This is a genomic window from Alphaproteobacteria bacterium, from assembly GCA_016699305.1.
In the GTDB taxonomy this organism is placed as follows: Bacteria; Pseudomonadota; Alphaproteobacteria.
Window position 1 is genome coordinate 2,009,496 of sequence record CP064970.1, and the last position, 51,280, is coordinate 2,060,775.

Annotated in this window: 67 protein-coding genes (1 of these 67 running past the window's edge); 31 read left to right on the plus strand and 36 right to left on the minus strand. The window is 58.3% G+C overall.

The window, feature by feature from the left end; all coding sequences use genetic code 11:
• On the plus strand, positions 1–190 hold the 3' portion of the coding sequence (locus IPI58_09590) for a haloacid dehalogenase-like hydrolase (GenBank protein QQR69054.1). 431 nt of this gene lie to the left of the window's left edge; 190 of the gene's 621 nt are visible here — the last part of the coding sequence; its start codon lies off the left edge, out of view; the stop codon is at positions 188–190.
• Entirely contained in the window at positions 190–3,654 is a 3,465-nt protein-coding gene (gene addA / locus IPI58_09595; protein QQR69055.1) for a double-strand break repair helicase AddA, read from the plus strand. Before IPI58_09590 ends, addA begins: the two co-directional genes overlap by 1 nt.
• 1 nt (position 3,655) lies before the next feature.
• On the opposite strand, the gene IPI58_09600 is transcribed toward addA, so the two are convergent.
• Complete coding sequence (locus IPI58_09600) at positions 3,656–4,318, minus strand: hypothetical protein (GenBank protein QQR69056.1); 663 nt, start codon at positions 4,316–4,318, stop codon at positions 3,656–3,658.
• A gap of 452 nt (positions 4,319–4,770) precedes the next feature.
• Between IPI58_09600 and IPI58_09605 the strand changes: the two genes are divergently transcribed.
• Positions 4,771–5,709 (plus strand): transposase, encoded by a 939-nt coding sequence (locus tag IPI58_09605; GenBank protein QQR69057.1) that lies wholly within the window; start codon positions 4,771–4,773, stop codon positions 5,707–5,709.
• Positions 5,710–5,726: 17 nt separating this feature from the next.
• Here the strand turns inward: IPI58_09605 and IPI58_09610 are convergent, their stop codons facing one another.
• The 8 genes from IPI58_09610 to IPI58_09645 all read right to left on the minus strand — a co-directional run bounded on the left by IPI58_09610 (position 5,727) and on the right by IPI58_09645 (position 14,313).
• Positions 5,727–6,695, minus strand: coding sequence for a type II secretion system F family protein (locus IPI58_09610; GenBank protein QQR69058.1), 969 nt, complete (start codon positions 6,693–6,695; stop codon positions 5,727–5,729).
• A 12-nt stretch (positions 6,696–6,707) separates the two neighbouring features.
• Positions 6,708–7,766: a type II secretion system F family protein gene (locus tag IPI58_09615; GenBank protein QQR69059.1), complete on the minus strand. Its 1,059-nt coding sequence runs from the start codon at positions 7,764–7,766 to the stop codon at positions 6,708–6,710.
• Positions 7,763–9,391: a CpaF family protein gene (locus IPI58_09620; GenBank protein QQR70104.1), complete on the minus strand. Its 1,629-nt coding sequence runs from the start codon at positions 9,389–9,391 to the stop codon at positions 7,763–7,765. The genes IPI58_09615 and IPI58_09620 overlap by 4 nt, the downstream gene beginning before the upstream one ends.
• A gap of 101 nt (positions 9,392–9,492) precedes the next feature.
• Positions 9,493–10,722: a hypothetical protein gene (locus IPI58_09625; protein QQR69060.1), complete on the minus strand. Its 1,230-nt coding sequence runs from the start codon at positions 10,720–10,722 to the stop codon at positions 9,493–9,495.
• Positions 10,723–10,748: 26 nt separating this feature from the next.
• Positions 10,749–11,153 carry a hypothetical protein gene (locus IPI58_09630; GenBank protein QQR69061.1) on the minus strand — a complete coding sequence of 135 codons (405 nt, stop codon included), beginning with the start codon at positions 11,151–11,153 and terminating at the stop codon, positions 10,749–10,751.
• 12 nt (positions 11,154–11,165) lie between these two features.
• A complete protein-coding gene (locus IPI58_09635) occupies positions 11,166–12,581 on the minus strand; it encodes a type II and III secretion system protein family protein (GenBank protein QQR69062.1) in 1,416 nt (471 codons plus the stop codon).
• A gap of 5 nt (positions 12,582–12,586) precedes the next feature.
• Positions 12,587–13,744, minus strand: coding sequence for a Flp pilus assembly protein CpaB (gene cpaB / locus IPI58_09640; protein QQR69063.1), 1,158 nt, complete (start codon positions 13,742–13,744; stop codon positions 12,587–12,589).
• A gap of 14 nt (positions 13,745–13,758) precedes the next feature.
• Entirely contained in the window at positions 13,759–14,313 is a 555-nt protein-coding gene (locus IPI58_09645; protein ID QQR69064.1) for a prepilin peptidase, read from the minus strand.
• Between the two features lie 311 nt (positions 14,314–14,624).
• Between IPI58_09645 and IPI58_09650 the strand changes: the two genes are divergently transcribed.
• Positions 14,625–15,647, plus strand: coding sequence for a polyprenyl synthetase family protein (locus IPI58_09650; GenBank protein ID QQR69065.1), 1,023 nt, complete (start codon positions 14,625–14,627; stop codon positions 15,645–15,647).
• A gap of 7 nt (positions 15,648–15,654) precedes the next feature.
• On the opposite strand, the gene IPI58_09655 is transcribed toward IPI58_09650, so the two are convergent.
• Positions 15,655–16,533 (minus strand): phosphoribosylaminoimidazolesuccinocarboxamide synthase, encoded by an 879-nt coding sequence (locus IPI58_09655; protein ID QQR69066.1) that lies wholly within the window; start codon positions 16,531–16,533, stop codon positions 15,655–15,657.
• Between the two features lie 358 nt (positions 16,534–16,891).
• Between IPI58_09655 and fabI the strand changes: the two genes are divergently transcribed.
• Positions 16,892–17,677 carry an enoyl-ACP reductase FabI gene (gene fabI / locus IPI58_09660; protein QQR69067.1) on the plus strand — a complete coding sequence of 262 codons (786 nt, stop codon included), beginning with the start codon at positions 16,892–16,894 and terminating at the stop codon, positions 17,675–17,677.
• Positions 17,678–17,788: 111 nt separating this feature from the next.
• Entirely contained in the window at positions 17,789–18,688 is a 900-nt protein-coding gene (locus tag IPI58_09665; protein QQR69068.1) for a mechanosensitive ion channel family protein, read from the plus strand.
• Between the two features lie 7 nt (positions 18,689–18,695).
• On the opposite strand, the gene obgE is transcribed toward IPI58_09665, so the two are convergent.
• From obgE to IPI58_09715, 10 genes are all read right to left on the minus strand, one after another.
• Positions 18,696–19,697 (minus strand): GTPase ObgE, encoded by a 1,002-nt coding sequence (gene obgE, locus IPI58_09670; protein ID QQR69069.1) that lies wholly within the window; start codon positions 19,695–19,697, stop codon positions 18,696–18,698.
• A 304-nt stretch (positions 19,698–20,001) separates the two neighbouring features.
• Positions 20,002–20,763: a site-specific integrase gene (locus IPI58_09675; GenBank protein ID QQR69070.1), complete on the minus strand. Its 762-nt coding sequence runs from the start codon at positions 20,761–20,763 to the stop codon at positions 20,002–20,004.
• 128 nt (positions 20,764–20,891) lie between these two features.
• Positions 20,892–21,236: a helix-turn-helix domain-containing protein gene (locus IPI58_09680; protein ID QQR69071.1), complete on the minus strand. Its 345-nt coding sequence runs from the start codon at positions 21,234–21,236 to the stop codon at positions 20,892–20,894.
• A complete protein-coding gene (locus tag IPI58_09685) occupies positions 21,233–21,694 on the minus strand; it encodes a hypothetical protein (GenBank protein QQR69072.1) in 462 nt (153 codons plus the stop codon). The genes IPI58_09680 and IPI58_09685 overlap by 4 nt, the downstream gene beginning before the upstream one ends.
• Before the next feature lie 11 nt (positions 21,695–21,705).
• The gene (locus IPI58_09690; GenBank protein QQR69073.1) at positions 21,706–21,996 is read right to left on the minus strand and encodes a hypothetical protein; all 291 of its coding nucleotides are present in this window, start codon (positions 21,994–21,996) and stop codon (positions 21,706–21,708) included.
• On the minus strand, positions 21,993–22,334 hold the full coding sequence (locus IPI58_09695) for a hypothetical protein (GenBank protein ID QQR69074.1): 342 nt from the start codon (positions 22,332–22,334) through the stop codon (positions 21,993–21,995). Before IPI58_09695 ends, IPI58_09690 begins: the two co-directional genes overlap by 4 nt.
• A 1-nt stretch (position 22,335) precedes the next feature.
• Positions 22,336–22,533, minus strand: a complete 198-nt coding sequence (locus IPI58_09700) for a hypothetical protein (protein ID QQR69075.1) — start codon at positions 22,531–22,533, stop codon at positions 22,336–22,338.
• Positions 22,530–22,841, minus strand: coding sequence for a hypothetical protein (locus IPI58_09705; protein ID QQR69076.1), 312 nt, complete (start codon positions 22,839–22,841; stop codon positions 22,530–22,532). Before IPI58_09705 ends, IPI58_09700 begins: the two co-directional genes overlap by 4 nt.
• Complete coding sequence (locus IPI58_09710; GenBank protein QQR69077.1) at positions 22,838–23,167, minus strand: hypothetical protein; 330 nt, start codon at positions 23,165–23,167, stop codon at positions 22,838–22,840. Before IPI58_09710 ends, IPI58_09705 begins: the two co-directional genes overlap by 4 nt.
• Positions 23,164–23,751 (minus strand): hypothetical protein, encoded by a 588-nt coding sequence (locus IPI58_09715; protein ID QQR69078.1) that lies wholly within the window; start codon positions 23,749–23,751, stop codon positions 23,164–23,166. Before IPI58_09715 ends, IPI58_09710 begins: the two co-directional genes overlap by 4 nt.
• A 330-nt stretch (positions 23,752–24,081) precedes the next feature.
• Here IPI58_09715 and IPI58_09720 point away from each other — a divergent pair, with 330 nt between their 5' ends.
• A complete protein-coding gene (locus IPI58_09720; GenBank protein ID QQR69079.1) occupies positions 24,082–24,906 on the plus strand; it encodes a hypothetical protein in 825 nt (274 codons plus the stop codon).
• A 128-nt stretch (positions 24,907–25,034) separates the two neighbouring features.
• Here IPI58_09720 and IPI58_09725 read toward each other — a convergent pair whose 3' ends face one another.
• Genes IPI58_09725 through IPI58_09755 form a run of 7 tightly spaced genes read right to left on the minus strand, consistent with a single transcriptional unit; the run spans position 25,035 to position 27,557 of the window.
• A complete protein-coding gene (locus tag IPI58_09725) occupies positions 25,035–25,247 on the minus strand; it encodes a hypothetical protein (GenBank protein ID QQR69080.1) in 213 nt (70 codons plus the stop codon).
• On the minus strand, positions 25,244–25,450 hold the full coding sequence (locus IPI58_09730) for a hypothetical protein (protein QQR69081.1): 207 nt from the start codon (positions 25,448–25,450) through the stop codon (positions 25,244–25,246). The genes IPI58_09725 and IPI58_09730 overlap by 4 nt, the downstream gene beginning before the upstream one ends.
• 57 nt (positions 25,451–25,507) lie before the next feature.
• Positions 25,508–26,443: a DUF2303 family protein gene (locus IPI58_09735; GenBank protein QQR69082.1), complete on the minus strand. Its 936-nt coding sequence runs from the start codon at positions 26,441–26,443 to the stop codon at positions 25,508–25,510.
• A 29-nt stretch (positions 26,444–26,472) separates the two neighbouring features.
• Positions 26,473–26,856, minus strand: a complete 384-nt coding sequence (locus tag IPI58_09740; GenBank protein ID QQR69083.1) for a hypothetical protein — start codon at positions 26,854–26,856, stop codon at positions 26,473–26,475.
• Positions 26,856–27,077: a ClpX C4-type zinc finger protein gene (locus tag IPI58_09745; protein QQR69084.1), complete on the minus strand. Its 222-nt coding sequence runs from the start codon at positions 27,075–27,077 to the stop codon at positions 26,856–26,858. The genes IPI58_09740 and IPI58_09745 overlap by 1 nt, the downstream gene beginning before the upstream one ends.
• Entirely contained in the window at positions 27,074–27,301 is a 228-nt protein-coding gene (locus IPI58_09750; GenBank protein ID QQR69085.1) for a hypothetical protein, read from the minus strand. Before IPI58_09750 ends, IPI58_09745 begins: the two co-directional genes overlap by 4 nt.
• Before the next feature lies 1 nt (position 27,302).
• Positions 27,303–27,557 carry a hypothetical protein gene (locus IPI58_09755; GenBank protein QQR69086.1) on the minus strand — a complete coding sequence of 85 codons (255 nt, stop codon included), beginning with the start codon at positions 27,555–27,557 and terminating at the stop codon, positions 27,303–27,305.
• 364 nt (positions 27,558–27,921) lie between these two features.
• Here IPI58_09755 and IPI58_09760 point away from each other — a divergent pair, with 364 nt between their 5' ends.
• Entirely contained in the window at positions 27,922–28,290 is a 369-nt protein-coding gene (locus tag IPI58_09760) for a type II toxin-antitoxin system RelE/ParE family toxin (protein ID QQR69087.1), read from the plus strand.
• Positions 28,271–28,597, plus strand: a complete 327-nt coding sequence (locus IPI58_09765; protein QQR70105.1) for a helix-turn-helix domain-containing protein — start codon at positions 28,271–28,273, stop codon at positions 28,595–28,597. The genes IPI58_09760 and IPI58_09765 overlap by 20 nt, the downstream gene beginning before the upstream one ends.
• A 466-nt stretch (positions 28,598–29,063) precedes the next feature.
• On the opposite strand, the gene IPI58_09770 is transcribed toward IPI58_09765, so the two are convergent.
• Complete coding sequence (locus tag IPI58_09770; GenBank protein QQR69088.1) at positions 29,064–29,732, minus strand: helix-turn-helix transcriptional regulator; 669 nt, start codon at positions 29,730–29,732, stop codon at positions 29,064–29,066.
• Between the two features lie 551 nt (positions 29,733–30,283).
• A complete protein-coding gene (locus IPI58_09775; protein ID QQR69089.1) occupies positions 30,284–30,853 on the minus strand; it encodes a helix-turn-helix domain-containing protein in 570 nt (189 codons plus the stop codon).
• Between IPI58_09775 and IPI58_09780 the strand changes: the two genes are divergently transcribed.
• On the plus strand, positions 30,852–31,112 hold the full coding sequence (locus tag IPI58_09780) for a hypothetical protein (protein ID QQR69090.1): 261 nt from the start codon (positions 30,852–30,854) through the stop codon (positions 31,110–31,112). The two genes, IPI58_09775 and IPI58_09780, sit on opposite strands and share 2 nt — an antisense overlap.
• Positions 31,113–31,164: 52 nt before the next feature.
• The gene (locus IPI58_09785) at positions 31,165–31,629 is read left to right on the plus strand and encodes a hypothetical protein (GenBank protein ID QQR69091.1); all 465 of its coding nucleotides are present in this window, start codon (positions 31,165–31,167) and stop codon (positions 31,627–31,629) included.
• A 5-nt stretch (positions 31,630–31,634) separates the two neighbouring features.
• Here IPI58_09785 and IPI58_09790 read toward each other — a convergent pair whose 3' ends face one another.
• Positions 31,635–32,324, minus strand: a complete 690-nt coding sequence (locus IPI58_09790; GenBank protein ID QQR69092.1) for a DUF4145 domain-containing protein — start codon at positions 32,322–32,324, stop codon at positions 31,635–31,637.
• A 223-nt stretch (positions 32,325–32,547) separates the two neighbouring features.
• On the opposite strand from IPI58_09790, the gene IPI58_09795 reads away from it, so the two are divergent.
• From IPI58_09795 to IPI58_09810, 4 genes are all read left to right on the plus strand, one after another.
• Positions 32,548–32,937 carry a VRR-NUC domain-containing protein gene (locus IPI58_09795; GenBank protein QQR69093.1) on the plus strand — a complete coding sequence of 130 codons (390 nt, stop codon included), beginning with the start codon at positions 32,548–32,550 and terminating at the stop codon, positions 32,935–32,937.
• A gap of 12 nt (positions 32,938–32,949) precedes the next feature.
• On the plus strand, positions 32,950–34,068 hold the full coding sequence (locus tag IPI58_09800; GenBank protein ID QQR69094.1) for a helix-turn-helix domain-containing protein: 1,119 nt from the start codon (positions 32,950–32,952) through the stop codon (positions 34,066–34,068).
• A complete protein-coding gene (locus tag IPI58_09805) occupies positions 34,068–34,604 on the plus strand; it encodes a hypothetical protein (protein ID QQR69095.1) in 537 nt (178 codons plus the stop codon). Before IPI58_09800 ends, IPI58_09805 begins: the two co-directional genes overlap by 1 nt.
• A 325-nt stretch (positions 34,605–34,929) precedes the next feature.
• Positions 34,930–35,154 carry a hypothetical protein gene (locus IPI58_09810; GenBank protein QQR69096.1) on the plus strand — a complete coding sequence of 75 codons (225 nt, stop codon included), beginning with the start codon at positions 34,930–34,932 and terminating at the stop codon, positions 35,152–35,154.
• On the opposite strand, the gene IPI58_09815 is transcribed toward IPI58_09810, so the two are convergent.
• The 6 genes from IPI58_09815 to IPI58_09840 all read right to left on the minus strand — a co-directional run bounded on the left by IPI58_09815 (position 35,130) and on the right by IPI58_09840 (position 39,230).
• Positions 35,130–35,996 carry a hypothetical protein gene (locus tag IPI58_09815; protein QQR69097.1) on the minus strand — a complete coding sequence of 289 codons (867 nt, stop codon included), beginning with the start codon at positions 35,994–35,996 and terminating at the stop codon, positions 35,130–35,132. The genes IPI58_09810 and IPI58_09815 overlap by 25 nt on opposite strands.
• A 130-nt stretch (positions 35,997–36,126) precedes the next feature.
• On the minus strand, positions 36,127–36,303 hold the full coding sequence (locus IPI58_09820; GenBank protein ID QQR69098.1) for a hypothetical protein: 177 nt from the start codon (positions 36,301–36,303) through the stop codon (positions 36,127–36,129).
• Complete coding sequence (locus IPI58_09825) at positions 36,300–36,932, minus strand: ParB-like nuclease domain-containing protein (GenBank protein QQR69099.1); 633 nt, start codon at positions 36,930–36,932, stop codon at positions 36,300–36,302. The genes IPI58_09820 and IPI58_09825 overlap by 4 nt, the downstream gene beginning before the upstream one ends.
• Positions 36,920–38,116, minus strand: a complete 1,197-nt coding sequence (locus IPI58_09830; GenBank protein ID QQR69100.1) for a DUF3440 domain-containing protein — start codon at positions 38,114–38,116, stop codon at positions 36,920–36,922. Before IPI58_09830 ends, IPI58_09825 begins: the two co-directional genes overlap by 13 nt.
• Positions 38,101–38,847: a hypothetical protein gene (locus IPI58_09835; protein QQR69101.1), complete on the minus strand. Its 747-nt coding sequence runs from the start codon at positions 38,845–38,847 to the stop codon at positions 38,101–38,103. Before IPI58_09835 ends, IPI58_09830 begins: the two co-directional genes overlap by 16 nt.
• Before the next feature lie 11 nt (positions 38,848–38,858).
• Entirely contained in the window at positions 38,859–39,230 is a 372-nt protein-coding gene (locus IPI58_09840; GenBank protein QQR69102.1) for a hypothetical protein, read from the minus strand.
• Between the two features lie 286 nt (positions 39,231–39,516).
• Here IPI58_09840 and IPI58_09845 point away from each other — a divergent pair, with 286 nt between their 5' ends.
• The 16 genes from IPI58_09845 (at position 39,517) to IPI58_09920 (ending at position 50,860) form a co-directional block, all read left to right on the plus strand.
• Positions 39,517–40,008: an HNH endonuclease gene (locus IPI58_09845; protein ID QQR69103.1), complete on the plus strand. Its 492-nt coding sequence runs from the start codon at positions 39,517–39,519 to the stop codon at positions 40,006–40,008.
• Positions 39,956–40,510, plus strand: a complete 555-nt coding sequence (locus IPI58_09850) for a terminase small subunit (GenBank protein ID QQR69104.1) — start codon at positions 39,956–39,958, stop codon at positions 40,508–40,510. Before IPI58_09845 ends, IPI58_09850 begins: the two co-directional genes overlap by 53 nt.
• On the plus strand, positions 40,507–42,171 hold the full coding sequence (locus tag IPI58_09855) for a terminase large subunit (GenBank protein QQR70106.1): 1,665 nt from the start codon (positions 40,507–40,509) through the stop codon (positions 42,169–42,171). Before IPI58_09850 ends, IPI58_09855 begins: the two co-directional genes overlap by 4 nt.
• Before the next feature lie 15 nt (positions 42,172–42,186).
• Positions 42,187–43,446, plus strand: coding sequence for a phage portal protein (locus tag IPI58_09860; GenBank protein ID QQR69105.1), 1,260 nt, complete (start codon positions 42,187–42,189; stop codon positions 43,444–43,446).
• On the plus strand, positions 43,443–44,297 hold the full coding sequence (locus tag IPI58_09865) for a Clp protease ClpP (GenBank protein ID QQR69106.1): 855 nt from the start codon (positions 43,443–43,445) through the stop codon (positions 44,295–44,297). The genes IPI58_09860 and IPI58_09865 overlap by 4 nt, the downstream gene beginning before the upstream one ends.
• Positions 44,230–45,501: a phage major capsid protein gene (locus IPI58_09870; protein QQR69107.1), complete on the plus strand. Its 1,272-nt coding sequence runs from the start codon at positions 44,230–44,232 to the stop codon at positions 45,499–45,501. The genes IPI58_09865 and IPI58_09870 overlap by 68 nt, the downstream gene beginning before the upstream one ends.
• A gap of 69 nt (positions 45,502–45,570) precedes the next feature.
• On the plus strand, positions 45,571–46,008 hold the full coding sequence (locus IPI58_09875) for a hypothetical protein (protein ID QQR69108.1): 438 nt from the start codon (positions 45,571–45,573) through the stop codon (positions 46,006–46,008).
• A gap of 67 nt (positions 46,009–46,075) precedes the next feature.
• On the plus strand, positions 46,076–46,408 hold the full coding sequence (locus tag IPI58_09880) for a hypothetical protein (protein QQR69109.1): 333 nt from the start codon (positions 46,076–46,078) through the stop codon (positions 46,406–46,408).
• A 6-nt stretch (positions 46,409–46,414) separates the two neighbouring features.
• A complete protein-coding gene (locus IPI58_09885) occupies positions 46,415–46,996 on the plus strand; it encodes a phage head-tail connector protein (GenBank protein QQR69110.1) in 582 nt (193 codons plus the stop codon).
• Between the two features lie 12 nt (positions 46,997–47,008).
• Positions 47,009–47,344, plus strand: coding sequence for a phage head closure protein (locus IPI58_09890; GenBank protein ID QQR69111.1), 336 nt, complete (start codon positions 47,009–47,011; stop codon positions 47,342–47,344).
• Positions 47,344–47,826 (plus strand): hypothetical protein, encoded by a 483-nt coding sequence (locus tag IPI58_09895; protein ID QQR69112.1) that lies wholly within the window; start codon positions 47,344–47,346, stop codon positions 47,824–47,826. Before IPI58_09890 ends, IPI58_09895 begins: the two co-directional genes overlap by 1 nt.
• Positions 47,827–47,830: 4 nt before the next feature.
• Positions 47,831–48,448 (plus strand): hypothetical protein, encoded by a 618-nt coding sequence (locus IPI58_09900; protein QQR69113.1) that lies wholly within the window; start codon positions 47,831–47,833, stop codon positions 48,446–48,448.
• A gap of 20 nt (positions 48,449–48,468) precedes the next feature.
• Entirely contained in the window at positions 48,469–48,663 is a 195-nt protein-coding gene (locus IPI58_09905; protein QQR70107.1) for a DUF2635 domain-containing protein, read from the plus strand.
• Positions 48,664–48,677: 14 nt separating this feature from the next.
• Positions 48,678–50,183, plus strand: coding sequence for a phage tail sheath subtilisin-like domain-containing protein (locus tag IPI58_09910; protein QQR69114.1), 1,506 nt, complete (start codon positions 48,678–48,680; stop codon positions 50,181–50,183).
• Positions 50,184–50,195: 12 nt separating this feature from the next.
• Positions 50,196–50,561, plus strand: coding sequence for a phage tail tube protein (locus IPI58_09915; GenBank protein QQR69115.1), 366 nt, complete (start codon positions 50,196–50,198; stop codon positions 50,559–50,561).
• Positions 50,562–50,572: 11 nt separating this feature from the next.
• Positions 50,573–50,860: a phage tail assembly protein gene (locus IPI58_09920; GenBank protein QQR70108.1), complete on the plus strand. Its 288-nt coding sequence runs from the start codon at positions 50,573–50,575 to the stop codon at positions 50,858–50,860.
• Positions 50,861–51,280 lie beyond the last annotated feature (420 nt).

Sequence of the window (51,280 nt, forward strand, 5' to 3'; positions counted from 1 at the left end):
CGATCAAGGCCGTTTGACCGGGGCCATGCTGGGCGGGTTAAAGACCAATTGCGTGCGTGTGGAAAAGGCGCGTCGCGTCAGCGACTATCTGGCCGCTCAAGCGCCCTATGGCGACAGCTGGGGCTATGGAAACCTGCCGCATGATTATCCGATGCTGAGCCTGCTGCATCACCGGTTGGTGATCGCCTGATGCGGAAAGGGGACGAGGAAAGCGCGTCGCCCGACGAATCTCTTTCTCCGGATGTGGTCCAGCGCAGCGCCTCGAACCCGGCGGTGTCCGCCTGGGTGTCGGCCTCGGCCGGGTCGGGCAAGACCAAGGTGCTGGTCGATCGCGTCTTGCGTCTGCTGCTGACCGGCACCCGCCCCGGCGCGATCTTGTGCCTCACTTATACCCGCGCGGCGGCAGCAGAAATGGCCGAGCGTTTGCTGCATGGCACCTTGGCCAGATGGGTCAGCATGGACGAGGGCGAATTGTCCCTCAAACTGGCCGATCTAACCGGCTCTGCGCCCACGGCCCGGATGTGCCAGGAAGCGCGGCGGCTGTTCGCGCGCGTTCTGGACGCGCCCGATGGCGGCGTGCGTTTTCTTACATTGCACAGTTTTTGTCAGTCTTTGCTGGGGCGTTTCCCGGTCGAGGCAGGGGTGCCCCCCCATGCCGCCGTGGTCGAGTCCGCCGAGCAGAATTGGTTGATGCGTCAAGCTTGCGAGGCTTGCTTTCGCGCGGCGGGACAAGAGCCGAACGCGCCTTTGGCTGATGCGCTGGATTTATTGGCGGGAGAATTCGGCGAGAACCTGCGGGACGAGTTGTTGCCAGACATGACAGCCAGCGACGGTCAGTTACGAGATTTGCTGGATGCCCATGGCGGGCTTGACGGCGCGATTCGTGCGATGCGGGATTTTCTGGGGCTGCGCGACGGCGAAACATCGAAAAGCGCGTTACAGGCATTCTCAAGCGACGCCGCCTTTGACGCGCCAAGTCTAAGACGCGCGGCGGCCTGCTTGGTGAATGACGGCTCGGATGCCGAGAAAAAGCGCGGTCGCGCCATCTTGGACTGGCTGGAGGATCCCGCCAAGCGCGTGATGGGTTTTCCGGCTTATCGCAAGAACTTCGTGACGGATAAGAACACCATCAATGCGCGTATGACCACCAAGGCTGTGCGCGAAAAGCATCCTGATGTCGAGGCTATTCTTGTGGCCGAGGGCCAACGCCTGTTGGATGCCGATGATCGTCGCTATGCCTTGATATGCGGCGAAACCTCGGCGGCATTGCTGATTCTTGCCAGCCAGGTACAGGCGGAATACACGCGGCGCAAGCGGCAGCGCGGCCTGCTGGATTACGGCGACTTGGTGCACCATGCCGTGCGCTTGTTGGAAAGGCCGGGCATCGCGCCTTGGGTGTTGTATAAGCTGGATGGCGGACTTGATCATATCCTGCTGGACGAGGCGCAAGATACCAGTCCTTCGCAGTGGCGTTTGTTAAGGTCTTTGACTGAGGATTTCTTTGCCGGAAGCGGCGCGCGGGACGTGGCGCGCACCATCTTTGCCGTGGGCGATCCCAAACAGTCGATCTATAGCTTTCAAGGCGCGGACCCCCAAGGGTTTAGCGACATGCATGACTATTTCAAGAAGCGGATCGAAGATGCCAAGGCCGAGCTTGCCTCGATCCCCATGCGGACATCCTTTCGTTCGCATCAGGTGGTTTTGGATACGGTGGACGCCGTGTTCTCAACCCCGACGGCCTTGGACGGCGTGGCGGCGGAACCTTTGAAGCATCATGTCTGCGCCGCCCATCGCGGCATGGCGGGGCGCGTGGAAATCTGGCCCTTGGCCCGGGAAGAGGATTCGCAAGACCAAGATGATGAAGATGATGCGCCTGTAAAATCCGTTCAGATATTGACGAACCGCTTGGCCGATAGGATCCAAGCCATGCTGCAAGACGAGAGTCTTGCGGCGCGCGGACGTCGCATCCAACCGCGCGATATGATGGTTCTGCTGCGCAAAAGGGAGCCGATGGCCGGCCAGCTTGTGCGCGCGCTTAAACAACGGGGGGTGCCTGTCGCGGGAGATGACCGAGTGCGCTTGGCCGAGCAAGGGGCCGTTCAAGATGTGCTGGCCCTGTTGCGCTTTGTGCTGTTGCCGCAAGACGATATGAATCTGGCGGCTGTGTTGCGCGGCCCCTTGTTGAGTTTCGACGATGATCAGTTGTTCGAATTGGCCTATGGACGCCAGGCCAGCTTATGGGATCGGCTGCATCACAGCGAAAAGCCTTGGGCTGAATCGGCGCGTGTCTATTTGCAGTCCTGGCTGGCGCGCGCCGATGCGCTTCCGCCTTTCGAATTCGTCGCGGCGGTCCTGGAAATGCCATGTCCCACGGCGGTCAGTGGACGGCAGGCATTGATTGAGTGTCTGGGGTCGCAAGCCATCGAAGCCTTGGCCGAGTTGCTAACGGCCCTGTTGGATGAAGAGCGGTTGCGTCCGCCTTCCTTGCAGGTGATGGTGCAGCGTCTGCAGCAGGCACAAGAGGAAATGCGACGCGAGGCGCAACGGGACGCGAATGGTCCGGGCGAGGTGCGCATCATGACGGTGCATGGGGCCAAGGGCTTGCAAGCCCCCATCGTGATCTTGCCGGATATGCATGCTTCGTCGCGCAAGAATGCAAGGCTTTTGCAAGGGCAAGACTCGCATGGACGCCCCTTGATCCTCATCCGCCGCGCATCCGACCAGATGCCCAAGGCGACGCAGGTCTTTATGGACGCAGCCGCCAAGCGCGACGAACAAGAATATCGCCGTTTGCTCTATGTGGCGCTGACACGTGCCGAAGAATGTTTGGTCTTGGCAGGCTGGGAACAAAAGAGGGGAGGCGGCGCGTCCTATGAAACCAGTTGGTATGATCTGTGCAAAAAAGCGTTGGCACCTATCGCGCTTTCCCAGGAGCATCCCGAAGGCATCGTTCATATCCTGGAGACGGAGCAGACGGCCCCTTCCTTGCGCGGTGGCCCCATACGCGCCCAGGCCATGCGACAAATGGATATGGCGATTCCCGATTGGTTGCGCCGCCCCGCCCCGCCCGAGGAGACTCCGCCGCGTCCCCTGACGCCCTCGCGTCCAGACGAGGACGAACCCGCGCTGCTTTCCCCTCTGGATCATGGGCAGGCATCTCACAGCCTGTTGCAGCGGGGACAGGTGGTCCACCGTTTGCTGCAATGGTTGCCGGATATGCCCGCCCAGAAACGGGCACAGGCTTGTCATGACTATCTGGACGCCGTCGTGGCGGATTGGGACTCATCCTGGCGGCATGCGACGGCGCGCGAAGTGATGGCGGTGTTGGATAGTCCCGAATGGGCCGCTTTGTTCGGTCCTAACAGTCGGGCGGAAGTGCCGGTGACGGGGTTGTTGCCCGGCGGTCGCGTGTTGTCTGGCCAGATCGACCGTTTATGCGTCACGGATCAGGACGTGTTGATCGTGGACTATAAAAGCCAGCGTCGCCCGCCCGAATCGCCCCAGGACACACCGCCCGCTTACCTCAATCAGATGCGGGCCTATGCCCAAGCCATGGCGGCCATCTACCCCAAGCATCGCACACGATGCTTTCTGCTATGGACCGTAGGCCCTTGTCTGATGGAATTGCCGCAGGAGCTTGTGCAAGCGGGATAGCCTAGTCTTCCTCATCGGCGGAATCCATGCCGCCGATCATCATGTCATGCTCGGTGATGCGGATCAGTCCTTGCGTCGTGATTTCCATCTTGGTGCGGAAGATACAGTTTTGAAACAGCATCGCCGCCGCCACTGTGTAAATGCCGTTCGATTCAATATTCAGCACGCGGGGAGGACAGATGCCCTGCACGGTTCGGACACGTTCGGCCATTTTCTCTTGCTCTTGCGGACTGGCACCTTGGTCGGCGGCTTCCTGAGCGGCCTTTTCCGGGGTCATATCTTCAAGCTTTTCGACCACCGCCATCGGGCCATGCGTGCCGACCACGCAGGCAAAGAAAAAACCGACATAAGAGGGGATGTTCCCAGCATCTAAAATCAAGGGCGCCCATTCGTTGGCCGTATATATCGGGCGGTTGGTCCCGTCCAGGACCAAGGTCGCTTCCTCTTCCTCGCAGCCCGGCTTATGCAAGGCATAGATGCTGGCTTGCGGATTCTGGCTGGGGTCGGTCAGTTCATAGAAAACATATTGATCGTAAAAAGCCAATTTTGCCTGGCGTACGCGGATGACGGCGGGCTTCATGTCCACATCCTTCAGATGCGGCATGATCTCGGCCACCACGCGCATGCCTTCCATGCGCTCCATTTGCCTCCAATTAATATGCATGCTGACACGACTCCAATAGCGGGAAGGACCACCGTATTTTGGCACAGGATTCCACGCCGGACCACCACCGAATTGTGCTTATTAGTCACTGGTCACACAGCTTGGAATGCTTGGTGGCTGCATGCGTGAACATTCTAACCCGCAGCACTATCGGCCAAGACAGGAGATGGACTCCCGCCTTCGCGGGAGTGACGCATGGGGAGAGGGAGGCTCACAACAAGGCATGCTCTATTCATATAAAAATGACCCTCTCAACCTGTCATGCCCGCGCAGGTGTATTATACCGCCTGGTTGTATAGACAAACCATCTCTCTGCCGAGGGGTAGAGTATCTTGAACAGCGGGGTTGGCATGCAGATTAGATTGCACGCGAATGCGCGGACGACGCCCAGACAGAGGGCGTATATACAGCAGAGCAAGGCCTCGGTGGCGAGACTGGCCGAGGAGCTTGGCGTGTCGGAGACGGTCATCCGCCGGTGGCGGGCGCGAGATGACGTTCATGACCGCTCCAGCAAGCGCCATAACCTCAATCAAAGCACCAACATGGTCGAGGAAGAGTTGATCATCGGCTTGCGACAGGAGGTTGGGCTCAGTTTCGACGACATCACCGAGGTCATGCGGCGCTGCGTCAACCCGCGCTTGTCACGCAGCGCGATCGTGCGGTGTTTGCACCGTCGAGGCGCGGCGGCGCGTGCCCCAGAAGCAAGCGATGCCGCGCCTCGACCCGGCCGCTTCCCGGACGTCCCCTGCGGGTTCATTCACATAGATCTCAAGCATCTCACCCGCCTGCAAGGCAAGCCCAGCTTCATCTTCATGGCCGTCGACCGGGCGACCCGCTTCGCCCACATTGAGGTCATCCCTGCCCGCGATGCGGTCACCGTCGCGGGCTGCCTGGAGCGCTTCCTGGCCGCCTTCCCCCATAAGGTTCACACGATCCTGACCGACAACGGCAGCGAGTTCACCGACCGCTTCGGCGGTGCCCGCTGGACGCCCCAGGGCCGCACGCCCACCGGCAACCACCCCTTCGACCGCGTCTGCGCCGCCCACGGCATCGACCATCGACTGACCAAGCCCTTCCATCCCCAGACCAACGGCATGGTCGAACGCTTCAACCGACGCATCGCCGAGGCCCTCCGCACATGCCCCGCCGCAGCATCCAATCAGGGCAAAAACAAGTTCCTCTCCCACGACCAGCGCAACGCCTTCCTCCACACCTTCGTTGCCAACTACAACAAAACGCGCCTACGATGCCTCAACTACACTGATCCTATCTCTCGCCTACTCAACCTGGCGGAAGACAACACGCAGGCGGGCATCCATCACCTGTCTTTCACGCTGTCGCTGAATCGCAGATTCTTCATCTCCATCACAGCGGCTGACGCCGCTTCATAGATATTTGTGAACAGTGCCTAGCCTTTATTCATGGTGTCGATGACACGCAGTGCGGCAGGGCCGATCAGGACAGAAAACAGGGGCGGCAAGATAAAAATAATCATGGGCACGGTCAGGATCACCGGCAGCTTAGCGGCGCGTTCTTCGGCCTTCATCATGCGTTCTTCGCGCATTTCGGCGGCCAGAACGCGCAAAGCCTGGGCCAGTGGCGTGCCATAGCGTTCCGTCTGGACCAGGGTGTTCACGAGAGCCTGGATGCCTGGCAGCGGTACGCGCTCATTCAAATTGGCCAGGGCCTTGTGACGCTCGGGCAAGAACCCCAACTCGATGCCGGTCAAGCCGACTTCCTCGCTCAATTCGGGACAAGCGACGGCCATTTCGCGGCTGACGCGATCCAGTGCGGCGTCCAGGCTTAATCCCGCCTCGGCGCAGATCACCAAAAGATCAAAGCCATCGGGCAGAAATTTTCGCAGAATGCTCAGGCGCTTTTGTTGAGCGTTTTTCAGATACAATTCAGGCAAAAAGTAACTGGCGATGGTGACCAGAAAGCACAAGACGAAAGCTTGTGGCTTGCTCATCTCCCAGACTTGCAGCACAAAGACCATCAGCGCCACGCCTGCGCCGCCGAGCATGGGCGCGAAGACGCGCACAAACATATAGATAATCAGCGACTCCTGAGACCGCCAACCCGCGCGCGCCAGCTTCATGCGGATTTCGTTGGCGGTGTTGCCTTTGGCCAGTTTGAGTTTTTCCACCACGTTCTTCATCATGCCGATACGCTGCGCGACCATATTCTTGCGACGTGACGGCCTGGCGCTGATGGCGGCATGCATGGCCGAGCGGCGGTCTTGTAGGCTCTTTAGACGCTGCGGCAGAGGGTCCTTGTCCAGTAAGGCGCGCCATACCAGAAACACCACCACCAAGGCCGAGCCGCCAAACAGAAAAGTGATTGTCTGGTCGTCTAGGTTGGTGATGAAGTCGAACATGGCTTCTTCCTCCTAGATCTCGAACTTGACCATGCGGCCCATGACGAAGAATCCCGTCATCAGCCAGCATAATGCGCCGCCACCCACGATATTGCCGCGCGGATCGTCGATCAGTGTCATGACATAACTGGGATTCACCAACATCAGCAGGCAAAACATCAGAAAGGGCAATGATCCCAAGATCATCGCGCTTGCGCGTGCCTCGGACGACATGGCGCGGATCTTCATCTTCATCTGCTGACGTCGGCGCAACAGGTCGGACAGGTTGCCCAATGTCTCGGCCAGATTACCGCCCGTCTCGCGCTGAATGGCCATGGCGATAATCAGAAAGCGAAACTCGGCGATATCCAGACGTTTCTCGACCTCCCACATGGCGTCCTCCATGCTGCTGCCCAGATGGATGCGGTCGGCGATATGGCGAAACTCGACGCCGACGGGATCTCTCATCTCTCGCCCGACGCTGGCGATGGACTCGGAAACCGGCAGGCCCGAACGCAATCCACGGCAGATGGAGTCGATGGCCTCGGGAAAATCCTTCAGGAACTTCAAACACCGCTTTTCGCCCATGCGGTTGATGATCTTGTGCGGCAGGAACAGTCCGCCGGCAAGTCCCGCAAGGCTCATCGTCGTGGGATTAAAGCCCACCGATAAAGCGGCGATCATGGCCGATACCATGCCTGATATCACGATCATGATGCCGTAGGTGCCAAAGCCGATATCTTTGCCTGTACGGTCCAGCCTTGCGCGCAGACGTGCCGGGTTAGGCATGACGGCGCGTGTGAATTTGCCCCAAGGCGTCAGCTTTGCCCCGGTATAGTTCCGGCGCGTTAGGCCGCTTGCAACTTTGACGCCCGTGCGGCGCGAGGTGATGGCTTGGTGATCCGAAACCTGTTTCAGCCGTCTTTGTAAGGCGGCATCGTTGCCGCCTGTCATCATCATGATGATGATAAGCAAACAAACGGCACCGCCGCCCATGATAACCCAGATCGGATCAATGGCGGCAAGGCTATTGGCGCTGACGGCTGCGTCGGCGACTGCGGCGGCGACAGGGGCGGGTGCGGTGTCTGTCATCGTTGATGATCCTTGTCTCGCTCATGGTCGCGGGAGGAACGTCCGGGCGGCTCGCCGCGCGTATCGGCGAACATGGCTTCCAACAGGGGTTTCTCTAGCCCGAAATACGACGCCTTGGGCGCGAAATGCGGATGCAAACCGCTGGATCTATAGATGACGTTTAGCTTGCCATCGGCGGTCTCGCCATCAACTTCGCAGGTGAACAAGTCCTGCATGGTGACCACCTCGCCCTCCATGCCGGTCACTTCGCTGATATAGGTGACACGGCGGCCCCCGTCGCGCATGCGGCTGACCTGTACGACAAGATCTATCGCCGATGCGATCTGTGTCCGCACGGCGCGCGGCGATAGGTTGACGCCGCCCAATCCCACCATATTTTCCAGACGCATCAAGGCTTCGCGCGGTCGGTTGGCGTGGACGGTGGATAAGGATCCGTCGTGGCCGGTGTTCATCGCCTGAAGCATATCGATGGCCTCGGCACCGCGAGTCTCGCCCAAGATGATACGGTCGGGGCGCATACGCAAAGCGTTCTTTAGCAAGTCGCGCATGGTGATTTCGCCATGTCCTTCTAAGTTCGCGGGCCGCGTTTCCAGGCGCACCACATGCGGCTGCTGCAATTGCAGCTCGGCGGCGTCTTCGATGGTCACGATGCGCTCGCCAGCGTCGATCATCTGCGAGATGGCGTTCAGCAACGTCGTCTTGCCCGATCCCGTACCGCCCGAGATCAAGATGTTCAACTTACAGCGTCCGGCGATCCGCAACACGGTGGCCATGGCGGGCGATATGCTGTTGAACTTTTGCATCACGTCCAGCGTGATCTTCTTCTTCGAGAACTTACGGATGGTGATGGTGGCGCCGTCGATCGCCAGAGGCGGGATAATGATATTGACGCGGCTGCCGTCCAAAAGTCGGGCATCGCAAAGCGGCGTGCTTTCGTCGATGCGGCGACCGATGGCGGTGACGATGCGCGTGGCGATGCTCATCACATGGCCGTTGTCGCGGAACTGCACATCGGATAACTGCAAACGCCCGGCTTTTTCGATATAGACCTGCTTGCAGCCATTGACCATGATCTCCGAGACGCTTTCCTCGGCCAGCAAAGGTTCCAAAGGTCCAAGGCCCAGCATGTCGTCCAGCATGCGGGTCACCAGCTCCTGGCGCTCGGTCGAGTTCAGCTGAATCTTTTGTTCGGCCAGCAATTCGACGATCAGCGTGCTGATATCCTTGGTTAGGTCGGCGCGGCTTAGCTTAGCGGCGGCGGCGGTATCGATGCGCTCCATCAAGATCGGCTGTAACCTGGTCTTGGCTTGATCGACCGTGGATCGTGTGGGCGTGGCTGGCCGCTGCGTGGCCTCGGCAGACGGCTGCGGGGACGGAGCCAAGACAACAGGCGCGGCGACAGGTGCCGCAGGGACCAAGTTTTCCAAGGGCTTGGTGGTGTCGAATGTGGGAACCATCGATGATGCGACAAGGGCAGGCTGTGCTTTGGGCGCTTCGGGCAGCAGGTCGTTGACCAAAAGAGTCAGCAGATCGCGTTGATCCAGCAAGGTCAGGCTGATTTGCTGTTCGGCCATCATCGGGCCCAACATGGCCTTAACCTCGCGCGCCACCTCGGCGCGGGGCATGGCGCGTTTGGCGGGATCCAAACGCTCTTTGATAAGAGGCAAAAACTTGTCCCGCAAGGCGGCTAGGGTGCTGATCGTGCTCATAGGCTCCCTTTCCTTCCTTATGCCGGCTTCTTGCCTATGCCGAACCAAGCGTTCTTGGTCGCGGTCTTGGGCGTGACGCCAGAGAGACGCTGTGCCAGTGGCCGCAAAGCGGTTACCAGCGGTGAATTGGGCATCACCTCGCCCAGGGCCTTGCCAAGATTGGCGGCTTCGCGCAATCCCTTGCCGTCGTCGGGCAACAGGTAATCCAGCTTGCCTTGGACGCCGCGTTCGAAGGTGGCCTGGTCGATCTGCTGGCGGCCCGCGTCACGATTGCCGCCATAGGCGGCCAGTATGCAAGGCGGAGGCGCGGTGCCTTCATTGCCCAGCCCCTTAAGCACATCTTTGACGCGGTTGATGTCGCGGATGCTGATGAGCGAAAAATCGCCGACCATCATCACTGAGTCCGCTTCGGCCAGGAAACTGCGCGCCCCGGGCAGAAGCCAGCGTGGCATGTCCAGCAAGATCATGTCGAAATGCCCGCGCAATTCGCGCAGCAGGGCGGAGCCGGCCATGGAATCGAAAATGAACGAGGCTTCTAACGCCTCCTCGCTGCCCAAGACGGAAAGTTTGTCGCTTTCGCTGATAAGCGAGCTAGCGACCATCAGCCCGTCCACGCGGGTCGGGGTTTCCAGCAATTCGCGCAATCCTCTGCCCGGCTCCAGGTCCAGTGCCAATGCGCTGATGCCGTAGTGCAGGTCCAGATCCCACAACAACGTGTTGATCTTAAGCTCATGGGCGCACAGCCATGCCACGTTGACCGCGACGGTGCTGGCACCCACGCCGCCGCGCGCGCCGCAGATGATGGTAAAACGCCCGGGTCTACGCTCGGCCGCCGCGCCGGTGATCGCGGCGCGCTGAGCCTTGTCCACCGTTGCCGCCAGCAGCTTGACGGATAGCGGCTTGACCAGATAATCCACGATGCCGTTGGCGAGCAGGTCATGATAGAGCCGCACATCGTTGATCGAGCCGATGGCGATGACCCGGGCGATATTGGCGCACATGGACGCGATGGGTAAAATATGCTCGACAGGGTCTTCGTGCCCGTCGATATCAACGACCAGGACACCCGGTGGCGTGGCGTTGCTTAGTAACTGTACGACAAGATCTGGGCCGCCATATTGCACTGTGGATTCGGGCATGGATTGTGAACGGGCGTAGTCTTGCAGGACCTTCGCCGACTCGTCGTCGGTAACGAAGGCCATGAATTCAGAATGCAAACTGGTCTTATCTTCATGACTGGATGACATGGCTCTATCTGGTATGGCCTCCTGCCTTAATCGTCTTCGTTGCCGGTGCTGGCTACTGACCGGTCCTGAACCGCCGGCGCGTTGGGATCAATCAGCGCCTTGGCTTTGCCAAGGCGGTAACGTTTGATGGCCCCGGCTGCCACGATGCCGTCGGCCACAGCAGGGTTATGTCCGCGCAGAAGGTCCTGGGGGTCTTCGACCATCGAGGCCAGATTGCGCGCGTTGGCGCATCCCCAATCGCTATAGACGGCGTTGGACAGATGATCCTGGTTATCGTCCGACCATTTGGCGCAATCGGGCGGTACGGCGATCTTGTTGCCCTTGGCGTCTTCGGTCACCAGAATGCGGTAACGCGGCGTATTGGGGGCTTGGCTGTCCGTCAGGCAGGAAGACAGCGTCAGCATCAGGGCAATCAGGCAAAAGATGCGCATGTCGGTTTCCTCCTAGTCCAAAACAAAGCCGACCGGACCGTTCAGCTTGGCGGGCGGGCCGGCCAGAGCGGCACCCTCCTCCTCGCGGCGGCTGGTGGCCAGATTGCCCAGCAGAACGCGGCTGAAATCGTCCGGCGGCGTGTGCAGATTATCCGTCGGCGCGATCGGGCTGGTGGGATCGGAGACGGGCTTGACGATGTAGGGCGTGACGATGATCACCAATTCGCTTTCGCCAGACTGGAAATTATTCGAGCGGAACAAGCCTCCCAGCACGGGCAGGTCGCCCAAGAAGGGATATTTGCTGTTGTCTTGCGTCACGTCGCGCTGCAGCAGGCCGCCGATGGCAAAGCTTTGCCCGCTGCCGACTTCGATCGTCGTCTCGGCGCGGCGGGTGACCAGACCCGGCACGATGATATTGTTCAGTTTGACCGAGCCTGTATCCGATAACTGGCTAACTTCGGGCCGCACATGCAGATTGATTAGCTTGTCGTCCAAAATGGTGGGTGTGAAGGCCAGCGAGACGCCGTATTGGCGAAATTCGATGCCGAATGTGCCATTCGATTGCGGCACGACGATCGGGAACTCGCCGCCTGCCAGGAAGCTGGCGGTTTCGCCGGACATGGAGGTCAGATTCGGTTCGGCCAACATCGTGACGAGGCCTTCTTCGGCCAAGGCATCGACCAAGGTGTTGATGTCGCGTGTGCCGCGATTATTCGTATAGCGCAGTCCTAAGCCTCCCTCATTATTGGGACGGTTCAGCGCGGCAAGGCCGCTTTCGCCAACCAGCAAGGGCGCAATGCCCGTGGCAAAACGCAGATTGAAGCTGCCGAAGGTGGTCAGGGTTTCCCAGTTGATGCCAAAGCGTTTGTTGATATTGCGCGAGACCTCGGCCACGCGGACGCGCAGATTCACTTGGCGACGCACGTTATCGACGGTGACGCGATTGATCATCTTGCCGCGCTGACCGCGCTCGTTCAAAGGCACGAAACGGTCGGCATGCGCGCGCACATTCTCGGCTTCCGTGGCCGTGGGCACGCGCCCCTTAATGAGAAGGCCATCGGGCAGATATTCGCCCTCCAGGTCTTTGCCTTGAGGCAGTTTATCAAGATCGGCGCGCAAATTTTCAGGTTCGCGTGAGACGATCACGCGATAATTGGCCTGGACCTGATGGTTCTTGCCGGTCACCACCACCGTTGTCTCGCCGGGTTTAAGGCCAAAGACCATGACCCGCTGGGGCGACAACACCTGAACATCGGCCACCTTGGGATTGGCGGTGAAGACCGATGTCGCGGGTAGCGGCACACGGATCAAGGTGCCCTTGTCCACGCCGATGGACAGGATCTTCGGGGCATCCTCTGCCACAGCCGTCGCTGGGATCGCGGCCAACAAGCCCCAAGCCAGCACAAGCGAGATCGCAAGACGTTTCATGGGTCTTAAGGCTCCTCATCCCGATATTTGAAGGTCATTTCCTTGACCTGGTTGCCCCGCTGCACCAGAACCTTGTGTGTGCTGGAGTCCTTGTCGGAGGGTTTGGGCAGGACGTTGCTGATGTCGCTGTCCCAGGTATAACTGGCATCGCCGGAAACGGGGGACGCCGCGCCGCCTTCAACGCCATGCGGCAGCTTCTCGGCTAGCTTACTGATGTCCAGGTCACTGGCCTTGATGGCATAGGAAACGGGCGAGGAAGATACAGCTCCGGCCTCATTTGTGCTCGTTGTGGATGCCGTGGCATCTGAGGCAGGGCTGGGGGGTGCGGCAGAACCATCCAGATCAGCGGCTTGTTTGGCCGCTTCCTCAGGCGTCACGGTGACGGTCTCGGTCTCGACCTTGGTGGTATCGGCCTTCAAGCTGCGCAAAGACAGTGACAACTGGCCCAACTCCGTCACCAGGGCCAGTTGTTCCGCCTGTTTGGGCGTCACTTCCAGCGTGGCGACTTTGGCCGTCGTGGGTTCGTTGCTGATGCCTTTCTTTTTGCTGTCGCCATCTTTGTCCTTGTCGGCGTTATTTTTTGTGCTGCCTGCAAAATCATCTGTGCGGCTGTCCAATGCCAGAACGCGCACATTTGTGATGACGGTCTCGCTGGCGCGGCGTTGAGGAAGGCTGGCGTCTTCCGTGCGGTTCCAGGTATGCGTCAGAATCACATCCACCTTATCTCCGGGATAGATCAGGCCCGACAGTCCACTGACGGGCGTGACCGGCACCGACAAGGCGCGCATTCCTTCGGACAGCATGGCGGCCAGGAAGCCGCGCTCGCCGGGTTTGACCAGCTTGCCTTCCACCACCGGCTCGCCCGGGCGCATGCCTTGACGCACCACGGCACCCGCGAATTCGTCCAATTTGCGATCTTTGTCTTGCAGCAGGCTTTCATTCAGCGATTCCGCAGGCCAGATTTGCCAGCGCAGACTGTCTTTTTGCACGATGGCCCCCGTTGTCAGGGGTTTGGCGGCGACCATCACCTTGACCGGCGGCGGTCCCTTGGCGGCTTCGGCCACGGGCTGTTGTCGCTTTCCTGCCAATGTGCGCGCGGCCTGGACGGTGCCCAAGACGACGACGGCTGCGATTACCAGCAGGATAATTTGTTTGGGATTCATGATTGATCCTCCCTCTACTTAGCCGTCAGCACGGATAACGCCAGCCCAGCCAGCACCGTGCTGGCTCCGGCGGCGATCGCCACGCCATAGGGAATGCGAGTCTTGAATGTGAAGTCCGGCGTCAGTTCCGGCTTTCCTTCCATTTTGTCCGGTTCAGCGTCCGTCTTGGCGGAGGGGAACCACAGTGTGCGCGCAACGGTCATGCAGACCAGCGCCATGGCCACTACCCCACCGGCTAGGGCCGTGATGATCAGATACGCCACGATGTCCGAAGGCCCAGCCCATATACCGGCCGCCGCCAGCATTTTGGCATCGCCGCCGCCAAATTTGCCGGTGCGATAGGCCAATGCGCCAAACGCGAAAAGCGCGGCGGCAAAAGCCAGATTCCACCACCATTCCATCGGAACGGGACTGACCAGCACATAAAGCGGGAACAAAAGGACCAAGGCCAAACAATAGGCATTGGGAATGCGGAAGTGACGCACATCCTCGATCGCGGCGGCCAGCACCACGACGCCCGCGCCGCATAATATCCCAAGGGGCACCAGATGGTTGCTCAGCCCATCCATGCTCGGCTCTCCTGATATTTACCAATCTCATGCCCAGCACTAGAGGGTTTAGGTGAAAGTTCGGTTAACCAGACTCAACAAATGCTGTTGGATAAACGAAACGTGGTTTCATGCGGCTAGAAGAGGACATCATGCCGCAGGCCGTATTTTTCTAGGACGAACCGCTGCCAAGCGGCGGAGATTCATCAAATCTCCACATCATTCTGCCTATTCCTGGGCTTTCCTTTCCGGCGGCTCGGGCCTAGGATGCTGCATGATGATGATCCGACATGGCGTCAGACTGATCCTTGTACGATAAAGGTTTTTTGTGGATGCCTTCCTCGTTTGCCGCTTCTTCCTTTCGTAACGACCGGATGCCGGACGCGCTGGCGCGCTTGGCGTCGCATCTGTCAGTCGAGATGGCGACCGTTGACCGGCTGATCCTGGAACATGTTTCGGGCAAGGTACCGTTAATAGGTCAGGTCGCGCGGCATTTGATCGCGGCTGGCGGTAAGCGCATCCGTCCTTTGCTGACTTTGGCCAGCGCAAGTCTGTTCGATGATCGCAGCGGTCGCGCCCATGCCTTGGCGGCCTGCGTGGAGTTCATCCACACAGCCACCTTGCTGCATGATGATGTGGTGGATGACAGCCACCAAAGACGGGGCAAACCTTCGGCAAACGCGGCTTTTGGCAATCCGGCCAGCATTCTGGTGGGGGATTTCTTGTTCAGCCGCGCCTTTCAGTTGATGGTCGCGGATGGCTCGCTTGAGGTGCTGAGGCTGCTGAGCGACACATCGGCCACCATCGCGCAAGGCGAGGTGCATCAACTGGCCGTGATGCATGATCTGGCGGCGGATGAGGAAAGCTATCTGCAGGTCATATCGGCCAAAACGGCGGCGCTGTTCGCCGCCGCCTGTGAGATCGGGGCCGTGATCGCCACAAGAAGCGAAGCCGAACGCGCGGCACTGCGCGCATACGGCATGGCGCTTGGCATCGCCTTTCAAATCATGGATGACGTGCTGGACTATGATTCAGGCAATACGACGCTGGGCAAAGAGTCGGGTCGTGATTTTCGTGAAGGCAAGCTGACATTACCCACGATCTATGCCTTGCGATCGGCGGGCACGGATGAACAGGCATTCTGGCGGCGCACGATGGGCGACCTGTCCCAGCAAGAAGGCGATTTAGAGCAAGCCTGCCGGTTGATCGAATCCTGCGGCGCGACCGAGCAGGCGCGCCAAAAGGCGAACGACTATGCCGCCGCCGCGCAAAAGGCGTTAGAGGGCCTGCCCGCCTCGCCCTTGCGCGATCTGCTGGGCGAGGTGGCGGCCTACACCGTCACTCGCCAGCATTGATCCGGTTTTAGATTGTGCACAAAAGCCGTTGGGCCTGAGCGTAACGCGCCGCCGTCTTTTGAATGACATCCTGGGGTAAGCGAGGGGCGGGAGGCTCTTTGTTCCATCCACTTGCCGTCAACCAATCGCGCACATATTGCTTGTCGAAGCTGGGTGGATTCCTGCCAACCTGATATTTGTTTGCGGACCAGAAACGCGATGAATCGGACGTCAGAGCCTCATCCATCAGAACAAGTTTGCCGTTCCTGTCGGTGCCGAACTCGAATTTGGTGTCGGCGATGATGATCCCTTTTCCCAGAGCATGCTTGGCGGCTTTGATGTACAGAGCCAGGCTGGCTGTGCGTACCTGCGCGGCCATGTCGGCCCCCAGAAGCTGCACGGTGTCGTCATAAGTGATGTTTTGATCATGCTCGCCAATGGCCGCCTTGGTGGAGGGGGTGTAGATCGGCTCGTCCAGCTTCTGCGCCAATTGCAAATGTTCTGGCAGGACGATACCACCCACTTGGCCCGTCTTTTGATAGTCGGACCAGCCCGAACCGATGATATAGCCCCGCACGATCGCCTCGACAGGCAGCGGTTTCAAGCGGCGCACCACCATGGATCGGTTGGCCGCCCAGGCCAACTCATTGGGATCTTCCAAGATGTTGGCAACAGAAATATCTTTGACCAGGTGATTGGGGATAACATTTTTCGTCAGGCCAAACCAGAACAAGGACATTTGGGTTAGCACCTCGCCTTTGCCGGGAATCGTATCGTCCAGCACCACGTCAAAGGCCGAAATGCGATCCGACGCGACCATCAGCATCAGATAGGGGTTGATCTCATACAAATCACGCACCTTGCCTGAATGCAGATGCTTGAGTGTCTTGATTTCTGGTTCGGACATCGATTCCCCCGATATCATTGTTGCTGAGTTCCGCACGCATAGAACGGACCTATTCCTGAGTCAAGATAATTGGAGTGACGCGAATGGAGTGGTGCCTATGTCCCGCTTTGCTGGGTGAACACGAAGCAATCCATGCCTTATTCGTAAGGGAACACGATCTCTAGCGAGAATTCCGTCCATCTGAGGTGACGATTGATGGCCATCATTAGAACTTCAGAACATGAATCCCTGCCGGCGGTTCCATGCGATACCGATTTGTTTGCCGACAACGACTTCTTAAGGGGTTCTGTGCTGTAATGTCGTGTGTTTTTCTGCTCGGCACCTGCGCCGCGCAATGACGCTCCATGGAGGAAACATCATGCCCAGCACAAGCCTACCCAGCGTGACACTTGAAGGCAAAAAAGGCCTGGTGTTGGGCATTGCCAATGAGTCCTCCATCGCCTTTGGCTGCGCCGAGGGTTTTCGTCGGTTGGGCGCGGATTTGGCGATCACTTATCTGAACGAAAAATCGAAGAGTTATGTGGAGCCTCTGGCCAACCGCTTGGGCACGGAATTGCTGCTGCCTTGCGATGTGCGCGAGCCGGGGCAGATGGAGGCTGTGTTCGATGCCATTCAGCAGAAATGGGGCAAGTTGGATTTCGCTTTGCATTCTATTGCCTTTGCGCCCAAGGAAGACCTGCAAGGCCGCGTCACCGATTGCAGCCGCGATGGGTTCTTGCTGGCGATGGACGTGTCCTGCCATTCCTTTATTCGCATGGCCAAGCTGGCCGAGCCGTTGATGACGGGTGGTGGCAGCCTGTTCACCATGAGCTATTACGGCGCCGAGAAAGTGGTGGAACACTATAATCTGATGGGCCCGGTCAAGGCCGCCCTCGAAGCCAGCGTGCGTTATCTGGCGCATGAATTGGGGCCCAAGGGCATTCGCGTTCATGCCATTTCACCCGGTCCCATCCGCACCCGCGCGGCTTCGGGCATTGATCGCTTCGACGAGCTGATGGAGCACGCCGCCGCCCGTGCGCCCATGCATAAGCTGGTTTCGGTGGAAGATGTCGGCATGGCCACGGCCCTGCTGGCGACCGATGCCGCTTCCTTGATCACGGGCGAGACCATGTATGTGGATGGCGGTCAGCACATCATCGATTGAGGCGACAAAAAGACCGTTACATAGACGCCGAAAGCAAAAGAACATGCGGGTAACGCCCGACTTCTGGCGTAAGCTGGCGTCCATGAAACAGTGTCAGTCGTGATGATCCAGATGGAATACCCTCCTTTGTTGCTGCAGGCCCAAAAGGCCGGATCCGCCTTGTGGGAACACCTGGCTCCGCGCCTGGGTTCGACGGCGGTCGCCTTATTGGTGGCTGTTGTGGTGGCCTTGGTCCTCAGGCGCGTCACCTATCGCATGGTGCAGATGTTCTTGCGGCATGACAGCCGCAGCGCAAGGCTGCGGACTTTGGTGCCGTTGCTGCATCATGTGGTTCTGGTGATCGTCTATGTCATCATCGGCCTTGTGGTTCTGTCGTCTTTGGGCATCGACGTGACGCCGATTCTGGCCAGCGCCGGGGTAGTCGGCGTGGCCGTTGGCTTTGGATCGCAAACCCTCGTCAAGGATTGCATCACGGGACTGTTCATCCTGATCGAAGACACGATCGCCGTGGGCGATGTGGTCAAAATCGCCGGATGCAGCGGTGTGGTCGAACGCCTCACCTTGCGCACCGTGCGTTTGCGCGATACCGAAGGCCGGATGCATATTATCCCGTTCAGCGAAGTGGGAATCGTGGTCAATATGACGCGCGATTTTTCCTATGCCTTGTTGGAAGTGGGGGTGTCCTATGACACCGATCTGCGCAGCGCCCTGGCGGTGATGGAAGACGTGGCCAACGGTATGCGCAACGATCCTATTTTTGCCGACATGATCCTAGAGCCCCTGGAAATCATGGGCGTGGACAAGCTGAACGACTATTCCATCCAGCTGCAATCGCGCATGAAGACCCGGCCCGGCAAACAATGGCAGGTGCGCCGTCAATTCAATCTGCTATTGCGCGAGCGTTTCTCGCGCGATGGCATCGAACTGCCTTTTCCTACCCGCATCAATATCAATCGTGCGGAGGCTCACGCCGAGGCCACGCCTTCCCGCCTTCCCGCCGATACGGATTGACGATCGCCTATTCCTCTTGCGGTGCGCTCACGGCCTTGAAGGCGGCGGCGATCACGGCAGGCATGCCGTCTTTGCTATAGGTGGAGATGGGGTAAATCTCGGTCTTGGCCAGCTTCTTGAGCGCGCGGGACTTGGCCTTGATTTCCTTATCCTCCAGCTGATCGCATTTGTTCAGCACCACGATCTCGGGCTTGTCCACGAATTCGGGATTAAAAGATTCCATCTCATGCCGAATGATGGCGTAGGACGCCGCCACATCCTCGGCGGTGCCGTCGATCACATGCACCAGAACCTTGGTGCGCTCGACATGGGATAGGAAACGGTCACCCAGACCCAATCCCTCATGCGCGCCTTCGATCAAGCCGGGAATATCGGCCATCACGAATTCTCGGTCCCCGTCCACGCGCACGACCCCCAAAATAGGAGCCAGTGTGGTGAAGGGGTAATCGGCGATCTTGGGCTTGGCGGCGGTGCATGCGGCCAGAAGCGAGGATTTCCCGGCATTGGGCAAGCCGACCAAGCCGACATCGGCAATCAGCTTGAGCCGCAGGCGCAAACGACGGATGATGCCCGTCTCGCCTGGCGTGAACTGGCGCGGAGCGCGATTGGTCGAGGATTTAAAGCGCGAATTGCCAAGCCCGCCATTCCCGCCTGGGAACAGCACAACCGGCGCATCGGCCTGGGCCACGTCCATCAGGACTTCATCGGTATCGGCGTCCAGGATCACGGTGCCCAGCGGCACATGCAGCACGCAATCCTTGCCGCGTGCCCCCGAACGGTCGCGGCCCGAGCCGGGCTGACCATTCTTGGCCTTGAAGTGTTGCTGATAGCGATAGTCGATCAACGTGTTAAGTCCCGTCGATCCTTGCACCAGGACATCGCCGCCACGCCCGCCATCGCCGCCATTCGGGCCGCCAAACGGAATGAATTTCTCGCGCCGAAAGCTGACACAGCCATGCCCGCCCGAGCCGCTGCGGACCTCAATCACCGCTTCATCTAGGAATCTCATGGAGGGATACTAGTGGATTTATTCGAAAAGTTAAAAGCAATCTGCTGATTTAGGTGGCGGTTTCGTTCTGTTGCGGTGGTGGGTTCACTGCCGCTCTCACCCCAACAAAAAACGGGCCGACGCAATCGCGTCTAGCCCGTTGTTTTTATTGGTGGAGCCGAGGAGGATCGAACTCCCGACCTCTACAATGCCATTGTACAGGTGTGGCAAAATTTAATAATCTTTTCGCTGATTTTTCAAGCTTTTTTCTTTCCTCGTTACCCAAAATACCGCTTTTGCTCTCACGGTTGCTCTCACTGTGCTCTCACCGAGAACTAGTCGTTCGTCCCAGGACATCCACGGCCGTGCGCAGATATTCCGGCCGGTGGTGGGCGTATTTCTCGGTGGTTCTTTGGATGCTGTGCCCCAGAACGCGTCCTATGAAAAACATATCAACCCCAGCTTTGGCCATGAGTGTTCCAGCCGTATGCCTTAGCGTGTGAGGCGTCACTCCGGTTAATCCAGCTCTGACGCAGGCGGCGGAAAACGACGTCTTGATATCGGCAACCGGTTGGCCATGATAGTGAATCACATAGGGGGTCTTCGGTGCATCGGCGTGCGCATCAACCAGGGCCTGGTGCAGCGTCTCATTCATCGGCACGATGGCGCGCTTCTTTGTTGTTTGCATTCGGCCCGGCGGGTTCAAATAGATCAGGCGACCCACAAGATCTATTTGGCACCACTTCAATTCCAGGATGGCACCCTTCCGCGATCCTGTGTTGATCGCGAGCAGCACGAAAAGTTTAAGGTGCGGCTCGTGACACGCTTCCAAAAGCGCGGATATCTCGGGTTCTTCCAAATGCCTGTCTTTCTCAGGTCCGGGCGGCGGCAGCACGATTTTAGGATGGCTTGTCAGCCGCCCATTTTTCACGGCATGGGAAAGGGCTGATGCAAGAACGGCCAGTTCCCGCCGGACGTAGTTGATGGACGCTGGCCGTGTGCCGTTTTTGACGCGCCTCTCTCTCTCGTACCGCTTGAGAGATTCTGGCGTAATGGAGGACACATAGGCGTTGGCATAAAACGCCATCAGATTTTCTACAGCGAAACCGACGGGTCCGGATGATGCCATCTCTCTGCCACGCTCTTGCGCGTACCACCTGAGTGCCGTGGCGATCTTATAGCGTTCCGGGGTTTCAATCGGGCCTGGTCGCTGGCCTAATGACAATTCGATGATGTAACGTCCAAGCCTTTCTTCAGCCTTCTGGCGATTATCAGTGCCAGTTGACCGTCGTTTGACCCGTCGGAATCGTGGGTCGTAGCTATAGATGTACCAGTTCGGCTTTCCCGGCTCTCGTCCAAGCCAAGCGGGGGTGCGTGATTGAGACATGGCAGTACGGCTCCATCCAAGAATGCGCGGACGTCTTCGATTCTGAACCTTATATGCCTACCAAACTTAACGACTGGAATACGACGTTGATTCCGGAGACGAACAACATCCTTTTCCTCGACCTGCAGCATCTGTGCGACCTGCGCCGCTGTTAAAACAAGGGGGTCAGTCATTCCTCCACCTCGGGTTTTGGCAAAAGGTAGCCGTCTGGCAAATAGGGCAGGATGAGATCCGATGCTGTCTTCCCGTTCGGGAGAAGTATCTGGCCCATGAATGCGCTTTCGAATGACAATACGTCGGTTTCGATAGCCATCAGCTGGGCTTTGATCCAATCCCGCAGGATCGAACAGACCGCGAGTTGCCCTTGTTTTAAGGCGCGCTGCCTGTGTTCTTCTTCGCTACACCGCCTGCCTTTGCTGTAGGAATTCTCGCGCAGCCACGCCCTGGCGTAGCCGTTGGCTGACGCTTTGGCCTCGACGACAACGCCTTTATAGGCGAACCGAACGACGGTCTCCCCGCGCTGGAAATTCTGCATCACTCCGAAGTCGGAGCAACCAAATTTCTCCACGAGCTTTTGAACGTCGTTGATCGCAGACGCACCAGAAGTGGCATTTTCGTAGGGCAGGGGCATCGTCACACCCCTCAATGCATCGTCGGTTGGCGGCTGAGGTCCCATCTCGACGACATTTGTGTCGTCGAGTCGGCGGTCTGTCGGCTTAGCGCGGCCATCTCACGCGCGGCCTGGATCACGCGGCGTTCCTCATCGTTCCGCAGCGATCCGCGGCATTCCACCTCGGCCTTGCCCATGCGTGTCACTGCATCCAAGGCGCTGCGCATCGGGACGCTGGCATTCTGGCCAAGCATTTCCATCCGCATCTGCTCTTTTCCCTGACGTGCGGCGCGTTTCGCGCGGCCTCGAAATTTCGTGGTCATGGCGCGTCCTTTCCAAGGGTTCCCTTGTGATCTTCGATCTTCCACGTTTTTTTCGTGGGCCTTTCTAGTAAATTGCTGACAAGCGTGAGAAGGCTCTGACGCGAATGGTCGAGATCGATCCACATCACATCATCACGATTATGCTCATCCTCGAACAGCTGCATTGCGGCATACAGGATAGCCAGGGATGCATCGCGCCTATCGCCCATCCACTCGTTTTGCAACACCACGCGGCGCCCGTACTGATTAACCCAGAATAACGCAACGATGTCGTCTTTCGGGAGCACGCTAACAATGTCAGCAAAGATGTCGTGATACGAGTATGTCACATTGGTCATCTCAATCCCTCCTTAGCTTGACGCGGACAGCCACATCGGCCATGGCATCGGTGATGTCGTCTTTCGTCGCTGGGGCTGGTGCTGGCAGGGCGAAGAATTCGTGACAGGCGCGGTTGCCGGCCAGGCTGGAGATCAGGACGCCTTGGGCGCTGATGTCCAGGACTTCCCCGCCGCCCAGCGAGTCGTGGGTTCGAATCATTGTTCGTCTCCCGCAGGCGCGCACCGAGGGATGAAGCAATTAGTGATGCAGTATTTTTCCCGATCTAAATGCATGGCGATCCCAAAAACATCATGCAGAAACGTAAAAGCATCGGCTTCCATAAGTTTGCTTAAATCGACCGCGCCGATTATATGCGCGCACACCAAGTCCATCTCCCAATCCATCTCCTTGCGTTTCCTGTATTCGGCAGGGCTTATGCGCTTAACCCGCGCGAGAATTCGTGAAACACGAAAAGACGCATCGGGGGACACGGCCCAGCTAAACTCTTTGTCTTTTTCTCTGTTCATCGTCCGTCCCCCATAGCTTTGACTTGCACGGCGCTGGCCTGCGCCTCTTTTTCGATCACGGTCATCTCGCGCTTAAGCTGGGCTTGGATATGGTGCGCCATCTCATGCGCCAGCAAGGCTCGGTGCTGCGGGTTGGTTGCGTCCCAATCGCTGGGCAGGATGATCGTGGCGGGTAGCTCATTGCCTGCGACCGTCGTGCCAGGAACATAGGCGGCCAGGGCGGTGGCCTTCAGCTGCCACAGGGCGTCATCCGACTGCACGATGCGCGGTTCGGGAATGACGTTGACGCAAGCCAAAGCCAGCATGGCGGTGACGGCGGGGGTCATGACACCCTCCGTTTCGCGGCTTTGGGAAAGAAGGTGGCTTCCAGGCTGTCGCAGCGCGCGCGAATGCCGCCGATATCCACCGCGATACTGGCCCAGAGATTGATCCGCTCGGCTTGCGTCGGCTCGGACGGCTTGGGCAGGGAATGGGAGGCTGGCGCAGGCAGTGGTTCGGGACCCTGCGCTAGCTTTCTCTTGGGCGCGTACATGCGCTGGTGTTCTTTGACGGTGATGATGCGCTCGGCATGGCCGCGCCGCCAGTCCATGAAGACGGTGATGAGCGACCGGCGGACTTGTGCCGCCTGGGCCGTCCGGCTGAAGGTGCACAGCAACAGGGCCTGCGCCTCGTTCAACCAGTACTCGGTGACTTCACGCTGTCCACCTTTGCCGATGGCGATCATCGTCGGCACCGCCGACAATGATCCGTAACTTTCCAACTCGGCTTTGTTGGCGTCGATCATTTCACGGATGGAGCGGGGATTCGCCAGCCCCAGCCGCTCGGCAATGGCCAAGTCGCGCACGCGCGGCTCGTGGTTGATCGCGGTGTTAAGGTCTGAAACGGTCAGGGGGATGATCTGAGCGGTCAAGTTGAAGCCTCCTGTATGGCGTTGAACGCGCCAACAGAGGGGCTTCTTATGACCCGCCCTGGTGGCGGGAGCTAAGAACCTGTACAGGCCAGGCGGGCTTATTCCCCTTGCGGGTGTTGTATTCGCCCACTCCCGCCGTGCGACGGGCATAAAAATAGCCGCATGTTTCGGGGCGGCTACCGCCTGTAAGGATTTCTTAGATCCGAATCGGAGGGTGCCACAACACGCGACGGATGTCAAATCTGTTGAGAGACGGTGGGGGTTGACCCTAGAGTAGATATTTCTTAGTTTTAGTCGATCTGCAATCATAGGGACACTATAGGTGACAACATGACGGCTGCTTTCGATAGCTTGCTTTCCGCGCTGAAGCGGCTGACCGAAGATCGACTGTTTTTTAAACAGAAGGTCGAAGTTCCTCCTCCTCCAATGCCGGTCCAGGTTGGGGATGAAGATGACGATGAGGAAGTAAGCGGTGGAGAAAACTTTCCTGTCCCTGGTTTCTTTGTCTTTATTGTCTATGTAGACAGAAATGGGGATGAAACAAAACGCAGAATAACTATTCGCACAATTCAGAAAAAGAGCGGCAAAACCTATATTAGGGCGTTCTGCCATGAGAGGAACGCATACAGAACTTTTATTGCCGGGAACGTCCGTAGTATTGTCGATATAACGACTGGACAAGCTATAGGTAATATGAAGATATTTTTCGAAGAACATATCTGCACAGACCCTTCTGCATCCTGGAGCATGGCTTTGTGCCAAGCGCTCCGGCGTGTTGGGCACGAAATATCCATTCTCGCGTATTTTGGAAAATGCGATGGGCTTTTGGATAAACAGGAAGCCGAGGTCATATCTCGCTATGTCATAGCGACATGTCCCGATCTGCCGCTCGAAGAAGATAGAATTAAAACCTATGCTAGACATATCTTGCCGGATAAGGACGCTTTTGTTGATGGGTGCAATGCCATCGTGGCTGCCGTTGGTGATCAAGCGAGCAACGAAACTGTCATAGAGCGTTTGGGCCCACTTGTTGACGCTGCAACTGAGATTATCAATTGCGATGGAAAAATAGACCCTCGAGAAAAGAAAAGTCTGAAAATTCTGAGCAAAAGCCTGAATCAGGTTGGAATGAAGCTGAAATTGAAGGCGACTTAGAACTGTTCCTATGCAGGGGCTGCAATGGGGGATGGATGTCAAGGCTAGGAAACGGCGGGGGTTTCCTAGGCCCCCCGCCGCCCTTCCATCCATGGGCGCACATGATAACGCCCTGGCGGAAACCGGTGTCATTTCCCTGCCTCGTCGGTGATGTCAGGCTGCGGGTCGCTGGCGGCTTCGAACAGGTCGGCGAAAAGGTCCGCCGCTTCTGCCCTGGACGCGATAACGTCCCGCACCAGGTTATCGGTCAGAAAGCGGATCACGCGCAGGCGCTCTTGGATCTCTTCCATCGTCATGCAACGGCATGCCTGCAGGCGTCCCGTGAGCTCTTCGGGCGTCATACCCCGTCCCCCTTAACCTCGGGATACGGGTCGCAGGCGGCCATGGCTTTGTCCAAAGCGGCGACGAACGGGTCGACCATGCCCAGCTTGGCTTCCTCCTCGGCCTGGGAGGCTTGAATATCGTTCAGCAGGTCTTCCAGCAGGCCTTGGATCACGTATAGGCGGTCGCTGATGTCCTGCATTTTCGCGGTATCCATCGTCATGCGCATGCCTCCATCTCCACGGCGTTCATGTGTTTCTCCTGGTTTTTGGTTTGGGTGTTACTCTGGGCTGCCATAGAGCAGAGGAAGGGCTGTTCCCTTTTCTGCGCCTTGACATATTTCCCGGAAGGCGTGATCAAAGACCTTGTCTTTGCGATACATCTCGTAAAACCACGAGACGCTGCCGCCTGCCAGGCGGTATCGCAGCCTCACCGGAATTCGATACAAATCTCCTCCGTTAAAAACGGGGATGGCGATCAAGAACAAGTTCGGCACCTGAATGCGCTGGCCTTGCCCATCCTGATGTTCGCTGGTGTATTGCAGCGTGGCTTCGCCTGACGCGATATTCACCGCCTGTGTTGCCTTGGCTGACTCGTTGATGGAAATCCCGCGAGACAGTTCCATCAGTCCATGTGGGCCAGCAAACTTACCGCCAAGAAGGCGGGATAGGTCTGTTAGGCTTTTGTCTGCGTCTTCCTTCGGATCAAGATCGGGCGGCGGGATGACATCTTCGATGCGATTTTCAATGAAAGCAGCGAAGTCGACCTGGCTCATCTTCTTGCCATTCGATGCGCCCCACTCTCCCCATTGTTCCGACAACGGGCAGGCATAAGAGGCTCTGTGGCGTCCAAAGCGTGGAGACCCCTTTGCACCTCTGCAGTGATAGTCCAGCACCGCAAGGATAGATGGCTTTATCGTGCTGATATTGGCAAAGACAACGCTATCGTCATCCTTAAAGCGGTTGACGTGCGCAATAAAGCTATCCAGCGTGTCAAGATGGGCTGTGCCCTGCCGACGCTCTGGAGCCGCTCGATACTCATCCAAAAGCGGCTTGATGGATGCGACGCTCTGCCCTTGTGGCAAGATCATAACCTCATGCGTTTGACCATCTGTTGAGCCGTCGCTGATGCTCAGTGTCCTTGCTTGCAGTTTTTCTTCGAGCCACGCCGCCAGGGCGGCGGTTTCTGTGGCGCATTCGCTGGTCATTTTATTCATGGTTGATTCCTTTTTTAGGGGGGTGATGGTTAGACAGACTTGATCGCGGTGCCGTTTTGCCCCGTGACGTCTCGCAAGAAGGGCAGTTCGCCTTGGCGTGGGTTGCGCCTTGTCAGACCATTATTCGGCGTCGCCCAATAGACAGCTCTGCCGCGCGGCGGCTGCGGCATCTGTTTCTTGATCGTGCCAGTCACTTCAAGGACACCGTTATCAAGAGATATCTGGAAGACGACGCCTAAGATGGCTTTGGGTTTTCCACCATGATCCAGGGCGTAGTTTGAAAGCTCGCCGATGATCTGGCGTAGCGTCTCGGTGAGTTCGTTATTCAACTCGCCGTCTTCGTGTTCAGCCAGGAAGTGGCTGAATGATCGCATTTCGCCAGCGTTCGCGGCAGGCGTGGGGGTATTATCCATTATGGTCTGTCTCCCTTTTCCGTAGTGATGCTGCCGCCCAGCGCGAGCCGCCGGACGTTGAGATTGGACTGATCTTTCCCTTGGTACTGGCGCCGGATGATCCTGTCGGCCTGCCCCACGCAGACATTGCAGATCGCCACCGAGCCATCGATGGCGGTGACCAACACGGCCACCTGGTCATGGCGTTTGGCGCAGAACGAGCAGGCGGTGGCGGTAGTCATTCCGCGCCCTCTGTTTTGATCTGAGTGGGGGCGGGCTTGGGCGAGGTGAAATACGCCCATACCCAGAAAAACAGAGCCAGGGTCAGCACCACGGCCATAACCAGCGTCTCGATCGAGCTGGATTGGATGGCGAGCTTCCCGATATCCCAGTTGAGCCAGACACCCAGCGGCAGGCAGGCAATCATGACCGGGGTGGATATGAGGTCGAAAATTCTCCAGAACATGTCAGCGTCCTCCCTGGCTGCCGACGATGCGCGCTTCGTCGATCACGCTGTCGCGGTATTGGGCGATGGCGGCCTTGTCCTGCGCGGACAGGCACCGCACCAGCATGGGCTGGGCCGCGTCGCGCTGGGCGATGAGGGCGGCGGCGCGTTGGCTGTGCGCATCCGCCTGCCGCCGCAATGCCGCCGAGCGCAGCAGCAGATCGGCCGCATCCTTCGCCGCCATCGAAAATCGCACCATGAGTTCGGTCGTCATCATCGTCGGGCATCCCATGTTTCGCCGCCCACTTACTGGTTGGCGTGCCTCATATTACCAAAACGACAATGCGAGTCAATAGAATATTTCCATAAAGGTAATTCCATTGTTTTCCGACACTTGCTCGGTGGGCAGGAATCGTCGCCAAGCCATGCGTCAGTTTGTCGCTGGGGGAAGGGGGCTAGTGAGGAAGCAGTTAACATTCGTGTAACAAATAGTTGACATGTGTGTAACAGATGGTTGACAGCTATAAGACAATGCCTTATAGTTAAGCCATGAAGATCATACGCACCAAAGAGGAAGCAGTTAACATTCGCGTAACAATCAGTTGACATACGTGTAACATATAGTTGACAGCTATAAGACAATGCCTTATAGTCAAGCCATGAAGATCATACGCACCAAAGAGTTTGACCGTAGGGCGGAAAAGCTGTTGGACGAGGACGATCTGGCGGAATTGCAAGACACACTGCTTGCTTTGCCCGATGCCGGGGACGTTATCCCAGCCAGTGGCGGTCTGCGGAAGCTGCGCTGGGCATTGCCGGGTAGGGGAAAACGCGGCGGCGCGCGCGTGATCTACTTCGTCTTGGGTGGGAATGGGACGATCTATCTGCTGACCGTCTATGCCAAGGCGGAAAAAGAGGACCTAGACCCATCGGAAAAGAAAGCCTGGTCCAGGTATGCAACCCTGATTAAGGAGGAATATCGCCATGCCGATGAAGAAACAAGGCACTAAGCCGCGCTCGTCGCCTCTGGGCCGGTCCGTCCAGCGCGGCCTGAAAGAGGCTCTGGCCCATGCGCGCGGCGAGATCGAGCTTCCGTCCTATCAGCCGGCCAGCGTCCCTAAGCTGGTTGACGTGGCGCGGCTGCGTACGCGGCTGGGGTTGAGCCAAGCCAAATTCGCCGAGCGGTTTGGGTTTGACGTGACCGCTGTGCATGCCTGGGAACAACATCGCCGCATGCCAGGCCGCGCGGCGCGCATCCTGCTACAAGTCATCGACCGAGAGCCAGCCGCCGTGCTTCGCGCCATCGGTGCCGTTTGATGGGGCCTCAAGTTAGTGAGGATGCAAAATCCTTATTCCCGACCAAGAAAGAATTTGAAGCCCACAAAGGGCTTGCTGGGCACTGCTAAGCGAGAATTGTGAGGGGTCGTTAGGTCTCGGCCTAAATATTGACCCAAACCCCACCGCATCCTACTGTTTGCGCGAAGGCGTGTGCCTTCACGGGGCCTAGAAACCCCGCACAGAGCGGCAGTCCTGATTCGTCGGGACTGCCATCCGCGCCTCTGGCCGGAGGGTGGCGTTATGTCCAGGGCGAAAGCCTAAAGGCGCGCACGCCGTTGCTCTGTGACGGTTTCTAGCCTCCGGCCACCAGCGCGGAGCGGTATTATGTCAGACAACAAATCAGCCTTCATATTCGCCTATGCTTTGGCGGCGGTCTCCGGGTTTATCATGGGTATCATTGTTTGCCACTTGTAACCCCGCCCAGGCCGCGCGCAGCTTTGTCGCATCACCCCTTCAGCAGCGCATCATACCTCTGGTCCTCGGGGCAGGTGCTTTCCTTGGGCATCTTGCCGTTGTGCCAGAAGAAATCGAACATGTTGCGTTGCTGGGCCGCGATCAGCTCGTTTTCCACAAGGATGATCTTTTTTGCCACGCGCCCATTCACATTGAAAGAAACCTTATTCCCATAGAGCAAGCTTAGCTGATTGATGAAATATCGGCTGGGCACCAGGCGGACTTCCTTCAGGGGCGTCCGATGGAAGCTGTCGTTTTCATCGCATAGCGCACGGACACGCACACCAGCGCGGCGCATACGCAGCCATCGGTCCACCACTTCCTGCGTCGAAAGGCTGCCTTGGTTGAATGCAATCAAGACCTCGCCGCCCGTATCGCCCAACGTGCGGGAAACGTCATCCAGCAAGTCGAGATAGGCGTTCTCCGATTCCAGGATCGTCACTGTCCGGTCGTGCTCGCGCACGCCGTTATCGGGTGTGAATTCTAGGCCGCGACTTTCGAACGTCTCTTGCAGCTTGCGAAGCGTGGTTTCTTGGGCGTTTCCCGCGCCGCGCTCGACCTGCTGAATCGTTCTGGGGGCCAGGTCTGCGGTACCGGCGAGGTCTTCGATGGTCCAGTCCATGGCGGCGCGCGCCATACGCACTTGCTTGGCTGTAATCATTTTTCATTCCCTCCGGTTTTAGTTGCCCACAAAAAAGATTGCCGATAATCGATAATCTGTCAAATAAATTAACCCATCATTAACAACTGTTCCGTCATAATACGCCTCATGGATGCCGAGACAGAACTCACTGAAGCCCTTGAAATCCGCTACGGAATAGCGGGGGCTTGGGCCATCCTTCAGGAAATCCAAAAGGCACAGTCGCACACGCGCCCGACTTACGGGCATCACAGACCATTCCCTTGGTTGCAACCCGAACCTATTAAGACGGAGCAAGAAAATGGGGAGACACGATGATGCTGTTCATCAATTTCTCGAGACTGTTGTGCGTTCAAACCCTCCGCAATCACATGACGGTCCTATCACGCTGGCGCAGAGCCGCGCTCTGTGCCTCTTGATCCGAGAGATCACGCACATGCATAAACGACCAGCCGATGCGATCATGGCCGATTTGCTGGATCGCATGGGAATCGAGGACATTGCCGATCTACCGCAGAGCCAGTGTCCGAACGCCTTGGCGTGGTTGGGTCGGTTGATCGGATCGCGATAGCTTAGCGGTCGGACGACTTTCGCGGTGCAGGCCCACTTAGTGCATTTTGGGCAGACTGTATCTTATGGAATTTAATAACATTATCAGCGATAAGGCGGCCATTCTCGACGATCCGTTCACGATCACTCCCGTTCGTGTCCAAGGTCTGCTTGTATATCGTCAGAATCCAATCAGCCTCTTGCTCGGGATCGACTTCCATTTTCTCTTCGACGATTTTCTTGCGGACAGCCGTGATGATCGCAGACATAACGCTAAGATCCATATCCGCCAAAGCATCGTCTAGCTCTGTTGGCATAAGGTCTGATATTTTGCATTCCAAAGCCTTCGAAATCCGCTCAAGCCATTCGATAGTCAAGCGTCTCTCGCCCGATTCTAGGCGTAGTATTTGAGGCGCGGAGGTCGGCGGGTTGATCTCGTCGGCGAGGCGCTGCATCGACCAACCTTTAGCCTCGCGCCGTTCTTTTATGCGATTTGTCATGGCATTATTGTAATCAGATGAGGTAAAATTGAAATTACCATTAGGGCATTTTATTTGTTGACTCTCATTGTCAAGATGGTAACGTCCAAACATGACTCACGCCCTCGCTGTCTATATTGATCGAAACTACCCATCGCGCGCCGCATTCGCGGCCAGCGTTAGCGTGTCGCCAGCCGCTATATGCCGATACATCCACGGCCAGCGCGTGCCCGGAAGACGGGTCATGGCGCGGATTGTCGATGCGACCGGCGGGGCGGTGCGTCCGGAAGATTTCTTCGGCCTGCCATCTGCCCCGCCGACACCCCCCGTATCCAAGAAACACCCTACCCGCAGCCGGAGGGCAAAGACATGAGGCGTTTTGACCGGCTCCCCAGGATTTTCCACAAATTGAAAGGCTGCCAACCATGACGATCCACATCCAGTCGATCAGCCGCGCGGCGGTGGAAGACGCGGTGTCCCAGGCGCTGCGACAGAGCATCGGCCCTCGGCGCGAATATGGCTATGACGAGGCCGCCGCCATCTTGGATGTGGAACGCCGGACGCTGGAAGCCTGGGTTTTGGGGCAGCAAGCGCCCTGCCTGTATAAATTTTTGCGGCTGGCGGCCTGGCTGGGGCCGGAGTTTGTGAACCACGTCCTGCGCCTGGCCGGGCTGGATGGTGCGTCGCGCAGCGGCACCGCCGCCGCACCCGACGATCTGCACCTGAATAAAGACGTTGGCCGTCTGATCTGCGCTCTGGGCGACGCCCTCAGCGACGGGCACGTCGATCACCTGGAGCGCCCCAACGTCGCCAACCGCGCGCGCCATCTGCACGCCGAGCTGGGCGATTGGCTGACCCAGCACGACCACACCGCCGCGCGGGGGAAATGATGGAATCAGACCGCTTGAGCTTCTTTAAGATTTCGCTGCTCTCGTTGCAGCCGTACGGCTTCGGGCAATGTGAACACATATTGCAGAACAAGCCGTGTGAAGGTTTCCAGGTCTTCGGCTGCTGCGACGGAGGGAGTTTCTATACTGTGCGCGGCGCCGTTGCCAAGCTCACGAATTTCATCGGCCCATTCGTACAGACTGCGGGTCAGAACGCCGTTACCCGCCAACCATTTGATGCGCTTTTTCAGATCAAGGCTGTGCTTGGGCGTATCGTCGGGGTGCGGATACGCTGTCTTCAACGCCACTTCCAGCGTCCGTCGAAACAACATGCAAGCACCGTTCAGGTTGTCACGCTTTCTATTCTCGCATGCCTCCAGATAAAGCTTTTTCACTCCGTCCGACAAATAACCAGGCGCGTCGTGCCAGTAGGGCTTGGGCCAGGTCTCGCGCAACGCCGAGATGCCAATCTTTGGATTGTGCCGCCTCGGAAAGCTATTTTTATTGGAAAAGATGATTTGAACGCTCTCTTTGTTCAAAGCCGTCATGCCCAGGCCGCACAGACTGCATCGCCAGAAAGAAACCATGCCGCGGCTCGGGTCGCGTTCATAACGCGGCATTTCTTGCACCAGAGTAAAACGCGCGTTCGGCTGCAGGCAGTGGGGACAATCATAGATCAGGAAGGGGGCGTCTGACATGGATCTCTCCAAATGCATCCGGTTGATCGAAGCGCGTTTGGCGGCGACATCAGACAACCCGCTGGAATCTGACCCTGTTACCGCCTTGTGGCAAGATTATAAGCAGATGGATGATCTACGAGAAAGGGACATCTTTGTCCTAGTTTTGATAGCAAAGGCCCTGGACGTCAGCTGCAGGCTTGCGTCGATAGAACGACACCAGACTGAGAAGGCGAACTAGCCCATGCGCCGCCCCGAGCAGGACATGCAGCGGATAGTGGCCAGGTGGCTGACCCTTGCGCTGGACCCGCGATGCGCGCGGTTTTGTCATGTCCCGAATGGCGGGGCACGAAGCCCGGCGGAGGGCAAGATATTCAAAAGCATGGGCGTCCGCGCTGGTGTCCCTGATCTGCTGATCGAGTGGCATGTCGATGCCACCCCCATCAACGCAGCCTATATCGACCACGGCTGGATCGAGATGAAGGCCGGTAAAGGCCGCCTGACGGCGGAACAGGACGCCTTCCTGGGCCAAACGGTCCTGTGGCGCGGCCATGCCGCCCTATGCCGCAGCCTGGACGAGGTTCAAGCCACCCTGCGCGGCTGGGGCGTGCCACTGAGGATAATCGGCAAATAATAGGAGGGCAGTGTGAGTATCAAATTGATGTCGGCCGCATGGTATGCGCCGCTGCCGCAAAAAGAAAAGATCGTATTGCTGGCGCTGGCGGACAATGCCAATGACGAGGGTGTCTGCTGGCCCTCCATTTCCAACGTGGCCTTGAAGTGTTCGGTTAGTGAGCGAACTGCCCAATATGCTATCCGCGCGTTGGAGCAGAATGGTTACCTGAAAACGGAAAAGAAACCGGGATCGAGCAGCGTCTATACGATCACCAATCCCAAGACGTGGCGACCATTGGATGCCGCTGGACACCTCTCATCGGGTGATGGGGTGCAGGATTTGCACCCCCGCAAGATTTGCACCCCTGCAAACCCTGCAAATGCAAGGAATTCCGGCCATGCTTTGGGAGGAGGGGTGCAGGATTTGCACCAGGGGGGCGCAGGATTTGCACCGGTGCAGAATCTGCGCCAAGGGGTGCAGGATTTGCACCAGGGGGGTGCAGAATCAGCATCCGCTACTATAGAACCATCATTGAACCATCAAGAACCATCAGGGGGGGAGCGCGCGGGCGCGCTCGACCCACCCCCCCATCCATCCGACGATCAATCCGGATCGAATAAACCGCCTGACCCGCTGGACCAGGCCGTGGCAGCTTGGAACGCGATGGCGGTCGAGGCGGGGCTGATCAAGGTTTTGGATTTGACCCCCGGTCGGCGGCGGCAGCTGGCCGCACGGATTGCCGAATGCGGCGGGATGGAGGGCTGGCGCCGGGCCATGGCGCGGGTGGGCAGCAGCTCGTTTTTGACCGGCGAAAATCCGCGAGGATGGAAAACCGATTTGGGTTTCATCATCGATCCAGATCACTTCGCCAAACTGCGCGAGGGCGGGTATGGCGGGATCGATGCCGCCGCCGATCCTGATACCAGCCATGATCTGCTGGACGGCATCCCAGACGAGCTGCGCGAGCCGCTGCGCCGCGCCAAGATTGGGGCTGAGGACGCGCGCCGCTGGTTTCGCGGCTGTCGGATCAACGGATCGGCCCTGTTGGTCCCCAAGCTGTTCACGCGGGACTGGATCGAGACCAATTACGGCCACCTGCTGCGGCGTGTGCTGGGCGATGGGCTGCAAATCACGGTGGAGGCGGCTTGATGGCGCGGCGTCGGCGGAGCTTGAGGTTGGACGCGGTGTCAGTGGATTACGGGACTCCCGAGGCCGCGCGGCAGGCGGACGCGCCCAAGGTAGCCGAATGCGACCCGCACGAACCGAACGTGACGGTCATCCACCGCCGGGTGCTGTCGCAGCGCGTCGTGGACCGCCTGTTGCGCCAGGGGATGATCACCCAGCGGCAGCATCAGGCGGCAGGGTTCTTGTACACCGATTGGCGCGCCTGTGGCTTTGAGCGGCCCGGCGGCGGCTTTCTGGCGCGGCTGATGCGGGTGCAGGGCGGCGGCAACACCGCCCAAGCCAGCCAGGCGCAGGCCTATGCCGAGATGCGTCTGCGCGAGGCCCTGAAGGCCGTGGGAGGGCGTCTATCGGATATGCTGGTCAGCGTAGTGTTGATCGACCGGCCCTTGTTGGACGCCTATCAGGATCGCCGCTGGACCAATCGCCCTCAACGCCAGGCCGCTGCCGTGACCGATCTGTGCCATGCCCTGGACGATCTGGTGCGGTTTTATGGGGTCTAGCGATGGCTGCGCGTAGAATCGCATGGAGGCAGAGAGCCAAAAAGCTGCTGGTATTGATGCCCAAGGAAAGGTGGTTGAACACGGATGAGATCGCCCATGCCATCGCGCCGATCCCGTTCGATAGGGTCACAAAGGAGGCTCTGGCTCGGCTTCACTTTGAGGGCCTGATTAACCGCACGCACCCGGATTTACGGCTGCAGTCGTCTCTAGTGCGGCACTCCCTGCGCTACTGGGTGCCTAAGGCCGAGCAGACAGCCGCGCGTCCCCCACGACTGTGCCTGCGCTGTCGCAGAGAGTTCATACCGGATCATCGCTGGAATTACTTGTGTCGTCCGAACTGTGGGGAAGGATGATGTACAGCAGAAAAGACCTAGCTGAGTGCGCGCACCGTGAACTGCAAAAACGCATCGAAAATTATCCGCGATGGGTCAATGAGCGGAAAATGACCCGCAGCACCGCTGACGATCAAATAGCCAAGATGCGCGCGATCTATCGGTTGCTGGTCGCACTGTCGGATCAAGAGATTCATGGTGGGCAGGGTGGTGCGTGATCAGGCACATCATCGACGTTGACCGCTATTGGGGGTAGCCAGCGCAGGCAGCGTGCGGTTCGGCCTGGGCCGACGAGATAGGTGTGCCAATGCGCGCGGCGGATATGGGCGCGGGGCCTGGTCCGGCCTGTCTGCGGGTCGATCTCGTACTGGTCTGTATCGTGCAGGGCGTAAGCGCGCCGCAGGGCCGCGCCCAGGCGGACGCCAACATCCCATATCGTGGGCTGGTCCGGTGCAAATAGACGCCAGCCCAGCTTGGTCCTGATGGGACGAGGATAGGCCGGACGGCGTGTGCTATCGCCGATCTCGGCATCGTCGGCGCATAGATACAGCAGTAGGGATATCAGCGGCTCGACCGTTTGACGTATGTCCGCGCCCAGCGACGGCGGGAGATCAGGGACCGGCGGGGCGATGGATCGAACATTGGCCTGCGCCAACTCGATGGCGCGAGTGATGGCCTCATCCAGCGTCCATGCCCCCAAATGCAGGGGCTGCGGATGCAGGCCTGCATCGGTATCCAACAATAGCCGCAGCTCCTCGATCCCGCTGTTGGCGTCGCGTTCAAGATGTGCAAAAAATCCGTGCAGCCGGTCCCCATAGGCCTGCTGTCCGGGCGTGTCGATATACACACACCACTCTGGAAGGTGGTAGAGAATATCGCATGGCAGGTCGCCCGAGATCGACGTGTCGGCCAGGGCGGCGTAGAGCGCGGGATCATAGCGGTAGATACCCTGCGTTGGTCGCCAGGCAGCCAGCGCCGCGAGGCGACTCACCCCGGCGATATCACCCACGCCGAGCCTGTGAGGGCCGCCCCCGCTGACTATGGCGTAGGCCGCCGCCATAGGGCAGTAGCACCACTCCGGCCAGTCTGGCAGCCCTCTCCCGCGATCTTGGCGATAGGCGTCGTACTGACGCCACGCGCCGGGGTAGTCTCTGGACGCAGCGATAAGATGCGCCCGAGAGCGCGTGAGCTCACCGCGATTTGGCACGGAGCCGCCTCGCCGCAGCCAGCGCCAAACGAATGCCCACACTGATAACTCCGCCGCCGATCTCCCGCGCCAACGCACGGTCCGCCTCGGACAGATAGACCTCTATCGATTTTCCGCCCTCCATCATCTGTGGCCGGCCAGGCTTGCGCAGCTTATTCATTGTGTGTCCCATGCTTCAGAAAAATCTCGGTCTGAAAATAGCTCAGCTAATCCGCCGATCTGCTTCAAACGAAGTACTTCGTCCGTATCCATCCCCAGTTCTTTGGCGATCCGCTTGTCGTCCCAATTGCGCTTGGATAGTTCTATGACTATGTCCGACATGGCTGAAACCATATGCCGCCCGCGCGCGCGGTTATGGCGGATTGTAGCGGCGATCCGATCTGATCTGGACGTACGGTCAGTATTCACTGTAGTGACCGGCAGATAGCCGTGCAGCCGATCCCGTATATCTAAAGTCTCGCGTCCGACGCGATTCCGATGAAACCCGTCGATCACTGTACGGGAATCATCGGAATCTGCATAGGTGACAATTGGCTGCGTATATCCATCCTCGCGCACTGAATGCTCCAAGAGGCGCATTTCTGGGGGGGCCACCTTGTTCGGATTGTAATCGTTCGCTTCGATTTCCTCAGCTTTAACCCAAAGGATTAGGTCGACTGGCTCCTGAGAAAATGGGCTGACCAAATGTAGTTCTGTGCGCACGCGGTTGAGTTCAGCAACCCGCTGGTCAAGTGGCAGTACAGAGATGGCCTCGACCAAAGCCGCGCTCAATGCTGCTATATCCCCCATCGTAACCTCCTATTCTTCATGACACTGAGATAGCGTTCATACGACTCGCTCTTTGTTTGCGAGAAACTTAACCCCTTGCACCAATAGTCGTTTCTCAGAAGAGCCTTGCAGATGCGAGTCCAGCTTGGCTTTTTGCGATCATTCATCTCCCCTTCATCGGGGATGCCGCTCGGATAGCTGCGGTCCTCGTACCACTTGATGAAGACGGCAATTTTATTACGATAATGCTCTGCTGTATGCGCAGGCATGGATGCTAGAAGTAACTCGGCAAAACTCTCCCATGTATGGCCGGGAGGTTTCTTGATTTTAGAAACCCCCGTGATATTGCCGCGCTCCTGCGCATAAAGAGCGCCGCTGTTGGCACCGTTGACGCGGGCTACGACTTTGCCCCATGTCTCGGGCTCAATGACCTGATATAACCACAACCCCTTACGTTGATCATCGCCATAGGGCTGGCATATACGCATCTGATGGGGTGTCAGTCCAGCAAGATGCATTCGATCATAAAGCTTGTTATGGGGCATTCCTGTTCTCGCGTGGTAGGTCCATAAATCCTCCGTCCGCCAATCGTAAATCGGGTATATGTTCCAGAGCGGCCCACCGCATGATGTCGTCCATGAGCGCCCCTCGAACCGCGTCTTGTCGATAATGAGTGTGCGGAATCGATTAAGGCTCTCGTCAGCGCGAATGCCTACAAGGCAGGCAGTTGATTTCCCAGCGGCAAAATGGTGGCCAAAAGCTGGAACGAGTTCCTCGAACTCCATCTCGTGTCGAAACCAAGGATATGCTTCTGGGCTCTTAACAGATTGTGGGTGAGGCTCGCGTATCCATAAATCGCGGGCGGATGGGTCCCAGCAAGTCCATCGTGGTGTGTATTGCGAAACTGCATTACGGAGGATCAACGGCAACGCAATCCAATGGGGATCGACCAACTCTCGATAGAGGTCATAGCATTCGGCGACATGCTCAATGGTCAAGCGATACTGAGCTTCAAGATCAACAAACAACAATCCAACCTTACGTCCCCGAATCCGAGCCTCATCCATCGCCAGATGCAGCATGACGGTTGAATCTTTCCCGCCAGAGAAACTAACGTAAATGCGCTCAAATGTGTCGAACGTCCAAGCGATTCTTTCTCGCGCCGCAGTCAGGACATCAACGCCGAGTCCTATTTTACGAGACATTGCTCAACCTCTTCTTTGGTGAGACGCTGTGGCTGACTATTGGTGATCCGGAGAAAATATCGCTCAGTGGAGTTCCATGACTGTGGTGAACTTACCTCGTAAATCGGTCCTTCTTCTAAGAAATAAGTGACATATATCCCGCGTGATCCAACGGAATTTGATCTACAGTAATCCTTCGCGCCACTAACAAATACTCTTGCCCATCCGCCGCGGCCATCAGAGCCAAATATGCGTGCGACCCAGTTGCGGGATCGAAAGCCGACCATGGGTCCAAGGGCTTTCATGTTGTCGCCAATTGCCTCAAGAGATATGGCAAATCGTGGCCGCCCCGTAATTACATTAAGGAATTGTGTTTGCAAAGGCCGCGGCTGTGCCATGGCGATCTGCCGTTCCCGTGCTCTCCGCTCGTCATTTTTAATTTGAGTAACGCTGGCTCTTTGAGCCTCGCGCAGTTCTGTTTCTTTTTCGGACTTCTCGTGCGCCAGAGCAGCAAGACGCTCAATTTCTGGGATGGCGCGGCGGATGGCATCGCCGGATGAGAAAGGATATCTCCAGCGCCTGTATTCCGCCTCCCATTTGCTATTCGGCAACAAACGAAGGAGACGGCTGAGTGGCTCGCTATATCTGACGCTGACGAGGATGCCTAATTTGTCGTCCACACTGATCCAACACGAATCAGGAAGTGGATCAAATACAAGGTCATCCCGGGCTCTTTCTTCGATAAATTTCATAGCTGCCCTCCCTATAGAGGGTAGCCGTTCGTCGCATAAGCTAATCGGCCTACATGCATTACATCCTCTAATCCAACGATAAATAGCTTGCAGCCGTTTGGGGGGATGTTACCCCAAACTATCGCTCCGCCATCCGGCAGGCCTGTTACCCAGTTAGAGCCGTATGCCTCCTGCCCATCGCGACGCTGATCTCCACTGGTCATCCATTTTGGAGCAACAAAGGTATTGTCGTATCTGTTGGACATATCTTTGATATATTTTTCTGATTCTCCCCATTCGCCATCGCAAAACTCTTGTGCTAATCCGCGCCAGTCGGGCGTTTTGTTTTTTATGGCTGTGTCTAGGCGATCTAGAATCGAATCGGCTGCGGCGTTGGTGGTCATTGTCATATCTCCTCAAGAGATTTACTGGGTCCCGCCAGCGCGGACAGATCGTCACGATCCATAAGATAATATTAGCCGGATATAATTCGGACGGCAACGCCTATTTATGGCCCATCTCGGACACTTTCTCATAAATCCGTACACGTAACATATTGGCCGTTGAGATCGTGCTTGCGACTTGTAACATTTCGTGGCACAGTTTTGTCACGCTGGTCGAAGTGCCGGTGAAGAGGTCGCCCCGAGCGGCCTTTTTTATTGAGATCATCCTAAAAGCTTGAGGATATTGATGCCGCTGCGCTGCCTGACATCGCGGGTCGCGTGTGCCGATCTGCGCGCGGTGCGGCGTCCCATGCAGACCGAAGCCGAGCGGCGGGAAGCGTGGGAGAAACGGACCAAGGCGGCGCGTGCGATCTATCACACGCCCGAATGGCGCCGGGCGCGGGACGCTTATCTACGCGCCAACTATGCCTGTGTGGCGTGCGGCAAGGCCGCGAATACGGTGGATCATATCAAGCCGCATCGCGGCGACCCGGAACTCTTCTGGGATGCGCGTAACTGGCAGCCTATGTGCTTCCTGTGCCATCAGGCCAAGCGTGGGCGCGAGAGGGTGATGCCGACAGTCTGGCGGGGGGAGGGGGGCAGAAAGTCTACCGCTCCTAATGCCCTGGACCGCACATCCATCCCACGCGCAGATTTTTTTTGCCCGGATTTAGGTGGGGAGATCGATGTTAAGCTCTCTGACAGATCGACAGCGCCGCTTTGTGGATGCCTACCTTGAGAATCGCAATGGAAAACAGGCAGCTATCTCTGCTGGCTATAGCGCCGCGACAGCTGTGCATCAGGCCTCGCGCCTGTTAAGGTCTGTTAAGGTGGTCGCCGAGATGGAACGTCGCAGCGCTCTGGTACAATCGCGCAGCGGAGTCACACAAGATATGGTCCTGGCCGAACTGGCCAAGCTGGGTTTCTCCGATATCAGGCAAGTGGTGCGCTGGTGCCGGAACCAAAGCGACGACGGAGACATCAATCAGGTTTTTCTGGTCGACAGCGATCAGCTCAACGACGAGGCCGCCGCCGCCATTGCCGAAATCACTCAAGGCAAAGACGGTAGCCTGAAGGTGAAACTGCACGACAAGTTGGCGGCCTTGGTCAAAATCGGCCAGCACCTGGGAATGTTTCGTCCCGCATCGACCCCAGCCGATGACTTGGGTAAAAAAGAGCATGCCGATATCACCGCCCAGAATGCCGAGCAGGGTACGGAGTGGGCCGGACTGCTGAACTGATGGCTTGGGATTTATCATGTCCGGACTGGGCGGATCGTCTCCGCTCGGGTCGGTCCCTACTGCCAAATTTACCGCTGAATATGGCCGAAGCCGAACGCGGCGTACAAATCTTCAACCGTCTGCGTCTACCCGATGTTCCGGGCCAACCTATGCTGCGCGATGCGGGCGGCGAGTGGTTCCGCGATATGGTCCGCGCCCTTTATGGATCGTGGGACGCATCATCGAGGACACGGCATATCCGTGAAATCTTCTGCCTAGTTCCCAAGAAGAATTCCAAAACCACCGGCAGCGCAGGGATTATGGTAACGGCGTTGCTTCACAATACCCGCCCGCGCGCCGAGTTACTTCTGATCGCTCCAACGATTGAGATCGCCAGCCTGGCTTATAGTCAGGCTCTGGGGATGATCGAAGCCGATCCGGTTCTGAAAGCCAAGTGTCATATACAGGATCACAAAAAACAGATCACCTACCGCACGACCGGCGCGTTTCTGAAAATCAAGAGCTTCGATCCAAAGGTTATCACAGGCTCCAAACCTGTCGGCATCCTGTTGGACGAATTGCACGTCATCGCAGCTTATCCCAATGCCGACAGGGTAATCGGCCAGTTGCGCGGAGGCTTGATCTCGCAGCCTGAGGGATTCCTTATTAGCGTCACCACGCAAAGCGAAAGACCGCCTTCGGGTGTCTTTGCGGCGGAACTGGCGAAGGCGCGCGCGGTGCGGGATGGACGGCTTCACGGAATTCCCCTGCTGCCGATCCTGTATGAGTTCCCTGAGGGGATCGATTGGCGCAACCCGGCCAATTGGTGGATGGTCACGCCCAACAATGGAAAGTCGATATCGGTCGAACGCTTGATCCCAGATTACGAGGCCGCCGTTGCGGCTGGTGAGGCGGAGCTTCGCCGCTGGGCGTCGCAACATTTGAATGTTGAGATTGGTCTGGCCCTGCAGTCCGACCGCTGGGCGGGTGCAGATTACTGGGAAGGCTGCTCACTCGAGGGTTTGACACTAGAGGAGCTGATTGAACGCTCGGATGTCATCACCATCGGCATTGATGGCGGCGGCCTGGACGATCTGTTGGCTATCTGCGTGTGTGGCCGCGACAAGAACACGCGAGACTGGCTGCTGTGGACGCGCGCCTTCGCACATCCCTCGGTGCTGGAGCGCCGTAAGTCCGAAGCCGCGCGCCTACACGACTTTGCAAGAGATGGCGATCTGATCTTGGTTGAGCGTCTGGGAGATGACATCGCGCAGATCGCCGATATCGTCGAGCAAGTCAAAGAAAGCAGTAAAATGGACAGGGTCGGCCTTGATCCTGCTGGGATCGGCGCGATTGTGGACGCGCTGGACGAACGCGGTGTGAACGGCGACAAGATCGTCGGCATCCCCCAGGGCTGGAAACTGACCGGAGCTATCAAGACGCTCGAACGCAAATTGGCGGACGGCACGGCCTGGCACGCCGGGCAAAGGATCATGGCCTGGGCTGTTGGCAATGCCAAAGTCGAACCGCGCGGAAACGCGATTATCATCACCAAGCAGGCAGCCGGGGTGGCCAAGATCGACCCGTTGATGGCGGCGTTCAATGCCGCCGCGTTGATGGGGCTTAACCCGGAAGTGCAAGGCCCATCAGTCTATGAAACGCGCGGCATCGTTATGGTCTAGGGGAGAGAGCAACATATGAGTCTGCTTTCCCGGATCGGTGCTGCGCTTGCCGGTCTCCAGCATAAGAATGTCCAAGCATCGGCGGGAGCCACATTCACAAGTTTGTACGATCCCGATCTGCTGGAGTATCTGCGCGGTGGATCGCAAACCGCTTCCGGCGTTTATGTCACAGCGCTTTCCGCGCTACATAACACGGCGGTCTTTCGCTGCGTGGACCTGATTTCTTCAGCCATCGGCATGTTGCCGCTGCATCTTTACGAGGACGACGACCAAAGCCGCAAGGCAATCGAGCACCCACTCTACGACCTCCTCTATGCCGAGCCGAACGACTGGCAGTCGGCCATGGAGTTTCGGTCCTTGATGCAGATGCGCGCCCTGGTGCATGGCAACGCTTATGCCATGATTGTCCGGTCGCGGGGGCGTGTGTCAGCCCTGATACCGATCGATCCTGAGCGCGTTCAGCCCGAACAACAGGCGAATTGGAGCATTGTCTATCACTACACCCGGTCAGATGGACGGGTCATCGATCTGCCCGCCTCCGATGTTTTTCATCTGCGTGGCCTGTCTTATGACGGCATCCTTGGCCTATCACGTACCAAGCTGGCGCGTGAGGCCATTGGCCTTGCGCTCCAAGCAGAGACCGCCGCCGCCCGGCTATTTAGTAACGGCATGATGGTCGGGGGTGCGTTGACGCATCCCCATAAATTGTCGCCCGAAGCGCAGGCCCTTCTGCGCCAGTCGATGGAGGACAGGTTCGCCGGGGCCGAAAACGCCCATAAGTGGATGATTTTGGAAGAGGGGATGAAGCCCGAGAGGTTCTCGACGACCTCAGCCGAAGCGCAGCACATCGAAAACCGGCGGCATCAGATTGAGGAGATCGCGCGCGTCTTTGGTGTCCCCCGCCCCCTGCTGATGATGGACGATACCAGTTGGGGATCGGGCATCGAGCAGCTCGGGATTTACTTCGTCCAGCACGCGCTACAGCCCTGGTTCACTGCCTGGGAACAGACCATCCGCCGCAGTCTGCTGACTTCTACGGAAAAGCGCGTTTACAAGGCCAAGTTCAACGAACGCGGCCTACTGCGTGGGACACTGGCAGACCAGGCCACCTTCTTTGCCCAGGCGTTGGGTTCCGGTGGTCATCGGCCATGGATGACGCCCAATGAAATACGAGGCCTGCAGGAAATGGGCCGTAGAGATGATCCTGGGGCCGACAGCATGGACCCAGTTTCCCAACCCAAACCAGCCACATCTCAAGAGGCCACTGCCCCATGAGCCGCCGTTCCCTACCATCTTTCCAGGCCTTTGAGCGCCCCAAAGGCTATAGCTGGGACGTTCCCACGCATGTGCTGTCGCGCTGGCAGCCCTGCGCCGCCGCGCCCGATGATGGCGGAATCTCGATCTATGACGTGATCGGCCAAGACCCATGGACAGGCGAGGGATTCACGGCCAAGCGCTGCGCCGCCGCCTTACGCGCCATCGGTGATCGTCCGGTAACGGTGCGGATCAACAGCTTCGGCGGAGATTTCTTCGAAGGCGTGGCGATCTACAATCTGCTGCGTGAGCATCCCAGTGATATTACCGTGCGCGTGATGGGGTTAGCAGCTTCCGCTGCCTCTGTCATCGCCATGGCGGGCGACAGAATTGAGATAGGCCAAGGCGCTTTTATCATGATCCACAACGCCTGGTCTCTGGCGATTGGGAACCGCCATGACATGCGCGATCTGGCCGCCACTCTGGAGCTATTCGATAAATCCATGGCCGAGGTCTATGCCGCACGCACCGGTGATGACCTTACGAATATTACCGCCATGATGGATGCCGAGACCTGGCTGACGACTTCTGACGCCGTAGCCAAAGGTTTTGCCGATGATGTCATTGAGTCCCAGGCATCGGTCGATGCGCGTGCATCAGCGCGCGCCGATCTTGCCGCTCGGCACAAGATCGATCTTATCCTCGCGCAGGCCGGTCTGCCTCGTTCGCAGCGCCGCCAACTGATGCGCGACGCAAATTCCGGCATGCCTGGCGCTGCCGATCCCGCCATGCCTTGCGCTGGCAATGCCCTGGCCGATGCGATCACGCAGGCCATATCCACCCTTCGCTCAAAGGAGAGCCTATATGTCTGACCCCGTTGAATTGCTGAACCAATTGAACGCCGCATTCGAGGCGTTCAAAACCGAGAACAGCGCCGCCCAAGCCGACCTGCGTAAGGGGCTTGACGTGGTCCGAACCGAGAAAGTGGATCGGATCAATGCCGAAATCAGCGCCTTGCAAAAAGAGCTGGATCGCGTGAATACGGCTATCGCCACGCAGCGTCTGGGAACTCCCGGCGGCGCAGCGCTGGACCCTGCCCAGGCGGCGCATCAAAAAGCCTTTAACCAGTGGTTCCGGAAAGGTGAAGGGGAAGCGGAGCTGCGCGATATGCAAGTCTCCGCTAAGCTGGTCACCGGTTCTGATCCCGATGGCGGTTATGTTGTTCCCGAACAAATGGAAAAGGCTATCGACCGCGTTCTGACCACGGTATCAGCTATGCGTGGCCTGGCCACGGTCATGTCAATTAGCGCGCCCATTTACAGGAAACTCATTAACCAAAGCGGGGCCACTGCCGGATGGGTAGCCGAGGAAGAGTCTCGCCCCGAAACCGTTACGCCCAGACTGTCGGCGTTGGAATTCGGCGTTGCCGAACTCTATGCCCAGCCGGGGGCCACCACCGTTGCGCTGGACGATGCAAGCATGAATCTCGAGCAATGGCTGGCTAACGAAGTGTCTACGGTCTTTGCCGAAAAAGAAGGGGCCGCTTTTATCTCCGGCACCGGTGTCAAGCAACCACGTGGCCTCTTGTCCTATCCGACCGTGGCCAATAGCAGCTATAGCTGGGGCAGCCTTGGTTTTACCATCACCGGCGCGGCGGCGGCGTTCGCCAGTTCCGCTCCTGCCGATGCTCTGATTGATCTCTACCATTCCCTGAAGCAGGGGTACCGTTCAGGCGCGGCTTGGTTGATGTCGGATGTTGTCCTGGCAGCCATTCGCAAAATGAAGGACGGTCAAGGAAACTACTTGTGGGCACCACCCACAATGGCCGATGCGCCCAGCACGATCTTGGGCAAGCCTGTCTATACGGATGACAACATGCCGTCGCAGGGGGCGAACGCTTTCCCAGTTATTTTGGCGGACTTCAAGCGATCCTATTTGATCTTGGATCGCGTGGGAATCCGGGTGCTGCGCGACCCATTCACCTCGAAGCCGAATGTGCTGTTTTACACGACCAAGCGTGTCGGCGGCGGTATCCAGAACTTCGAGGCGATCAAGCTTCTGAAGTGCTCGACCTAATCGCCATCTTATGGGGAGGCCCATGGGTCTCCCCACCCATGATCATCCACCATTCATAGGGAGCGTTCCATGCAAGACCTTCACTCAGATACCAGCCTTGTCCAGATCATCGGACCCGCAGGCATGACATCCGATAACATCCCGGCGGCCATCGATCTTCAGGGCTATGACGCAGCTGAAATCCTACTTGGCATCGCCGCTGGTGGCATCACGTTCGATGCCACCAATAAAATTGAGTTCAAGCTGACCCATAGCGACGACAATTCGAGTTATGTTGATGTCACAACTGCTGACATGAACGGCGTAACGGTGACGGGCACGGGAATCATTAAGGCGTTGACGAGCGCCCACGCATCGCCTGCCGCCTATCGCTTCGGCTATAAGGGCGGCAAGCGCTATCTCAAACTCCTGGCCGACTTCTCCGGCACCCATGGAACAGGAACGCCGATTTGCGCCATGTTGCTGCGCGGCCATGCTGCTATCCAGCCGCAGGCCAACCAGGCGTAATCCTTCCATTCCATCGCATCGGGCGCGGTCTATGCCGCGCCCGACTTGCTTACTTATGAGGTTTCCGATGAAAGCCACTGTACAGAAGCCATTCAAGGGCGTTCCAGATGGACAGGTGCATCCACGCGATTTTGTCTTTGGCGAAATCGTGGAAGGTGACCTGGCCCTTGTGGCGATTCAAGAAGACTGGGCTTTGTCCGAACTCGCAGGCACCGCGCTGGTGGTTGAAGAAAACAGCGACGCTGGGGACCTGGCGGGAAACAACGATCTCGAGATCGATCCCGCCGCCGAACCCTCTGATGCGCTGGCGAATGAAGAAAACAGCGACGTTAATGGGCAGGTAGCCAATGGAAAAAACACATTACCCATCCAGAAACAAGTCAAAAAGTCCAAGAAATAATCCAGCATGGCACTCGTCTTGATCACGCCACCGGCGTTGGAACCTTTGACGGTTGCCCAAGCGCGGGCGCATCTGCGCGTCGACACGACCGACGATGACGTTGTGATCGAAGAACTGATCCGCGCAGCAAGACAGCGCGCGGAAGATTGCACAGGCCGAGCGCTTGGCCAACAGACATGGGAATTGCTCTTGGCGGATTTTCCAACAAGAGGATCGCCCATCGATTTACCAAAGCCGCCCAACCCCAGCATCACATCGTTGACCTATATCGATCCTTCCGGGGTAAGCACGGTCATGCCGTCCACGGATTATGAGATTGTGCCAGGCTCCGTTCTGTCGCGGCTAACGCCTGTTTATGGAAAGACCTGGCCCGACACGTTACGTCGCGAAGCCTGCGTCAAGATTCGCTATCAGACAGGATACATCCAGGTGCCTGCTCCCATCCTTTCTTGGATGAAATTGCTTGTAGGCACGCTCTATGACCACCGCGAGACGGTACTGCGCGGGGAGACAGCGACAGCAAGCTTTCTGCCTTCTGGCGTCAGCGACAGCCTCATCGATCCCTATATCGTCCCATCCCTCGCTTAACAGGGTTTAGTCATGAAAGTCCCTGGTGCTGGCCAACTGCGCCAACGCATCGATATCCGCGCTGTCAGCGAGACGCCAAACGGAGCTTACGGCGTCGACCAGGATTTCGGCGTGCCTGTCCGCGTGTGGGCATGGGCCACGCCGGTTGTCGGGGCGGCCTATATGGCTGCGCAGCAGATCGATAAAACCGTCACGCATCAGTTTGTCATTAGAACGAGCACCGAACAGATCACCGCGCGCCACGTCATCGAGTGGCGTGGACGTCGCTTTCGGGTGCGCCGTGTGTCGCCGATGGTCAATCATGATCACTTCACAGTGATCGAGGCCGAGGAACTGGGGGCTATCTGATGCCGTATTCAGCCGCGCTTTTCGGGATCGACATCTCGACCGCAGGGTATTCGGGCCACCATTTCGACCGGCGTTTCATGCGCGTCGCCATGATCAAGATCGGGCGCGACGTCCAAAAAGGCGCGCGGCAATTGGTATCCGGACACGGCCCCAGTCGGGCCGGCGCTTATCCGGCGATGGCCACGGGCGCGTTGCGCCGATCCATCACCTACAGGGTCAGCCAACCGGGTTTCATGGTCGTGGTCTCGCCGCGCGATCCCAAGGACGGATCGTTCAAGACCGACGGCTTTTATCCCTCTCTTCTGCATTACGGCGTGCGTCGATCGGGCCGCAGCAAAACCCATCGCAAGCATGCCGATGCCACGCCCTGGCGCATCTCGCCACGCGGCAATTACATGACCGACTCCATGGCGCAGCGCAAGGCCCGAGCCGAGGCCGCCATCATGGACGCGGTGCGTCGCGGCATCACCGAGAAACGATAAGACCATGCTTGACCTTGCAATGATCATTCAGGCCCTCCGCTTGAAGGCGACATCCTTTGCCGGAAGGGTCGCGGGCGCGGCGGAGTTTCAGGCGGCCATGGACACCGAGGCCCTGCAGCTTCCGGCGGCATGGGTCGTGCCCATGGCGGACGAAGCCGAGATGCTGGCCCAGAACGTCACAGCGATCCGATTGACCGAGCGCTTTGCCGTGATGGTGGGCGTATCGAATGCGGCGGATGAGCGCGGACAGACCGCGCGGGTGGGGCTTACCGCCCTGCGAACGGATGTCTGGCGCGCGATTTTGGGCTGGCAGCCGTCTGCGGACGACGGACCAATCGCCTATGAGGGCGGCGACCTGTTGGCGATGGACCGCGCGCGCATGTTCTACCGCCTGGATTTTTCGATGGTCAGCGAGGCCGAAATGCCAAGCCGTCAGGCGGATGATCTGGCGGCACTGGGCGATCTGGAAGAGGTCCGGATCAAGATGGACATGATCGATCCCGCCGCCGATCCCAATACGCCGCCTGTGACCGATCCTGAACTAGGCGGCTACCACGGCGGATATCCCGGCCCGGATGGCCGCATCGAACACGAGACCCGCATCCCCTTACCCCCCGCTTAGGAGCGTCCGTCATGCCCAAGATTTATGTCAAACCGGCCCCTGGCCTGGATGTTCCCGATACCGACAAAGGTGGCGTTTTGCCGCCCGAGGGCCGGTTCGTGGACGACCATATCTATTGGCTGCGCCGCATTGAAACCGGCGAGGTCGTCATATCCGAGCCGCCCGAGCAGGCCGCCGAGGAACAAAGCCCCGCCATCAATCCCCGCCGTAAATAAAGGGAGACTCCGCCATGACCGTGCCGTTCAACAATATCCCGTCCAATATCCGCCTGCCTCTGTTCTATGCCGAGATGGACAACAGCCAGGCGGGTTATTTCGCGCAGAATTATAAGACCCTGCTGATCGGCCAAAAGCTGACCGCCGGTGTCGGCATCTCGAACAAGCCCGTCGTCGTCGGCAGCGAAAGCGACGCGATCAATCTATGCGGGCGCGGCTCCATGCTGGCGCGCATGTACACAATGGCCAGGGCCAATGATCCCCTGGGTGAGATTTGGATTCTGCCCTTAGACGAGCCGGGCGCTGGCGTGGCCGCCACAGGAACCATCGCCATCAGCGGTACGGCGACTTCCGCCGGGGTGCTGTCGATCTATATCGCGGGACAGCGTGTCCAAGCGGCAGTCGCATCCGGCGACACCGCCACGGTCGTTGCCACGGCCTTGGCCGCCGCCATCAACGCGGCGGCGGACCTGCCTGTCACGGCCAGCTCATCCACAGGCACGGTGACTGTGACGGCGCGCTGGAAGGGCGAGACCGGCAACGACATCATGATCCAGCTGAATTATCGCGGATTGTTGGGCGGCGAACGTACCCCTCCGGGCGTCACCGCGACGATCACGGCGATGGCCAGCGGTGCCAGCGCGCCGACCCTATCCTCGGCCATCGCGGCACTGGGCGATCTGGAATTCGATTTCATCGCTTTCCCGTTCACGGATACGACCAGCCTGGACGCCCTGAAGACCGAAATGTCCGACACCACGGGCCGTTGGTCCTATCTGCGTCAGATTTACGGGCATGTTTACAGCGCCAAGCGCGGCACGTTGTCGGCCCTGACAACCTTCAGCTCGGCGCGCAACGATCAGCATGCGTCCGTCGCGGGGATCGAGGCCAGTGTCCCCACGCCAAGCTGGGAGGTGTCTGCGGCATTCACCGCGCGTTCGGCTGTATTCCAACGCATCGATCCGGCCCGTCCGACGCAGACCGGAGAGCTGACCGGCGTCCTCGCCCCCATCGACGGCCAGCAATTCATCTCCACGGAACGCCAATCGCTGCTGAATGCCGGGATCGCGACGCTCAAGGCCACCAGCGATGGCGTGGTGCGGATCGAACGCGCCATCACGACCTACCAAAAGAACCTATGGAACCAGGCCGATCCGTCCTATCTGGACAGCGAAACCCTGCACACATCGGCTTATGTCCTGCGGTTCCTGCGTCAGCGGGTCACGCAAAAATATGCGCGTCACAAGCTGGCCAATGACGGCACGCGCTTTGGCGAAGGCGCGGCCATCGTCACCCCCGCCATCGTCAAGGGCGAGCTGATCTCGGCCTACCGAGAGCTGGAATTCCTGGGCATCGTCGAAAACGCCGATGCGTTCAAATCCGGACTTATCGTCGAACGACCGATCACCGATCCCAATCGCCTCGACGTGCTGATGGGTCCCGACTACGTCAACCAGCTGCGCGTCTTTGCGGTGCTCAACCAGTTCCGCCTGCAATACCCCGCCGCTCTAGCCGCCTAAGGAGAGATATCCATGCCCAACAAACGCATCGCCGGTGTCTGCTTTATCAAAGTGGACGGCCAGCAACTCCAGGTCAAAGGTGACGTCGAAGTTCCCATCACAAGCCTCAAACGCGAGACGGTGATGGGGCTTAGCGGCCCCGCCGGTTATAAAGAGACCGCCGAAGCGCCCTATGTGAAGGTGACGGCTCTATTCACGAGCACCCTGCCTCTGGACAAGATCATCGGCAATACCGAGATGACGGTGACGGCGGAACTGGCCAACGGCAAGGTCTATGTTCTGTCGGGGGCTTATCTGACGGACCAGGCTTCGGCCAAGGCCGATGACGGCACCATCGAACTGAACTTCGAAGGCGCGCGCGGGGAGTTCTTGGCATGAGCAAGGAATCCATGATCAACCTGGCGGTTCCCATCACCGCCTCCGGAGAAAGCGTGACGCAGATCAAGCTGCGCCGCCCCATGGGAAAAGACGTGCGTGAGCTGGGGTACCCCTACAAGATGGGTGCCGATCAGGCGGTCACGCTCCAAGCGGGGATCGTCGCGGCCTATATCTCGCGCCTGGCCGAGATTCCGACATCCTCCGTCGATCTTTTGGACCCTGTTGATTTCAACACGCTGGGGTTCGAAATCCTTGGTTTTTTTCTGAACTCGGATGCGGCGACAACGCCAAGCAGCTGATCGAGCGTCTTTACGATACGGCATGGTTCTGGCGGCTTTCTCCGCTGGATATCTTCGATCTCCCGCTGGATGAGGCCATGGACCTGGAAGCCCAAGCGCACCGCATCCATACCGCCCAGAGCAAAGGGTTAACCGCATGACGCAGCAATCAACGCTTAAGGTCGTCTTTATGGCGGTCAATAAGCTGTCGAAACCGCTGGAAGACATGCGTCGCCAGGTCAAGACCTGGAAAAAATCCATGGACGCTTTCTCGCGCGGCGCGGTGCCGATGGCGGCAGGCCTGGGCGCAGGGGTGGGGATGGCCGCCAAGGCCTTCGCCGATCTTGAAGACGCCGGTGTCCGCCTGAAGTCCTCGCTGATGGGGGCGTCAGGGGCGGTCGCGTCAGAGTTCGAGCAAATCAACGAATTGGCCATCAGCCT

Excerpts from the sequence above, each read along its gene's own strand:
- IPI58_09815 (QQR69097.1), bottom strand. The coding sequence starts at position 35,996 with ATGGCGGCGGCCTACGCCATAGTCAGCGGGGGCGGCCCTCACAGGCTC.
- IPI58_09895 (QQR69112.1), top strand. The coding sequence starts at position 47,344 with ATGCCGTATTCAGCCGCGCTTTTCGGGATCGACATCTCGACCGCAGGG.
- IPI58_09685 (QQR69072.1), bottom strand. The coding sequence starts at position 21,694 with ATGCCCCTGCCCTACGAAAATGCCACTTCTGGTGCGTCTGCGATCAAC.
- IPI58_09635 (QQR69062.1), bottom strand. The coding sequence starts at position 12,581 with ATGAAACGTCTTGCGATCTCGCTTGTGCTGGCTTGGGGCTTGTTGGCC.
- IPI58_09705 (QQR69076.1), bottom strand. The coding sequence starts at position 22,841 with ATGAACAGAGAAAAAGACAAAGAGTTTAGCTGGGCCGTGTCCCCCGAT.
- IPI58_09910 (QQR69114.1), top strand. The coding sequence starts at position 48,678 with ATGACCGTGCCGTTCAACAATATCCCGTCCAATATCCGCCTGCCTCTG.
- IPI58_09730 (QQR69081.1), bottom strand. The coding sequence starts at position 25,450 with ATGACGATGGATACCGCGAAAATGCAGGACATCAGCGACCGCCTATAC.
- IPI58_09795 (QQR69093.1), top strand. The coding sequence starts at position 32,548 with ATGCGCCGCCCCGAGCAGGACATGCAGCGGATAGTGGCCAGGTGGCTG.
- IPI58_09735 (QQR69082.1), bottom strand. The coding sequence starts at position 26,443 with ATGAATAAAATGACCAGCGAATGCGCCACAGAAACCGCCGCCCTGGCG.
- IPI58_09805 (QQR69095.1), top strand. The coding sequence starts at position 34,068 with ATGGCGCGGCGTCGGCGGAGCTTGAGGTTGGACGCGGTGTCAGTGGAT.
- IPI58_09755 (QQR69086.1), bottom strand. The coding sequence starts at position 27,557 with ATGATGACGACCGAACTCATGGTGCGATTTTCGATGGCGGCGAAGGAT.
- IPI58_09860 (QQR69105.1), top strand. The coding sequence starts at position 42,187 with ATGAGTCTGCTTTCCCGGATCGGTGCTGCGCTTGCCGGTCTCCAGCAT.
- IPI58_09885 (QQR69110.1), top strand. The coding sequence starts at position 46,415 with ATGGCACTCGTCTTGATCACGCCACCGGCGTTGGAACCTTTGACGGTT.
- IPI58_09870 (QQR69107.1), top strand. The coding sequence starts at position 44,230 with ATGCCCTGGCCGATGCGATCACGCAGGCCATATCCACCCTTCGCTCAA.
- IPI58_09745 (QQR69084.1), bottom strand. The coding sequence starts at position 27,077 with ATGACTACCGCCACCGCCTGCTCGTTCTGCGCCAAACGCCATGACCAG.
- IPI58_09645 (QQR69064.1), bottom strand. The coding sequence starts at position 14,313 with ATGGATGGGCTGAGCAACCATCTGGTGCCCCTTGGGATATTATGCGGC.
- IPI58_09825 (QQR69099.1), bottom strand. The coding sequence starts at position 36,932 with ATGGGGGATATAGCAGCATTGAGCGCGGCTTTGGTCGAGGCCATCTCT.
- IPI58_09680 (QQR69071.1), bottom strand. The coding sequence starts at position 21,236 with ATGACTGACCCCCTTGTTTTAACAGCGGCGCAGGTCGCACAGATGCTG.
- IPI58_09840 (QQR69102.1), bottom strand. The coding sequence starts at position 39,230 with ATGACCACCAACGCCGCAGCCGATTCGATTCTAGATCGCCTAGACACA.
- IPI58_09720 (QQR69079.1), top strand. The coding sequence starts at position 24,082 with ATGACGGCTGCTTTCGATAGCTTGCTTTCCGCGCTGAAGCGGCTGACC.
- IPI58_09740 (QQR69083.1), bottom strand. The coding sequence starts at position 26,856 with ATGGATAATACCCCCACGCCTGCCGCGAACGCTGGCGAAATGCGATCA.
- IPI58_09630 (QQR69061.1), bottom strand. The coding sequence starts at position 11,153 with ATGCGCATCTTTTGCCTGATTGCCCTGATGCTGACGCTGTCTTCCTGC.
- IPI58_09700 (QQR69075.1), bottom strand. The coding sequence starts at position 22,533 with ATGATTCGAACCCACGACTCGCTGGGCGGCGGGGAAGTCCTGGACATC.
- IPI58_09625 (QQR69060.1), bottom strand. The coding sequence starts at position 10,722 with ATGTCATCCAGTCATGAAGATAAGACCAGTTTGCATTCTGAATTCATG.
- IPI58_09675 (QQR69070.1), bottom strand. The coding sequence starts at position 20,763 with ATGGCGTTTTATGCCAACGCCTATGTGTCCTCCATTACGCCAGAATCT.
- IPI58_09775 (QQR69089.1), bottom strand. The coding sequence starts at position 30,853 with ATGTTTGGACGTTACCATCTTGACAATGAGAGTCAACAAATAAAATGC.
- IPI58_09875 (QQR69108.1), top strand. The coding sequence starts at position 45,571 with ATGCAAGACCTTCACTCAGATACCAGCCTTGTCCAGATCATCGGACCC.
- obgE (QQR69069.1), bottom strand. The coding sequence starts at position 19,697 with ATGAGATTCCTAGATGAAGCGGTGATTGAGGTCCGCAGCGGCTCGGGC.
- fabI (QQR69067.1), top strand. The coding sequence starts at position 16,892 with ATGCCCAGCACAAGCCTACCCAGCGTGACACTTGAAGGCAAAAAAGGC.
- IPI58_09915 (QQR69115.1), top strand. The coding sequence starts at position 50,196 with ATGCCCAACAAACGCATCGCCGGTGTCTGCTTTATCAAAGTGGACGGC.
- IPI58_09770 (QQR69088.1), bottom strand. The coding sequence starts at position 29,732 with ATGATTACAGCCAAGCAAGTGCGTATGGCGCGCGCCGCCATGGACTGG.
- IPI58_09615 (QQR69059.1), bottom strand. The coding sequence starts at position 7,766 with ATGACAGACACCGCACCCGCCCCTGTCGCCGCCGCAGTCGCCGACGCA.
- IPI58_09650 (QQR69065.1), top strand. The coding sequence starts at position 14,625 with ATGCCTTCCTCGTTTGCCGCTTCTTCCTTTCGTAACGACCGGATGCCG.
- IPI58_09655 (QQR69066.1), bottom strand. The coding sequence starts at position 16,533 with ATGTCCGAACCAGAAATCAAGACACTCAAGCATCTGCATTCAGGCAAG.
- IPI58_09710 (QQR69077.1), bottom strand. The coding sequence starts at position 23,167 with ATGACCCCCGCCGTCACCGCCATGCTGGCTTTGGCTTGCGTCAACGTC.
- IPI58_09750 (QQR69085.1), bottom strand. The coding sequence starts at position 27,301 with ATGTTCTGGAGAATTTTCGACCTCATATCCACCCCGGTCATGATTGCC.
- IPI58_09760 (QQR69087.1), top strand. The coding sequence starts at position 27,922 with ATGCCTTATAGTCAAGCCATGAAGATCATACGCACCAAAGAGTTTGAC.
- cpaB (QQR69063.1), bottom strand. The coding sequence starts at position 13,744 with ATGAATCCCAAACAAATTATCCTGCTGGTAATCGCAGCCGTCGTCGTC.
- IPI58_09820 (QQR69098.1), bottom strand. The coding sequence starts at position 36,303 with ATGAATAAGCTGCGCAAGCCTGGCCGGCCACAGATGATGGAGGGCGGA.
- IPI58_09695 (QQR69074.1), bottom strand. The coding sequence starts at position 22,334 with ATGACCAATGTGACATACTCGTATCACGACATCTTTGCTGACATTGTT.
- IPI58_09790 (QQR69092.1), bottom strand. The coding sequence starts at position 32,324 with ATGTCAGACGCCCCCTTCCTGATCTATGATTGTCCCCACTGCCTGCAG.
- IPI58_09920 (QQR70108.1), top strand. The coding sequence starts at position 50,573 with ATGATCAACCTGGCGGTTCCCATCACCGCCTCCGGAGAAAGCGTGACG.
- IPI58_09785 (QQR69091.1), top strand. The coding sequence starts at position 31,165 with ATGACGATCCACATCCAGTCGATCAGCCGCGCGGCGGTGGAAGACGCG.
- IPI58_09835 (QQR69101.1), bottom strand. The coding sequence starts at position 38,847 with ATGAAATTTATCGAAGAAAGAGCCCGGGATGACCTTGTATTTGATCCA.
- IPI58_09610 (QQR69058.1), bottom strand. The coding sequence starts at position 6,695 with ATGTTCGACTTCATCACCAACCTAGACGACCAGACAATCACTTTTCTG.
- addA (QQR69055.1), top strand. The coding sequence starts at position 190 with ATGCGGAAAGGGGACGAGGAAAGCGCGTCGCCCGACGAATCTCTTTCT.
- IPI58_09845 (QQR69103.1), top strand. The coding sequence starts at position 39,517 with ATGCCGCTGCGCTGCCTGACATCGCGGGTCGCGTGTGCCGATCTGCGC.
- IPI58_09900 (QQR69113.1), top strand. The coding sequence starts at position 47,831 with ATGCTTGACCTTGCAATGATCATTCAGGCCCTCCGCTTGAAGGCGACA.
- IPI58_09665 (QQR69068.1), top strand. The coding sequence starts at position 17,789 with ATGGAATACCCTCCTTTGTTGCTGCAGGCCCAAAAGGCCGGATCCGCC.
- IPI58_09780 (QQR69090.1), top strand. The coding sequence starts at position 30,852 with ATGACTCACGCCCTCGCTGTCTATATTGATCGAAACTACCCATCGCGC.
- IPI58_09620 (QQR70104.1), bottom strand. The coding sequence starts at position 9,391 with ATGCCCCGCGCCGAGGTGGCGCGCGAGGTTAAGGCCATGTTGGGCCCG.
- IPI58_09725 (QQR69080.1), bottom strand. The coding sequence starts at position 25,247 with ATGACGCCCGAAGAGCTCACGGGACGCCTGCAGGCATGCCGTTGCATG.
- IPI58_09830 (QQR69100.1), bottom strand. The coding sequence starts at position 38,116 with ATGTCTCGTAAAATAGGACTCGGCGTTGATGTCCTGACTGCGGCGCGA.
- IPI58_09865 (QQR69106.1), top strand. The coding sequence starts at position 43,443 with ATGAGCCGCCGTTCCCTACCATCTTTCCAGGCCTTTGAGCGCCCCAAA.
- IPI58_09690 (QQR69073.1), bottom strand. The coding sequence starts at position 21,996 with ATGACCACGAAATTTCGAGGCCGCGCGAAACGCGCCGCACGTCAGGGA.
- IPI58_09890 (QQR69111.1), top strand. The coding sequence starts at position 47,009 with ATGAAAGTCCCTGGTGCTGGCCAACTGCGCCAACGCATCGATATCCGC.
- IPI58_09600 (QQR69056.1), bottom strand. The coding sequence starts at position 4,318 with ATGCATATTAATTGGAGGCAAATGGAGCGCATGGAAGGCATGCGCGTG.
- IPI58_09765 (QQR70105.1), top strand. The coding sequence starts at position 28,271 with ATGAAGAAACAAGGCACTAAGCCGCGCTCGTCGCCTCTGGGCCGGTCC.
- IPI58_09850 (QQR69104.1), top strand. The coding sequence starts at position 39,956 with ATGTTAAGCTCTCTGACAGATCGACAGCGCCGCTTTGTGGATGCCTAC.
- IPI58_09880 (QQR69109.1), top strand. The coding sequence starts at position 46,076 with ATGAAAGCCACTGTACAGAAGCCATTCAAGGGCGTTCCAGATGGACAG.